The sequence below is a fragment of the Sutterella sp. AM11-39 genome, from assembly GCF_003472385.1.
In the GTDB taxonomy this organism is placed as follows: Bacteria; Pseudomonadota; Gammaproteobacteria; order Burkholderiales; family Burkholderiaceae_F; genus Duodenibacillus; species Duodenibacillus intestinigallinarum.
In genome coordinates this window covers 1-57,444 of the sequence record NZ_QRLV01000012.1, presented here as the reverse complement: position 1 = coordinate 57,444, position 57,444 = coordinate 1, and the positions used below count along the sequence as shown (strand labels likewise).

The following is a 57,444-nucleotide window of genomic DNA, read 5'->3' as shown; positions in this document are numbered from 1 at the left end:
TGCTGAAGGAATAACTTGCGTGCCGTAGTTCCCTTTAGCTTTTTAACGGCGTCCGAAACAGCTTTCGAAGGAGGTATGCTGACGAACAGATGGATGTGATCAGGCTGAATTTCCAGACTCAGAATCACCCAGCCGTTTTCGTTGCACACTTCTGTTAAGAGAAGACGCAAAGAATCGGCAACAGCTCCCGTCAATACTGATCTTCGGTACTTGGGACACCATACCACATGATATGCAGTCTGGTAAACACAATTCCGATTAAAAACTACTTCCAGCATGGACACATATTATCATTTTTAGAGCCGCGATTCCTCCCGCGGCTAAAACCGCGGGTTTCCTCGCGGATTTATATGATTCAAGTTCACCGACGCGGCCAAAGAAATCTGTGTCGCCCATCTTCTGCTCCTGCGCCAACTATTTTATTTTCCTGATTTAACTATTAAAGATTATGTTCAGCCAGATCACAATCTGCCAGATCATAATCTTCACACTTTTCCTATCGCTCCCCGACACGCTCAGATCTGCCGCAATTCAATCGGCCTTGAGTAAATCATTCCTCTTCGTCGTCGGACAGAGTGCCAAACCCTCTGGCCTCATTGCCTAATCCATCTGCGCTGCAAGCCACTGCGCCTCGATGAACGGCCTACGCCCCGCTGCGCGGATCCCCTCCATTAAGCGAGGCTTTGGGCTTGACACGATCACCCCCTGAGTCGAAGTTGACCTCGACTCGTTACATCGTCACGGTAAGGAGGATGCAAGGATAAAATCGAAGAAGATTCTCCGACGAGAGCGTTTGGTGTCAACCAAATCAGGTCTTTGTAAAAAAGCTGTCGACAGTTTTAGGCAAAAACCAAAGAACTGTCTACTTATTCAGTCACACCGCAGAAAACTGTCAACCAATTTCAGGCAAGGACAGAGACCTGCATATATGCATCAAAATTCTGGGAATTTGATGCATGCACGCATGCTATTTCTCGGAATTTGATGCATTTTGCTCCAAATACCCTGCACTGAGACAAGCAAAAACTCTGGAGAAGAAAGGATGCAACGAATTGCCATGGACAAGCAGTTCGCATAAAAGCATTACGAAGCAAAGCGCCTGATGCTTCTGGCTTTGGAAAAGCAAAAAGCGGGCTTTCCGAGCAATGTCACGCAGTGAGGCGGTGAGTGGTCCTGGTCATTGAGCGGCAGACCGTCTCTTCCCGACACGCTCAGATCTGCCGCAATTCAGTTAGCCTTGAGCAAATCATCCCATTTCGTCGTCGGACAGGGCGATAAATACTCTCGCCGCATCGCCCACTCCGCAGAACACTTGGCACTTGCGAGCGTCACCACCTTGCCGCCAAACTTCTCGTTCAGTGCCTCAATCGAAGCCTGAATCCGTTCTCGGCGTTTCAGAACCTCGATCTCATCCGTGTCGAAAAGCGTCGTCGGCACCAAAGAGTGTTCAGCCGGCACCAGGTCGGCAAGCATGACACCCGCTTTCTTGTACCCGTATCCTTCCTTGAAAAAGGCTCGCACCAGATCGTGCGCAGCCCGGGTAAGCGTGATCACATCCGCGCACGCGTGTGGCAACGGTCTGTATTCGACGACTGCGTGATAACGGCCGTTGGCTTTAAACGGATCCGTATGAAACATCACTCCCACCGTTTTGGCGGCGCAGCCCTGCTTACGCAACACATTGACGGCTTCGGCCATGTGAACCGATACGGCCGCAAGAATGGCGTCCATGTCGCTGCATGTCACGTCAAAGCTGCGTGTCCGAACAATCTGTTGCCGCGGCTGCGGATGATCTTCCAAAGGAATGCACGAGACGCCAAGAATCTCTCTGTGAGTTCGCTCAAGTACGACCGTGAAGCGCCTGCGAATGAGTGAAGCGTCCATCCGGGCAAAATCAAGCACCGTCTTCACGCCCATGGCTTCCAATCTCTCGCGGTTTCTGGAGCCGATTCCCCAGATTTCCTTGATCGGCGTAATCGCCATGGCTTTGCGCTGACGCTCCGGCGTCAGCTCCAGCCAATTGACAACGCCGTTAAAAACCGGATAGGTCTTGGCAAAGTGGTCGCACAGTTTGGCAAGCGTCTTGGTGGGAGCAATCCCTGCGCACGTCGGAATGCCGACCCACTTGTAGACGCGCTGACGTATGGATTGCGCCAGAGCGGTCAAACGTGCCGGATCCTCGTCTTCCACCCCGGTTAAATCCCCAAACACTTCGTCGATGGAATACGACTCCATACGCGGAATCATGCCGGCAACGGTTCGTTGCATCCGCCCAGAGATTGAGTTGTAGAGCTCGTAGTTGGAGGACAAAACGGCCACCTTGTTGGCTTCAACGATGTCCTTGACCTTAAAAAGCGGCATGCCGCGCTTGAGTCCCACAGCTTTGGCTTCCTTGGTGAGCGCCACGATGCAACCGTCATTGTTGGAAAGCACAACAACAGGTTTGCCACGCAGCTCGGGACGGAAAAGCCGCTCGCAGCTGCAGTAAAACGAATTGCCGTCCAGATGGAGAAAAATAGGCGTAGACATTTGCATACGAATCTTGTTTTGAGGTAGGATACGTTATTCGTATACAAATCGCAAGTGCGAGAATCCCATGGAAAAAAGCAAAAAACAGCCTTCGTCCCAAGAACACAAACCGGTTGGAAGACCTCGTCTGACCAATGAGTTGCTTGATGTCAATCTTCAGGTTCGCGTGACCAAGAAGCTTGCCGACACCTGCAAGTCACTGGGCGGCGCAAACTTTATGAGACCCCTGCTTGAAGCGGCAACGCAGCGGGCAATGGCGCTCAAGAAACTGGCTCCCGCTCGTCCCGGTGAAGACTCCGAAGGCATCAAGTTCATCGACCTGACGGTTCAGTGCGGCTTTCCCTCCCCTGCTGCGGACTATGCCGAAAACGACCTGTCGCTCAACGACTACTTCGTGAAAAACCGCGATGCGACTTTCATTATTGAAGCACGCGGTGACTCCATGATCGATGCCGGCATCTACGAGGGTGACATTCTCATCATCGATCGCTCCGTTGAACCGCGCCGCGGCGACATTGTTCTCGCCTACCTGCAAGGGGACTTCACGCTCAAAAAGCTCGAATTTGTCGACGGTAAACCGGAACTGCATCCGCAAAACAGCTCCGGCAACTATCCGGTCATTCACCCGGGCGAATACGACGACTTCTCAATCGAAGGCGTTCTGGTCGGGTCCGGCAGAAGGTACCGCAATTGAGGAGCCCTCAAAGATTCTGAAAAGATGTATTCCTCAACGCACTTGAGGACCATGATTTGCTGAATTTGCAGGGCATAAAAAACTCCCAGACTGTCTCAACCGTTAGTGATCACGTAGTCTGGGAGTTTGGCGTTAATCTTCGATCGTCTCAAAGCCGGTCTTGGCTCGTTCATCCACAACCAGCGTGAAGATATCGTTGCGGGCGTAGTGACCGCAGACATCAAAGTCATATTGACCTTCCGCCCGAATACCCATGTCGAGTTCGGCAATCAGCATGCCTTCTTTGTTATAGAGCGGCTCACAGACATATCGTCCGAGCGGATCAATAATCGCGCTGCCGCCGCGGCACATGATATCGGGCTCGCCATCAAGTTCCCCTCTCTCCAAGATATCCTTCGGGTACATATCCTTGGTGACAAACTGATTGCATCCGAGTACAAAGCAACGGCCTTCAATGGCGATATGCTGAATCGTCGACTGCCAAGTGTCGCGGGAATCCGCCGTCGGGGCCAAATAAATAGCCACATCCTTGCCGTACATTGCTGCACGCAGCATCGGCATGTAGTTTTCCCAACAAATGACCGCTCCCATCGTGCCGAACGGCGTCTTGATCGCCGGCATCGTGCTACCGTCTCCCCGTCCCCAGATAAGGCGTTCCGAGCCAGTCGGCATCAATTTACGATGTTTGCCGAGAAGCGTTCCGTCAGGCCCGTAGAAAACAACACAGCAATAGAGCGTTCCGTATTCACGCTCCATCACACCGACAACCAAATACACATTGCTGTCCGCTGCAATTTGTCCTAAACGATCCGAGTCAGGACCGGGCACATCAATGGAATTTTCGTAGTAACGTCGGAAATCTTTTCGGCCTTCTTCGGTTCGTTTACCTACGTTTGCTCCGAAGCTCATGCCTCGCGGGTAACAAGGAATGAAAGACTCAGGAAACAAGACCAACTGCGCGCCCTTTGCGGCGGCCTTAGGAACCAGTTCAGCAATTTTGTCGATCGTTGCATCTTTATTAAAAAGCACCGGTGCTGCTTGAACCACAGCGACTTTTACGCTTTCAGTCATGATTGACTCCTTTCACATAGATGCATCAGCCAAGGAGGTTGGCCGCACTCAAAATGATTGACGGGAAATACGTAATGGCCAAAAGAACCAACATCAGAATTGCCAAATAAGGCATGCAGTTGACAATCACGTCTTTGAACGGAACATCCTTTCTGAGTCCGTTAGCAACGAACAAATTGATGCCCATAGGCGGAGTCAGCAGACCGATTGCCAAGTTGACAATCATGACTACGCCAAAGTGAACCGGATCAATGCCGAATTGCAGAAGAATCGGCAACATGATCGGACCGAGCAAAATAACCGCTGCATTTACTTCCATCAAGCACCCGGTGATGAGCAAAATAATGTTCAAGATCAGGAGCATCACAGCAGTCGAATCCGTGAGTCCGGTCATAAAAGTTGTGATTTTCACAGGTATCTGTTGGGTTGTCATGATCCAGCTCATGGATGCCGCACAGCCTATGATCATCATCACCATTGCAGCCGGCACAGCCGCATCACCGAAACTCTTGAAGGCATCCTTCCACGTGAGTTCCTTGTAGATAAAAAGTCCTACAAACAAACTGTAGACGCAGGCCACTGCCGCCGCTTCGGTCGGAGTGAAAAAACCGCCGTAGATGCCGCCCAAAATAATTACGGGCATCATGATCCCCCAGGACGCCTCTTTCAGGGCAGCCAACGGACGCAGTTTTTCAAAGTTGCGCGACTTGTACCCCTTTTTGCGGCAGATGAGATAGCAAACCAACATCATCGACAAGCCCATCAGAATGCCTGGGACAATGCCTCCGGCAAAAAGTTTGCCGATGGATGCATTCATCGTGATTCCATATGTGACAAGCGGAATCGAAGGTGGTATCACGAAGCCGGTGGTTCCGGCAGCAGCAGCTAGAGCCACGGCAAATTTCGGGTCATAACCATCCCTGATCATGGCCGGAATCATGATGCTGCCGATGGCTACCACAGTGGCAGGCGCTGAGCCAGAAATCGCCGAAAAGAACATACTTGCCAGAATCGTGACAATGCCCAACCCGCCATAGATGTTGCCGACGCAGTTCTTTGCCAGAAGGATCAGGCGACGCGAGATTCCACCGCGCTCCATCAAAACGCCGGCAATCATGAAAAGCGGGATCGCCAACAAGGCAAAGGAGTCCATGCCGGTAAACATCTTCTGGGTGACCACGAACAACGGGATGCGACCGTTGAACCAAATAGCCAGAGCCGCCGCTGCACCGATACTAAAAGCGATCGGCACATTCAAGACAATGAGAACAGCCAAAGCGATTAATAAAACCTCACCCATTTTGGCCCTCCGTCTCTTCTGTCAATAACAGCTGTATCAGAAAGTGTGCACACATCAGTGAACAACCGACCGGCACTGCCAAAAAGGCATAACAAAGAGGAAATTGCAAAGCAGGCGTCACTTGCCCCGTTTTGAATAAACGCAGAAAATAAATGAAACCGTAATAAGCCATAACCCCCATAAAAGCCGTGCATATCAGGCTTGCAAGTCGAGCACATACAGCCTGAAGACTCTGGGGAAGCAATTTCACAAAAACTTCAACGCCGACATGAGCCCCTTTGACAATGCCCAGGCTCGCACCGAAAAAAATTGCAGCAATGCTGATATAGCGCGACAGCTCGTCCGTCCAGCCTGCACCATGCTGAATAACATAGCGCTCGAAAATGCCGTAACTGATCACTGTCGTCATGGCAATCATCAAAACTGAAGCGAAAAACTCTTCGATGCGTATCAGCGTTGAACGGACAGTGAATAGAAATTTGTTCATATCACCCCTCCTCTCCGAAGCCGGAGTTGGTATTGACTCCGGCTGTGGGGTTGCTGAGACAGAAAAACAAACTACTTGATTGTTTTTTTGGCTTCGTCGACAGCTGCCATAAATTCATCGACCAATGCGTCGCCGAGTTCCTTACGAATAAGAGCCTCCGTGCTCTTTGTCGCTTCCTGGAACTGACGTTTTTCATCTTCAGTCAGTTCGATGACCTGTACGCCCTTGGACTTCATAAACTCAATGCCTTCATCGCTTTGCTTGGCGTTGCGGGCTCGTTCTTCAGATCTCCAAAGCTTGGCGCCTTCCTGAAGAATGGCCTGATGTTCGGGCTTCAGAGACTGGTAGAAATCTTCGTTGATGACAAAAAGGTACGGGGCGTACAGGTGGCCTGTCATGATCAGATACTTCTGCACTTCATAAAAGCGCATTGACTGAATCAGCGAAATCGGGTTTTCCTGACCATCGCACACACCCTGAGCAAGACCTGTATAGAGCTCAGCAAAAGCCATTGCAGTCGGAATGGCTCCCATGCCTCGGATCATTTCCATGTGTGCGGGATTTTCCATCACACGCAACTTCAGACCCGCAGCATCCTTGGGCGTATGAATTTCTTTCTTGGTTGTCGTGAAATGCCGCAAACCATTTTCACCGTAGACAAAACAGCGAATCCCGGTTCTCTTCAACAGCAAATCACGCAGTTTGTCGCCAAACGGGCCATCCAAAACTTTGTGTGCTTGCTCAGCCTTTGTGAATGTGAAGGGAATGTCAAAAATCAGAGTTTCCTTCAAAAAATTAGAGAACGGAGCATTTGTGATGGTGCCTGTTTCCAAAGTTCCCATCTGGATACTTTCGAGCATTTCACGCTCGCCGCCTAACTGAGAAGCCGGGAAAGTTTTGACGATTAGTTCTCCATTGGATTTTTCTTCCACAAACTTTTTGAAAATTTGTGCGGAATCTTCCAGTCGATCGCCAGTTGCAGGACAAACATGACCGAGCTTGATTTCAATCGGAGCTGCCATCGAACTCGCAGAGATCGTAAAAGTCATCGCAACGGCAGCAGCAACGCAGGCAAGGAGCTTCTTCATAACGTCCTCCCAGAGGTGATATTTCGAAGAACGAAAGAGTCTTGCTAGACTTTCCAGAAGATTTGATCCGATGCCAGCAAGGCTCATTCGGTCTTTTCTTCTTTTATTATCAGGAAATTAAAGCTGACACAGACCAAGAAATGAACACATCTGATATTTGCCAACCTGATATCAGGGATATCGATTTGAATCTTCTGAATGTCTTTCTGACTGTCTACGACGAAAGAAGTGCCACAAAGGCCGCCGAGCGCCTGAGATTAACCCAGGCTTCAGTGTCTAACAAAATCGCAGAATTGAGACGGATTTATAGGGATCCCCTGTTCAAGAGAACAGGCCGAGGGCTGCTCCCCACGAGTTTTGCTGACCGCATCTATCCGTTTGTGAGAGACTCTCTTTCCTGCGTGCAGTCTTCATTGCGCCTTCAGGACAATGACTACATCGGACGCACAATCATTATTGGGCTATCCGATGATTTTGAATTGGCTTTCAGCTCGCACATTTCAAAATTCGCGAAGAACATTACTGGATGCGGGCGCATCCATTTCAAACAGACGAACTCCCATTTGGTTTCGGAAGCTCTTCTAACCCGGTCTTTTGATCTCGCTCTGACTGCCGGCGGCTATACCGAAGAGGGTATCTCCTCTCTTGCTCTGGGATCCTGCAACTACGCCTGTCTGATTGATCCGGACGTTCTCGACATTGACGCCATTTCGTTGCCCTTTTATCTTGCTCACGAACACGTCATGCTCTCAGCCAGCGGACTTTTCGGCATTGTTGATGATGTTCTGGCAAGCATCGGTTTAACACGTAAAGTACGTACTTCAACCACTCACTTCGCTGCAATTCCCTACCTCGTCAAAGGAACTGATTGCATCTCGACCATTCCGAAACATGCGGCAAAAGCGATTGCCAAAATGACATCGTTGCGTTGTCTGGATGCGCCCATTGAGTTTCCGTCACAAAACTTCGGGATTGCTTGGAGAAACTTCGCCGGACGAGATCGTGTCATCAAAGAATTGATTGATACCTTGAAAAAAGAGCTACCGGCCATATACGCCGAGCTTTGCAACTGAAGTCGGATTTTCACAAATCTGTCTATTCATTGCCGAAGACAAAATCAAAATTAGCCACTTCATTGAAGATTTTTATAACAAAATTCTTCAATGGACTGACGATTTATTGAGCAGCTATAGCTCCGCTTCACACACAAAGGGACAGACAAAAGCCTGTCCCTCCCTTTGTGATTCTTTCAGCGATGCCGCCTGATACGGGCGGAAATCAGACAATTACATCCACGGCTTCTGCGCAGCAGCCTGCTTGCCTGCAATTCGACCGTTGATAAGCGCGTCGGCCGTACCGCAGGAACCCAAACGCACAGCCCCGTGCACACCGCCCGTGGCTTCGCCGGCAGCGTACAGACCCGGGATCAAATGACCCTGAACATGGTAGACCTGCGCCTTTTCGTTGGTGTAGAGGCCGCCCATGCAGTGGTGAATCTTGGGCGACATGCGTGCAACATACCAGGGACCGTTTTCGAGCTTCTTTGCCTTGGCGTTGACGGGACGCCCAATCGGATCCTTCCTGGTGTCAACCGCTTTGTTCGCTTCAGCAATGGTCTGCTTGAGCGCTTCAACGGGAATGTTGAACTTCTTGGCCAAGTCTTCGAGCGTCTTAAATTCGAACACCACGCCGCGTTCGAGCTGTCGCTTGAGCATGCCCGGACGAATTTCCTCGAAGGAGGCTGCGGTACCGGCGTCACCGATAGCCAAGCAGTCGTGTCCTTGGTTGAGGCGTTCGAGAATGGCAAGCGAACGCACCTTGCGGTTGGCCAGTTCGTTCACAAAGCGCTTGCCGGTCGTCGCATCGACCCAAACACCGAACATAGAGACATGGCCCGACCAGGCAAAACCGATGCCAAAACCCTTTTCGTCGGGAGAGGTCTGCGGCAAGATCTGAATCTGATCGGCCTGAATGACATGAGCGCCGATGGCCATGGCCGCACGCCAACCTTCGGATGTGGCACCGGGTTGATTGGTCGTATCAAACTTGTTCGTGAGCTTCGGGTCGTAAATTTGACGGAACTGAGCGTCCGCGGAGAAGCCGCCGTAGCAAAGCACAACAGCACGCTTGGCGGCCAGATACTTCACCTTGCCGGAATCCTTATTGGGGAAGCGGTAGCCTTCACGGATCTTGACGCCCACCACGCGGCCTTCGTCATTGACGATGATCTCTTCCATGAGCGTGCGCAGACGGGGTTTGACGCCGAGCTTTTCAAGAGCGGCAAGTTCCTTGTTGACGATTTCGGAGCCGGAACCGTTGATGGTAAAGAGGCTGCGGGGAACGGTATGTCCGCCTTCCTGCTTGATGTTCTTGTCCTGATACTGCACGCCGAGTTCGTCAACCGTCCAGCGATACGTTTCAACAGCCGCTTCGCACAAGGCCTTGACCTTATCGGGATGGTTCATGGCGTCGCCCGCCTTGATCATGTCCTTGGCCATGAGTTCAGGCGAATCCTTAATGCCGAGCTTCTTTTGCAAAGGAGAACCGGGAACGGCCAGAATGCCGCCGTTGATTGCCGAGTTACCGCCCGCCACGCGCATCTTTTCCAAGAGCGCAACCGTGGCTCCCGCCTTCTTGGCCTCATAAGCAGCCGCCAAACCAGCAAAGCCCGAACCGATGATCACGACATCGACAGCTTCGTCCCATTTGGCAGGAACCTTGGTGGAAGCCACCACCCAGCTCGGCAACGCAGATACTGCCGCCGTTGCCGTCAAAACCTGTACAAAACCTCTGCGGCTTAGTTTGTTCATCAGCATGGTTTCTCTCCTTCTTATCAGAGCTGATTAACGCAACAGATTTTTTGATTGTAGGAAACGGCTTTCGAGGCAGCCCGTCGGAATCGGTCAAAGGTTTTGCAAATTCTGCAAAACGCCGTCAAAGCGAATCAGGATTTACACCAAGGATGCGAAAACCCTCTTCTCTTCGGCTGTCAATTTCCTGTGTGGCACGCTTGGCATACCAAGCTGCAAATCGACCGACTGCCGTTTGCTGGTCGTCTTCCTTGCGTGTGGCGATGCTGTAGTCCCAGTAGTCACGGTGCCAGCCGTTGAGAACGGGCACCAGCGTTTTCTGTCGAAGTTCATCAAGGATCATGCCGAGCGGCACGTCAAGCGCGATGCCGTAGCCGTTGACAACGGCATCCTTGATGTTGAGCATGTCGTGGTGAAAGATCACGTGCTTCCACTGAACCGGACATCTATGATCACGAAGCAACAAATGAGTAGCCTGAGGAAAGTTTTCTCCGGCCTTGAGTACCAGCGTATGCCGAACAAGGTCCTCGGGCGAAGCAGGAGTTCCGAAACGCCGCAGATACTCGGGAGAAGCCACCGGCATGGTGAAGGCGTGCATGGCCGGATAAATTTTGAGCGAGGGATTGTTCGGTCGATAAGGAAGAAAAACGACATCCACTTCGTGATTCAAAAGCGCCTCCACTCCTTGTTCAATTGAAGCTTCGATCACAATATGCGGAGCGATCTTGTGATATTCGGCAAGTTGCTTGTTGAGGTAGAAGCGTCCGATTCCCACGGGCGTTGAGAGGCGCACCACGTGATGCAAGCCTTTTTCGGCGTTGAGAAAGTCCTCGAACTCACACCACAGAGGCAAAACTGTCTTGAGCTTTGCAAGAACCTTTTGGCCGAAAGCGGTCGGTCGAAGCGGATGCCGGCTACGATCAATGAGCGTCTCTCCCAGATCGTCTTCAAGTTGCGCAAGTAGCCGACTGAGTTTACTCACCGACAGATCCAGCTCGATTGCCGCGCGCGACAAGCTGCCGGTCTTCGTGATGGCTTGGAAAACCTTCCAGGCGACGATGTTTGTTGATGTGGCGCGCATGCGGACAAAACCGAGAGATGTGGTCTGACTAACGTTCAACACCGATTATCCATCCAAACATTGTTTGCGAAAACAGGTGCAATTCCTCACTCAAAATTGATTCAAAAGCATTTCAGTTTGCCGATCCGGCCGGGACTCTGGTCTCGGGGTGCGATAGTTCCAATGACCATCGGACGCTCTTTTGATTTTTCCGGTTGATCCTCACAGCGAAAAGCCGGACACCTCACTTCAAACTGTTGTGACTCGGCAAACTGATCAGTTGTCGTCCTCATCATCTCGCCATGATGCCGGCAAAACAACCGCATCGCCTTCTATTTTTGGACGAAAAAGGTTCGGATAGCCTAAATCAATTGTCGGTGAGCGTCTTACATCAAACGGGAAGCCTCCGACTTCATTGAATTTTCGAATAAGAACCTTCAATGCGCTAGACGAAGAAAGGCCGAGAGCTTCTGCAGTTTCAACAAATTTTTTCTTTTCGTCCGCCGTCAGTTTGGTGTTCAATGTAACAGTTGCTTTCACATAATATTACGACAATGTCGTATTTTATTTTCCTCTGTCATGGCAAAACTTCACGATATTGATAACACTAGGTCGTCTTAAGAAATGATGTCTACTCGATACAAAAGAGCCTCGGCAATTCAACGAATGTCGGGGCTCTCGTGTTTTTACTCTTTATAACTTGTCAACCCAAACTCTCGGCCCTTTAGATAATCAAGGCAGCCAGAGAGTTTGGGTTTCGGGAAGCGTCCGGTTTTTCTGAGATCCAAATCAGACGTAGGTTTTACTTCTGCGCCTTTGCATAAGCAGCGGCGTTTTCACCCGCAATCTTGCCGTACACAAGACCAATGATGGCGGCAAATCCAACTTCGTTGGCATACGCTTCGTGCACGGTCTACTTCATCATGACACGGCTCTTGAGATTAACAGCTTTTGAAACGCTGGATTAGCGGTCGAGTACTGCGATGCAAAACCGCCTGCAACTAGTGATTGAATTCTGAGAGGCATCGTTGCAAGGACACAGTCCAGTTGTTACAAGACTGTGTCCTCCGGGAGCTTCAACAAGAGCGGCTTTTCAACCGCATGTACTCTGAATCTTCTTTAGAAGACATATTTCCCGCCGAAATTAAATACCCAGGTCTGATCCAGATCATTGCCGAAGCGATACTCTGCATCTCCGTAGGCGTAAAAGCTCTTACCCACCGGGGCCTGGAAACCTAAGCCGACATCAAACCACGTTCCATGGTTATTAATTGAGATCGTATCGCCCCTGATAGCAGTAGTGTTGTCAGTGACGTGAATCTCTTGTTCTCCTGCCCATTCGTGCATGACATCGGTCTTGAAGTAGACATTGGCATTCTTCTGCTCACCGAACCAACGTCCGGCTCTGAAACCGGCACGCGTGATGAAGGAATGGATGCTGTCCTGCTCAATTTCGGTTTGTCCGTTTGAGTAATCATTATCGGAAACAAACACGTACTGAGCTTGCATCTGGGGTTCAAAGAACCACCGAGAGTTGTCGGTGGAAAGCTGATGACCGACTTCCACGGAAATGCCTGCCATCCAGTTCATGTAATCGGCAGAAACGCCTGCTCCGGAGTCAAGTTTTACGGCATACTCGTTGGAAAGACGTCCGACCTTGCCGACGACGTCGACATATCCTCCGTTATCGCCCAGATACGTCGCATAAGCAGACACGGCGTAACGCTTGGTTTCGCCAGAACCGTCAATCGATTCGTAGTCCGTATTGCCGTCCATCAAATCAACGGCCGCGCCGAAAATCATCTTGCCGCTGTCGGACGGTCGGGTATAGTCAAAGCCGATTTGATACGTCGTATTCTGACTCTTGAAGTCACCGACACCGGCAGCTGTACCCCATCGATCCTGGCGCACACGAGCCCAGAGACTCTTGTTGTTTTCATCGTAGCGACGGTCTCCGTATCGCTGATTGAATCGATCGATTTCGATGGCGTTGTAGTACAGGGCACGGGCTGTAGCGATAATCGCTTGGCCTGCATCTGAAATGGAAGAGTCTCCGCCCGGAGGTGTCGGTTCATCGGGGTTTTCAGAACCCGGATCGAATGCGTCCGGATCGCCGAAGTACCAATTCGTCGAGTCCTGGTCGCCAAACAGGCTTCCAATGGCTGATTCGCCGGGTTTATATGACCCGGTTCCATTGTCCTGACCGTCGAAATACTTGTTATCCGTATCGTCGGCAGAGTAATCCTCGGTTTGTATCGTCAGCGTTCGGTTAAAGAATCCTTGATCGTTGACCTTTAACACAAAATTATCGAGATTACTGGTTGTGTTTGTTGTGGCAAAACGCAAACCGTTAAGTTCATTGATATTGACGTCCAATGTAACATCAATGGTGTATTTGGCATCGTCTGCCATGTTCTGGATGTAAAGCATATCGCTGTGGACTTCGCCGGTTGCTTCGTCAACAACCGGTTTCCCAAGCTTCATGCGGAATGTCCCATCACCGGTGAGATTTTTAATAACGACAGACGAGTTCGTGTTTTGACTCAGATCGACAAGGTTGTTTTGTCCTTCAAAAGTCAGATCGGTGATAAAACTTTGGCCTCTGGCCAGCCACTGTGCACCGTCTTTGAGGGTCAGATCGACGTGGCCGGATTCAGAAACATCAATCGTATTCCCGCCAGCATCTTTGAATGCGGAATTGCGGAATACTTCACCTTTCTTAACGGAATCGAGTTCCCAGTAGTCGTCAATCTGACCTTCAATCAGCGAATTGGATCCTTCCAGTGCCATCGTGATCTGTCCACCGTTACCGGCATACACATCGCCCTTGATGACAACATTTCGTTCGCGCTTGGAACCGAAATATTTTCCTCTCGTAATATCGATTATGCCTGCACTGGCAGAATCATTTTGACCACCGCGACCGGCCACAATCGTGCCGTAGATCTGCACGTTTGCCGCATTTGTAAAATCGGCCAAGCCGTTGGCATTCACGCGGAGTGCAACCTGATCTATCGTCTCTTCATCACTCGGCTGCGAAGCGTAATGGCCCTTGTAATTTTGGTCGGTATAGCCTTGTGTGGACAAGTACAGCGCACGCTGATTGTCTACACCACTGGATGATGCGTATTGGGTAAACTCAAACACGGATTGTTCAGTATCTCCAACATTGCCGATAACTAATGCGTCCTTATATCCATTGATTGTGCCTTGTGCGGCAATATCCGAAACAATGAAAAGCTTCTGATAAATTTCGGCCGAAGATCCGTTGCCAAGAGACAGCGTGCCGTTGATGTGCGATTCTTTAACCGGAGATGCAAATTCTATGGACGAATCCGATAAATCAACTCTGCCTTTCAAATGAACACTCGTCGGCACGAATTCATGGTATTTCGAGTTTACAGATGAAGTGTCCTGTTCTTCCCCGAGAATAATCTCGGATCTATTGGCTTTCAAAGCATAGTTTGCTTCAACATCAATGTCGCCGATACTCACGGAAGCATTATTGATGTCCAACCCGATTGTATCGTTGTCACTGGTTAGGTTAGATACATTAACATCCCATAGATGGGTGATTTCGTTTTGCCGATTTGTTTGATCTACAGCAATAGCAGTGATGTGTCCGTTGGCAGAACTGAGATTATCGACCGTCAGGTTGACGTACGAAGTGCCTCCGGCGGATCGATTCTCTGCGGAGTCGAAATTATCTTTAAGGGTGATACCTACAATGTCTGAATTTGAAGCGGCAATATCCGTGACAGTACCGGAGATGATGAGATTGTCACCTTCAGCTTTAGGTGCGTTTCCTTCAAAATGAATGCCTTCAACGAGAGAGACATCAACAGCGTCGGATACCTTAATGTCACCGACTGTCATGAACAGAGCGGGATAATCCTGATTCCCTTTGCTGTTGGAGAAGGTGTTGTTGGCCAGAAACACACCGGATACACGTTCCCGATCGGCAAGAACTGTAATCCCATCAACACTTAGTGCCGTACCTTTCCATGGGTATGCTTCGCCACTCGGTTGCGTAAACCCGCTGGCGTCTTCTACGATGGAGGCATTGGTTTTTCTAAGCGCAAATCCCTCAAAATTTCCTGTTTCACCGATACCGTTAACCGTTGTATCTTCGATAAAAATCGTATCGAATACTTCAAAATGATTTCGATAAGTTGTGTTGTTTTTAATATTGTCATCCCTGCCAATGGAAATGCCTGCATCTCTGAAGGTGTTTCCTTTCAGGCGGATACGGTCGATTTCAACACTAACTCCGGTATGTGCAGTTATTGCTGAGTCTGCTATTGTGTTTTGAACATCAAATATGGAAGAATTATCGTTGTTGGTGACATTTAAAATGGCACTCTGATTGAATTCCGAAATTAAGTTGTTGTTGCTGGTATATTTTTCGGAACCTTGAACAAAAATCAATGAGTCATCTGCTTCAAGGTTTGATAAATGGATATTTTGAGCTTTAAGTTGAGCACCGACAGGATTGGATGAATTATTTCCCGCACCTTGTATGGAAACAATGTTTGACGTTGAAGAGGAATCTCTCACAGTCAGGTCGCCCTGGGAGAGTTCGAGCCTGCCTTTTGAGGGAGTGTCACCCAATTCTCCCAAGGTGATCAAACCAGATGCGGACGCGTCGGTCAGCATATAGCCTTGAACAACCAGGCTTGCAGATTCAGTTGTCGGATTTTTGATTGCGATCGGCTGTGCGTTTCCAATAATGGAAATAACCGGCGAAGTTGTTGCAACGGGGGAATCACCGCTTGTCCAATTTTCCGGAGCAACATACAAAATATCATCGTGAATTTTGATGCCCTGGCCACTTTGATATTTGTTGATTTGAATGCCTTGAACGGTGTTCTGGCCTTGCGCAAGTTCAGTTTCAGGATTGCTGATGATCGTTTCAGCGTGAGCGGTAGCGGCCAGAAGTGCTGCGACGAGAGGGAGCAGTGCGGATTTTGAGTGAAATGTTCGATGAAAGTGAAGAACATTTTCATTGACGGCAGAAACGGGGAACTTATAAGTGTCAGTTATAAATGGGGGGGGCAACATAGGTTTTCCTCGATATTTTGGATTAGGGTAACGGAATGTTAGCTCGGTTGAGTCAACTTTTAAAATAGTCCGTGAGACCCAGAGTTTTTCTTTAGCAATACAACAGATTTCCTGCTTGGCAAGCAGCCATGTAGTCCTTCATCGTCTTGATGAAGGCTTTCTGATCGACCTTGAGCTTAGAGGCCAACTCTTCGACCGTGTTGGCTTTGACAAAATAGCCGGCCGCTGCATAGTTACGCATTAATTTGAGGTTATCCATCGCCGTCTGATCAACAATGGCATAAGCCTCGTGCCCGGTCTGCTTCATCATGGCACGGCTCTTGAAGTTAATGGAAGTGTGACCTTCATCAACAAAGCGCTTGCCTTCGTGATTGATCAAGATGTTGTAAGGCGTGATAGCCGTGAGCGACACGCCGTCTCGCGCAGTCAGCGGATGGCACAGATAATTTGCCTTGATTTCCTGCATGGCAACCGTTTGAGCACCAACCTTTTGAGCCATCAATATGCCGTCGCCGGTCAGCGAAACAGCGCCCGTTGTCGGGCGACCAACCCATTCAGGAGCCCACTTCTTAACCAACTCATGACTTGCTGAAAAGCCACCCGTTGCCATGACGACAGCCTTGGCATTGACTTTGTAGCTACCGGCTCCGGTCTTGACCGTTGCGCCGACAACCTTGCCGTCCTTCATAAGCAGATCCACAACCTGGCTATTGAGTCGGTAGTTGATGTTGTCGTCTGCAATCTTCTTGGACAGGGCTCGAACAATGTGCGGCCCCGGTGCTGATCCGTCTTTCGTGATATGGAACCATTTGTCCTTTTGGAATCGACCGAAAGGAACTCCTGGATCCATCAGCCAGTCAACAAGCTCACCGCCGCGCATTGCATAGGTTCTGACATTCTTTTCATTAATCGGAACTTTTTTCGTAGCGGCTTGCTCGGCAAGAAAGTCGGCGTAGTCCTTGGCAGTCGCATTTTCAATGCCATGTTGCTTGGTGAGAAAAAGTTACCAAATAACAACACAAATTCGATCTAAATGTCAAATTTCTTGACAAATAGAATCGGGGGGGGGTAGCGTAAGTCAGTCCTTAGGAGGATTTAATATGAAACGAACTGTCAAACTTTCTATATTATCCATTGCTGTTATTTCAGCAATCTCTGCAAATGCATCAAATTCATATCGTGCTGACAAAGATGCAGTGATTGACGGGAACTATACTATAGATGAACCTCACCTCTTACTGAACTTCACAGATAAAACACAGGGACTAGTTGGCATATACGCGCCTGGCTACACAACATCCTTTACTGGGGGAAAAATTAATCTGAACATTGATTCTCGTCAAAGAGAATACAAATCCATTTCCATTTATTCGGCTAACGCCACCACAAGGCTCAATCTTGGAACCTCCGCCAGTGAAGTAATTATCAATTCATATAGCGATAACTTTTCCAGTGCCATTATGGCGCAGTCATCATCAAATGTCGCATTAAACGGATCGAATATTAAAATTCACGCTGAATCAACAAATGATGAAGCTCGCGCACTAGAAATAAGCGGCGGAGCTATTGTGAACATTGGTTCAGATTTAACTCAAAATGTTAATATTTCGGCACAAGGGAATGATACGTCTATGGGATTATTTGCCCTTCAAGGTGGACAAATAAATATTAAATCCAAAGATGTAACTATCACTACAAATGGGTATTACGCCTTGCTGGCACAAAATAATACTGAAACTAGTGAGGCGCCAGATGGTTCATCAAAAATTACCATTAACGCGGACAATACATCCATTTCCGCAACGGGTGCAGATGGTGCAGGAATTATGGCCTTTTCGAATGGCCAAGTTGAAATTAATGGGAATTTAACAGTAAACGCCCCAACAGCAATTGACACTCGAGGAAATGCCACAATAAACATTAACCAAAATGGAGGAGGCACTGTTGTTTTAAATGGGGATATTGTCTTTGAAACTCCAGGCCCTAGCAACAACAGCGGAAATGTTATTAATTCCTATGTTAACATAAACCTTGAAGGCTCCAATTCGTCTTGGACCGGAGCTTTGGTAAAGCTTTATCCAACTGACAATAAAGACAATCCAAGCTATACCACTGTAGAGGGTTTTAAACTAAACCTATCTGATGGAGCACAATGGAATGCCACTGAATACAAGGGCTCTACCCCTGATGGAGGCACACTTGAAGCTCAGGCAGTGAACAATTTAACGTTAGATGGCGGCGTTATCAATTCTAGTTCCTCCTCACAAACCATAGCCGTAGAAAATCTGACCGTCACTGAGAACGGAGGCAAGTTTAAATCAGCCACAGTACAAGGCCAGGACGGGCAATTCTCCACGGCAAAACTGGACGTCAAAACTGTATCTTCAAGTCAAGATGGCACGATGACGGTCACATATACTGGTATTACATCGGATCAGATCAACGGTGAGAATTCCAGCAGTCTGAACGCTATTACAAATGATGACGTTTCCAAACGAGAGGTGGTACAAGAAGGCAATATCAAAGGAACGTGGACTCGGGATGAAAACGGCGAAAACTTTTCCAAAAACGTCAAGCTCACCGACTACGGTGCTCTCAACTCCATGACATTCGTGCAGTGGAGAAACGAGATCAACCACCTCACAAAACGTTTGGGTGACATCCGCGCTTCGGAGTCCAGCATCGGCGCTTGGGCTCGCATCTACGGCGGTGAGTCGCAGTGGAAGAGCAATTCCGAAATCGAAATGGATCACACCACGATCCAAGTGGGTGCTGACTACCGCATCAACAACCACTGGATTGTGGGCGGTGCGTTCTCTTACACAGATTCGGATGCAGACCTCGTCAAAGGACAGGCCAAGGGCGACTCCTACAGTCTTGCCGCCTATGCGACGTACATGGCCGATGGAGGCTCATACCTTGATTTGATCGCCCGTTACGGCTATCTCGACAATGAGCTGACGTCAGGCAATATGAACGTTGACACCCAGTCCAATGCGTTCAGCCTCTCGGTTGAAACCGGACACATGTTCCGCATCATGGAGCAGGCCTACATTGAGCCGCAGATTGAAGTCACCTACGGCTTCATTTCCGGCGACGATGCGACGGCGTCCAACGGTGTCAGACTGAATCAGGACGATTTCCAATCACTCATTACCCGCGTGGGTGTGCGTACCGGCTTTGAATTCCCCGAAAAAGCGGGCACGATTTACGCCATGCTCTCCTACTCCTACGATTTCTTGGGCGACGCTGACGGCACGGCTTCTCAGGGCGGATTGCGCGAAGCACTCAACGAAGACCTCGGAGGCGGCTGGGTGAGCTACGGTATCGGTGCCCAGTTTAAGCTCGGCGACAACGCGTTTGCCTATGGTGAACTCGAACGCACCTCGGGCGGAGAGATCGACAATCCGTATCTCTTCAACGTTGGGTTCCGCTGGAATTTCTAACCCAGTCGTAACGTCTGATTAAGCAACCGGAAGTCTTCTTCTTGAAGATTTCCGGTTTTCTGCAGCATAAGTGACACCGTCCGGTCGACCGACGGCGAACTGAGCTTTGGTGTCGGAGGACATCGGCTGAACCTTCGTTATCTTCCGGGAATCGTTTGAAATGCCTAACGGAAGAAAATAGAGCGAAAGCTACCGCAATAAAGAACGGTACTTGGTCATTCGTCCTATTCCGATCTTTTCAATCTGCCCGACCTTCAACAAAGCATTGACCGCTGTGTTAGCTGAAGTTCTCGATACGTTCAGCAAATTCATAATTTCAGTCATTGAAAGCGTATCGCGCGTTTCGAACAGTGCCCGACAACGTTCAGTCGTTGTTCCTCGTGGCTCGTCCTGGATCTTAGGCAAGACGATACGAAACACCCGTCTGGTTGCCTCCAGCTTCGGTTCCGCACCGGAATTGGCGTATTCACGCCAAATCATCGGGAAGCCAGAACCGTAATTCTCCATCCATCCCAAGCGCCTAAGAACATCGGCCAAGCGCTCATTGCAACACTTGCTCACGCCTTCCAAAACGATATCGTCAACGCTCAGTCGTCCCGGAATGCTCCCGTAGGACAGAAATTCGAATCGATTCGGAAAGATCGAGACTTTGGTCGGTTCCGACTGCGAATAATCACAGTGAACAGCACAATTGACCAGTGCCTCTCTCAAAGCCTTTGGAGGCCAGGCGAAATGGCGTTTGTTTGCAAGTTCCCCCGTTTTGTGGATCAACTCCGGATTGATTGCGGCAAACATGGCGAATGCCTGGTCAATTTGTCTCAACAGAGATCCTGAGAATTCGCGAACAGAAAGCGATGCTGAGTCTTGAGAAAAAGTTCCGACCACAAGTTTTGTCCGGTTCTGATCCGAGAGCAGTTCACCCAATTGCGTGAAGCGGTCGGCGTCATCAACCAAGCCCAACCGCAGAAAATGCGCAGAAGAAAAACTGACGTTGTATTTCTTAAAAATGTCCGCAGTTTCTCCGAACCTGAGATCTGTTTGCCTTCTCAATCGTGATTCCCATGGCTGGGGTGAACTGTCGCGAATCATGTCGCGAATTTCTTCTTCCGTAGCAGTATCAGACATAGATCCGTCACGCACATAGGCGCCACCCGTATACCGCTTACCTTTCAACGCATAAGGCCTATCCTCGCCGGGTTCGACAGACACTCGCAGGACGTACGTGCAATTGCCTGCCGAAATAACCTTCGTTGAAACCATATCAATAAGGACGGGCTCAACTTCTGAACGGCAAAATTCTTGAACCGTACGGGAAATTACATTGACAGCCTTCTTGCTGAGTCCTTTCGTGATTCCATCATCGGTTATTCCGAAATACAGATCTCCGCCAATCGTGTTTGCAAACGCGAGCAGCGTCTTTTGAGCCGTTTGGCTCCAACCTTCTTGAAATTCGACACGTACACTCCGGCATTCAGGCAGCTTTTCTATCACTTTTCCTCCCGAATTGAGCTTTTTGCTATCAATCTATCAATTTTATTGACAGATTGATGGAAAGCCGTGACAGACACAATGCCATTTCTCGGTACGCCATAGCGGCCAAGTCCTGTTCCCTCAAAACCATAGATTTCAATCAAAAAAATACGGGAATGAAGCCTGCGGAAGATGCTTTCAGACCAATAGATACAAAAGCACATGACTCAAACCACATCCGCCGTTGATTGCAACTCCAACAACTCAACGGTTCTTCTCTCAACGTATCGTGCGGTTAGATACCACAAGGTAGGATGCATGCATTTTTCCGCGATTGCTTCCTCATCAGAATTGCCCCGCTTCACATCACAAAACTCCACAAGGCCAGCAACACAACCTGACCGGTGAGAATTCGCAGGAACATCGCCAACGGATACACCGTGGAATAGGCAATCGCCGAAGAGTCCTTTTCGGAAATTGTGTTGGCATACGCCAACGTCGGAGGATCCGTCGTCGCTCCTGCCAGCAGTCCGACGATGAGGTGGTAGTTCATCTTGAACTTGATGCGAGCGACGACCCCCGTGATGATGAGCGGAACGACCGTAATAACCAAACCCAACGCCACATAAAGCAAGCCGTTGCCGTCAATGAAGGCATTGACAAACCGATCGCCAGCGCTCAAGCCCACACTTGCCAAAAAGAGCGCAATGCCCATTTCGCGAAGCATCAGGTTGGCCGAATGAGTCGTGTAGGTAATGAGCTTAAAGTGCGGCCCCCAGTAACCCAGGAGGATGGCCACGATCAATGGACCGCCCGCAAGACCGAGTCGAAGCGGAACGGGCATGCCGGGAATCGCGATGGGAAGAAAGCCCAACAAGATCCCCAGAACAATGCCCAGAAAAATCGAAATGATGTTGGGGTGATCGAGCTTTTGCACCTGGTTGCCCAAACGATCGGCCAGGCGTTCGATCGAGCGCTGCGGTCCAACACAATAAACCTGATCGCCCATCTGCAAATGCAAGTTCTGGTACGGGAAAAGCGTCATACCGGCACGAAAGACTCGTGTGATATTGACGCCGTCATAGCGGCTCAGATGCAGTTCTCCCAGGCGCATCCCGTTGACCTGATCCTTGGTAATCAGAATGTTGCGGGCGATCAGCGGCGAATGCGCCGTCGCAAGATCAATGTCGGTTTCCTCCTGCCCGAAAAAAGCAACGATGGCAGCCTTAGACTCGGCTCCAGACACTATTCTCAGCTTGTCACCCACAAATACCTGCGTGTCAGGACTCGGACTCGTGATCACGCCGTCGTGCAAAACGCGCGAGCAGATGAAAGCTCGTCCGATGAAGTCACGGATGTTGCGCATCGTCTGACCGTTGATGCCGGCATTCGTAACAGCAACATGAAAGAAGATCGGAGCATCGCTGTTTGCACTCGCCTCTTCGCCCCAATGCCGATCTTCCTCTTTGAGATTGATGCGAAACATCTTTCTCAAAATAACAGCCGACGTGATGATGCCAACCACACCCAACGGATAAGCGCAGGCATAGGCGATAGCAATGTTCTCGCCTTTGTAGCCCAACATATCGAGCGCTTCCTGCGTTGCACCGAGTCCTGGCGTGTTGGTGACGGCGCCGTAATGCACGCCCAAAATCTGAGGCAGCGTCACGGTACCTTGCAAAACCAGAAAGAGCGCGATCGTCACGAGAATGCTTAAGCCCACCGCCAACAAGGTGAGCAAATTGAGCTGCAAGCCGCCGCTTTTGAAGGACGAAAAGAAGGATGGTCCGACCTGCAGACCGATGAAGAACACAAAGAGGATGAGCCCGAAATCTCGGAGGAAGTTGAGAACCGTGCCGTTGACGGTGATGCCGGCGTAGCTCACGGCCAGGGCAACAAAAAGAACGAATGTGACGCCAAGTGAGATGCCAAACACCTTGATGCGGCCTAACGCCATGCCCACCGCGATGACAACCGAGTAAACCAACAGGATGTGGCCGATTGAATCCGTATCCGTGAGAAGCGGCATTAACCAGTCCATAACTGACCTCCAGCGCGCTTTGCTACGCTCTTGAGAACTATACTCTGCGGCAACAAACGCTACGGATCGAAACAGATTTGAGGAGTAAAAACAGCATGCCTAAGGCAATCATCGTCGGCGCAACATCCGGAATCGGCAAGGAAGTGGCACTGCAGCTGCTCGCCAAAGGCTGGAAACTCGGCATTGCGGGAAGACGCACCGAGCGACTTGATGAAATCAAAGCACAAGCGCCGCAGCAAATTCATACACGCCGCATTGACGTACGCTCTGACGATGCCGCCAGCGACCTGCTCGCTTTGATTGCCGATCTTGGTGGAATGGATCTGTACATCCATTGCTCAGGCATCGGATGCCAAAACACCGAACTCAATCCTGACGCTGAATTGAATATCGTCGCAACCAATGTCGACGGTTTCGTGAAGCTCGTGGACTGCGCCTTCTCCTACTTCCTCGGTAAAGGCGACGGACATCTGTGCATTATCAGCTCCATCGCCGGTACCAAAGGCCTCGGAGCCGCCTGCGCCTACTCGGCTTCAAAGGCGTTTCAGAACACGTATCTCGACGCTCTGGAACAATTGTCTGTGATGCGAAAGTGCCCCATGACCTTCACCGATGTGCGCCCCGGTTTTGTCGATACGGATCTGCTTGCAGACGGCAAGAGCTACCCGTTCAAAATGAACGTCACGGATGTCGCCTCCTCCATTGTCAAGGGCATCGAAACGAAAAAGCGCGTCCTAGTCATTGACTGGAAGTACGAGCTACTCGTCTTTGTCTGGCGTCTGGTGCCGCAGTGTCTGTGGAAATTTTTTCCGATCAAGAGCTAAGAGCATCTTCGATCAGCAACCGCATTACCTGAGCAAAGACCGAAGAATCTCACCGCTCGTATTGCCGCCTCCATTCTTCAAGCTTTTTGATTTCGGCCTCGTACGCACTGCGCTCGAAATGGAATTCGAGTCCGCCGTAGGTGTACTTACGATGCTCATGCTCGAAGCCATGCCAAACGACCTCATCGTCAGTCTCGCGCACTTTAGCCCGCACGCCCCAACAACCTTCATCGCCACAAACGGAACAACAGCAAAGCGAGGCGCCGTACAAATCCGCTGATTCTTTTTTGAGTTCCTCGGCCAGCCACAATCCGATGTGACCGTAGACATGGGCAGGATCCGAAGGCGTGGTCTCACCGTCTTCATTGTCTTCCAGTTCTACAAGAAGAGCATTGAGCTCTTTGTCGTTCACATAAATTCTCACCGCATGACAACCAGTGCGATGTAAATCAACGGCCCATTGTTCTTTTGCTTCATACGGATCGAACAGCTCGAATCGGATCGTGTCAAAGTTTTTATCCATAGCGATCAAACCTCTACAAGGTTTTTGTCGGTTAATTCCCAATTCACGCACACAAGCTTAAGAACCGAAGCGTCATTTTGCGACGCATGCAGACAGCGCGCTCAAATGCGTTCACTTCTCGTTGATCCTGCTGACCCAAAAAGCGCTAACCATCCAACCATTTGCATGGTGTCAAGAAACAGATCCCTAACGAACCTCCGAGAATTCCGCGTCAGTAACTATTTGTGACGGCGTGTATCCAACGGAATCCCAATGGCTGCTCTGCCCTTTTGCTGGCTGCAAGCCCAAATGAAGGTTGTTTGCGAGTCGCCACGTGTCGGAATTCGTATCGTCTGCATGCTTGCGTCGGAAATTGACGCACGAGCGGTAATAATGACCAAACCCGGATGGAGTCGTCGAAAAAGGAGGCAAACATGACGATCAAATTCAAGGAACTTTTCGGCCTGACCGCCATCAGTGATGAAGCAATAGAACGAGCGGCGGAGAGCCCCGCTGAAATCATCCCCATGTATTGGGGAACAAGTCGCGACACCAAATTTGCAAACGGCATCACGCTGATTCGGGAAACCTTCCCGCACGGATGGGACAGTGACGGAAAAGCCACAGAAAATGAAAGAACAGCGATTTCGTTGAGTTTTGACGTTTCGACGGAAATGCCGCTCATTCCTTGGTCTTGTATCAAGCCTGAATACTATTACGCACCCGGAATGATCATGATGAGGCCGCTGACACCTGAACGAGAGTTCGGCCGTCCGCTGCCGGTCAATCCGGTACATCCTTGGCTATCCAGAAGCATTCACCTGCGACAGCAAGAATTCAACTACAAGTTGTTCCTCGCTGCAAAAACGATCCGACTCGACCAAGCAACGTCGTTCGATGACCAGACGGCCTTTGTCCACGCCGCACACGGCTTCCTTCCGCTCAACGAGCTTATCGGCGAAAACGCCCCGGAGGAAGCAAAGCGCAAAGTGCGCTTCGAAGGGGAAATTGTTGAAAGCCGCGTCATAGGTCCGATCCGTTTCTCAGATCACGGCGAGGAGATTGCCTCCGAACCTCTTCGACTGTTTATTTGCCGAACGGAATTCGGAAACGTCAGCGTGTTGGCTCGCGAATCCTTGCTGTCGGATTCGAGCCGCGCACTCGTTAACTCCCCCGGCATCATTCTGGACGCCGAAGGCACTCTCTTTGCCGATGCCCGCGCAGGCCGTTACGAATCAGGCGCGATTTGGGACACTGAGCACGCTTGTACGCACCTTTACAATCTAGCCGCAATCAAGGGCATCAAGATCCTTTCCGAGAGACTGAGTCGATCATCGGAACTCTTCATTGACGGTCAGCCGGAGGCATTGGGAATTGAGTCGGTGATCAATGCGCTTCGCCCACTCGTGTACGACTTCATCATGAGCTACGCTCGAATCCGCGACCTGAAAAACGATCGCGTTCTACCCGCGCTTTTTTGCCGCGACGTAACGCGAAAAGAGTTTCGCCACTTGATCATTCCTGAATGGAACGCTGAAAGTGCGACTTTTGACCGCTTTCGTATCGAGACCGCCGCTGAAGAATTCGAAATATTGTTCGAAACGCATGATTTTGTCCGGTTCATAAATCCGGATGAACCCGAGCTGCGACCGCTTGAAAAGAAGCCGAAAGCGCAGGAGCCAGTCACTTCGAAATATGAGTTCACCGGCGACGCTGACTGCTTCCCCGATAACCACGACGAGAATGCCTGCGGCTTACTGGCCTCGATTGTTAAAAACGATGGCGGCTACAAGAAATACATTGAGGAGTCGCTCACTCCGGGCACCGTTCGGAAGAACTCAGACCGTACGATCGATGGTGTCAAATTTCTCACGCTCGAAAGCCCCGTTGTACCGGACGAACCGACACTCACTGGGAATTTGGCTTTGGCGCCCGGCGAAAAATCATGGACACTCATCAACTTTATGCCGAGACTTCCAGGGCTCGCCGCCGAAGCAGAAGTCAAAGCAACCTGTGGCTGGGAGATGCCTGTCGGAGGTGAAGTCGCATTGGCTCTGGGGCACACTACCATCACTGCGGTTGTTCCGGATTTCGATCTGGTCAAGCATCTGATGCAGCCGGGTACCAAACACTATTTCCGTTTGAGCGCTGCGGTGGAGGATCTGGCGGTTCGCGAGCCCACTCCCATCATCGTCAATGAAGGGCCGCTCTATGAGATGGAACTGGAGAGTTTCCTTAAAGAAAACCCCGGAAAGACCGCAAGTGACTTCGAGCCCGTTGAGATTTCGACGGTAGGAATGCAGATGTTGTTCCCGAGAGACTATTCAACGATCTTCGAACTCGCCAGCCCGGTTCTCTCAGTGAAGCAAACCAAGCTGTGCGGCCGCGACATCGTGCGGCTTGAAGTCATTCTGCATCGTTGGGAGAACGAAGAGATCCGCACGTATCTCTACGGTACACCGTCTCAAATCCCCAAAGGCGTGAAAGAAGGCAGCGAAGTTCACGGACTGATTCGTCTATACGCCGAGCCGATTGCCGAGACCTTCAATTGAACGATTCCTGAATTCCCGCCTGCGTGAATTCACTTGAGATTTCAACACCTAAGACGCGATCTTTTTGAGAAGCTGGTTACCTCCGAACAAATGGCAACCGCTTCTCAATAGAACGCTAATCACAATTGAGACAACCGATCTTCAGCAAGCTGTAACAATCAACTCGTTGCGAAAACGCTCGATTCCTCCACTCCTAGAATCGAGCGTTTACCTGATTTTTTAGACGTACGCACGATCGGCCTTATATCGTCAGTCTGAAGCCAAGCGCTACAGAGCCAGTTCTATAAATTTCGGTAACCAGTCAACCAGAGCCAGGAGAACGTTAAGTTTCATGATTCACGGATTTCCTTCGACTTCCGTGTAGATTTACACGAAAATCGAAGGAAAGACGTGCAGAAAGACACCTTGACAGAAATTCGACGGAGTAACGAGACTGTCTGACAACTATAAGTGATCTTTGTGACCATCTTTACAAGTCTTAACTATCAATCTCGTCAGTCTCTTTGCAGTTGTAGACAATCTCGAAAGCACCGCACTTCGACAACACATCTGCAATTTCATTATCAGATCTGATCGGCTTCAAATGCACCCCCTTGTCCTTGAAACAATTGTGAAGCCACAGCCAGTCACCATGGCCTTTATCTTGAAAGTACTCAAAATCCAAGGTGTACTTTGTACGAGAGAACCAACACAGACCGCTTTCCTGAGCTGTAAAAAGTTCCAGGTCGCCTTCGAAGAAAAACACCTGATCACCCAATTCCCAAAATAACTGCGGAGATTCAGATCCCTTACACAAAGGCGACAGCGCCTTCTTGCTGATGTCCACGAAGTCCATCCAGAGTCCCGGAAAGGCTTGATCAGCGTTTCGACGAAACGTTCGGAAAGATTGATACCAGCGCTTTTTATCCCGATTTTTACGATGAGGACAAAGTCCGTCTTTACAGTGTCTTCGGAGGCATTCCTGCCTACACCAGAAAAATAGATCCGCTTCTTACAGTCAAGGAAAACATACTGAACCTAGTTGGAGCAACAGTCTTGCCTGGGCAAAGGACTGGCGAAATGAAGTGTCTTCTTAGTTCAGGTCATATTTCTTCGCTCTAGAAATTCCAACCAAGCATAAAGACTTATGAAAAACGCCCGACTTCCATCTTCCGAGAATCGAGCGTTCTGTCGCTGGACAGCTTTTGTCAAGTCAGCCAATGCCCGGCTATAAGCCCCGCCACCGTCAGCATTGAGAACATCAGCTGCGTCTTAGCCGTCGAGGCATCCAACGTCGCTATGCTCTCCGTATTGACGCCATCAAATCGTCCGACCTGCTCTTGCACTGGGTCATCACACCCACGGCAACAGGCAGAGTCAACAGCACTGTCAACGGCAAAATCCCGAGCCAAACAGTTGCCAACAAAATTGCAAACGGCACAAGCATCTCAAACTGATACAGCCTCACCGACCATTTTTTCCCAAGACTGAAGCAAGCGTACGAATGCCGGCCTCCGTATCCGTCTTAGCATCTCGCAGATTATTGGCGTGCAAAATGCCGACTGTGAGAATCCCGGTGGGCAGTACCGCCCAGATAGCATCAAGCGACCACGTCCCCGTCACAATCCACGCCGTAGCAAAAAGCGGCGTGAGCGTATAGGCGATAAAGATGACCGCGTCACCGCCGACGCGATACTTAAAAGGCGGATACACCAGCGCCGCCGCAATGCCCGCAAAAGTCACCGCCAGAAACGGCAACCCCGTTCGCCAAACGAGAAAGAGCGCACACAGCGTTCCAGCGGCAAAAAGGAAAATTGCAAGCCAGAGAAACTCCCGGGCCACGAACTTACCGTCGACAAGCTGGCGAACTCCCAACGTGTTTTGGTTGTCGACGCCGTACTGAAAGTCAAAATAGTCGCTCCAGACGTTACCTGCCGCATGGAAAATGACGATGTTCACAAGCGCCCAGACGGCATTGACCGGATCAACGGCTACACCGTCAGCGAAATAGTAGGCAAGGACCAAAGCCACCGGCATTGTCGAAGCCGGATACGACCACGGGCGAGTCGCCAGGAACCAATCTGCCAAGGTGCGCTTATTTGTCATGTAATACAACTTTCCTCTACACGGTTAACGAAAACCCGCAGTATACCCATTAGTAGTGTCCCGAATATGCTCTGACACCAACAGACGCCCAAGTGGGCTCGAAAGCAAACGAAAAACTGACGGCACCGTCAATCAGGTCAGAAAAACAAGCGGCCCAGGCGGAATCCCTCTCCTACTTCTTTGCCATTTATCGAGTCTACACGCCCTGAGATCATGGCCACGCCGATCGGCGATTGAAAAAACTCCAGTGCCTGATCGAGATCCATTTCGAGGCTGACTTTGCTGCTCGAAACCGGATACGTCTTGATCGTCGTATCTTTTTGCAAGTCACAGTAGTTGCGCTTCAAGTCAAAATGGCCGTGAGTGATGCCAAGCATGATCTGCATCTCTTCATCGCTGCCGTTGGAACGCTCCAGCAGAAGATCCAGGCGACGTCTTTCGAGCCTGAACTCCGCCTTTACAATGGCCCCCTCCTCGGTGTAATGAACGTTCACGCAAAACACCGAGCCGGCCTGAGTATTGACGATGATCCACTGCGGCGCCGGGCACCCGGACTCGTTCAGTGTGATACACCAAGTCTTGCCGTAATCGAGCTCAGGATCGGGAATCACGCGCCGCACATAGGTAGTGATCAGAAGAAGCGCTTCATGGGAAAACCGAGACTCACGAAAATTCATGTAGCGCTCCCAGTCGCTTGCAGTGGCTTTGTTTTTGGCTTCCTCGAGCGTTTCAAGCCAGCCGCCTTGGCCGAACTGAAAAACGGCGTACTCGTCCATGCGATCGAGCTTCTGAACGGCGGCAGAAACCGAGAGATATTCCTTGCGACGATTGAGTTCTTCGGCAAGCTTGACCTTGGATTTGTTCGCAAGACGCAGTCCCCTCTTCTGCGCCGAAGCAATCACGGACGTTTCCAGATTCTTTCGTTCTTGCATATCCATCATGTCTGTGGGAAGGATCGCAAGGCTCGGGCCGTGCCCGACGCTCGTCGCCGGCGACGATCATGGCGCCCGTCACAAGCACAAACACCACGGTTAGTCCCGCAACGGCCGTCTGCACCTGTTTTTTCTTTTCCTTTTGCTGTGCGGCAACGCCGCTTGCCTGCGAGCGCTCCTTTCTGCTTTGCGCAAAGCCCTGAAAGCGGTTGAACATCGACTTCATGCGCAGTTTCAAAGAAAGCTTGGAATGCTCCTTGGCCATCGAAACGCCTGCGGTCTGCTCGCTCTGAGACTCCGTCGTGCGGCCCTGCGAGTAGATGGCTTCCGCCGTGTCGTTGTCTTCCTGGTAGTAACGGGGCTGATCGAAATCGCGGCCTGCGGCGCTCGACTCGGGTACGGGTTCCTGAGCCGAGTTCGGAGTTTCTTCAAAGGCCGAGGTGCGATTGGGCTTGCGCTCGGTTGCCAGAATCTCCGTGAGCTCCCGTTTGGCCTCTTGCGCTTGCATGTTTTCCTGCCAGAAGACGGCCTTGCCGTTGTCCGAATACGTAAGACCCAGTTCCTTTGCCATCCTGTTGCGCTCGGCTTCAAAATCAAAGGGCTTGTTTGTCATCGACGCTCCTCGGTACGGGAGTGCGAGGGCACGGCGCCCGAAAGTTCGGTCAAGGCGCTTTCAAAGACATCGCGGCCGCGCAGTGCCGCTTCTCGCGAACGGATGATCGTGACTTCGGTCTGCAGTCGGTCTCCGGTGCGCACTTCCTGAGCAACGGCCAAGACGCCGCGGATAACGCCCGCCAGGCGTGCGGCGTCAGGCACCGACGCCTTGGGGGAGACGCGTGTAAAAAGAAGCGTCTCGGTCAATTTGTCGGCGGTGAGAAAGGCCCGGGTTTCTCTCACCTTGAACCCTTCCCAGTAGACGGAGCCTTCGGGTGCGGGAAGACTCGCAAAGCGACGGTCGTCCTCGGCGCCCGTCAGAGAACCCACGGCACGAACGTCGTGAGCGATATCTGCCGTGACGCTTTTTTGCACCAGGAGCTTCAAGTCGCTCACAAAGTCGCCCGTGTCGAGTTTCATCAGAGGTGCGGCAAGTGCAATTCGCGTCTGCCGATCGTCGGCGGCGCCCGCCACGTCCGTCTGCGGCACCAGATCGACCGTCTGAGACGGCACGGCGCTCACAAAGAACTGCACGGAGAAGTTTTCGGTTTCGGTGTTGAAGAAGGCCGACGTCACGTTCTCTGCAGCCGAATTGAGCCAAGCCGACTTAACCTTCACAAAGACGATCCCGCGCTGTTTGTCGGCGGAGACTTCCAGCGCCTGGGTGTCGTAGACGACGTCGGTGATTTTCTGTCCCTGTACGCGAACGAGGTTGACGTGATCGCGCGAGAGCGGATGCGTGGCGGGATCGGCAGCCGTGGCAGGGTTTGCAAGAGCAAATCCAAGCGCACAGACACCGGCGAGCGTCTTTGGCAAAAAGGCGTTCTTCATTTGGTTTGTTTGTGAGCTGTTAGTAGTGTTTCAAACGCACGACGCCTCTGGCTCTTAAAATTGTCTCAGAGCGGCGTTTTGGGTTTGTCGTGCTTGGGTGATTGATGCGCGTCAGTTCGGCGTATCAGGAGTTTCAGCTGAAACGACGGTGGCGTCGGTTTGCGTGAAGGCGGCGAGTTCCGCGGCCGGATCCGAGCTTTGACTCGGGCGGATGGTGAGCAGAGAAATCTGCAATCGGCCGGCCGTTACAACATATCGCATGCAGACCGTTACGTCGCTCGTTTCGGTCACGGTGCTTGCGATCATCATTCGGCGTTCGCCGGTAAGGCATACGCTCTTGGCGCTTTCATCCACGGCCGAGGCGTGTCGGTAAAAGACGCTTGAAGCGTAGTTGCGAACGAGTTCAGAAGCGCCGCGGCGCACGGCGCTTGCCATGGCGCCGTAGGCTTGAGGCGCGACGTTTTTCAGGAAGATTTCGGCATTGGAAGAAGCCGTCGCCGGCGTCATCGTCAGGAGAACGGAAGCCGACTCCGAGGCAAAGGACTCCATCAGATTGGGACTCACCGAATCGTCGGTGGCGATGTAGGTTTGCGTGGCCGCCGGCGACAAGACGATCGTGCGGCTGTTGTCGGTTTTGGTAAGAAGCGTGAGCGCCAAGGCGGCATTGGTGACGAGACTCACGCCCAATGCCGCCACAATGGCGCGTCGGATCTGCAGATGGGCGGCGGCTTCGGCCGAGACTGTCTGAATGATTCGCTGCATGGGTACGGTCTTTTTCGGTTTGACTGACGGCGAGCGACTCGAATCGCCCTGTGTCTTCTCTGTCTGTTCGGTTTGGGTTTGACGTTGTTCGGATTTACCCGATGAAATGGCGTCTGGCGCTTTGCGGGACTCGGATGAAGAAGTCCGCCGGCAGATGCCAGTACGCAAGCGCCACCGCGCGGGAGGTGGAACCCCCGCCTCGGGCTTTTTTCCAACCCCAGGCAAAGAGAAATGCTCCGACGATTCCTGCGGTGAGCCCCGAAACCAGAAGGCCGGCAACCAACCCGCCCATGGCGGCCAATACATAGTCGCTCTCCCAGAAAAGCAATCGGGAACGCGCATCAAGCGTTCTCGGTACGGGAATCGGCTGCATGTGTCTTTCCTTTTGTTCGGTTATGTCGGGGGTTTAGTGCGAAAGGAGCCTGTTGCCGAGAAAGCGATGCAGGCCTCTTTCGCACAGGTCTTTGCTTAAACTCCGACGCCGTTAAAGAGCGTGTCGATGATCGCGGGCAACATCAGCAAGGCCACTGCCGCGCCCATTGCCGTCACCGCCGCAACCACGGAGCCGCGAACCAGACCCGTCAAAAGGCCCACAAGCAGAAAGACCACTGCGATCGCTCTGCCGAGGTAGCCGCGCGCCCAACCCGACACGAGCTCGTAGAGCGATTTGAATTCCGCTCCACCCGTGGCGGCGGCATGCGCCGGATCCGACATCAAAAGCAAAGCCCAAACGGCGAGCACCGTCACGAAGCCCCACTTGAATGCCTTCAGGCGCGCTTCGTCCGACATGGTGAAAAACATTGTTTTCTCCTTTGGGGATTGCACAAAAAAACGATCGGTGGCGGTTTGTCCGTCCCGACCGTTGTCCTCCGTACCGAGCGCAAAGACGTCCCCGCACCCGGCACGGCGGCGAATTCTTCGCAAAGCAGCCTGCGCCGTCAAGGATTTTTCGGGACGCTTTGGAGCGTTTCCGACAAAGTTTGCCGCAAAAATTTTCGTTGCTCCGTGGCGTGTTTCCGACTCGAATTTTCAATGCCGTCAATGGTTTAACGGGTCACACAAGAGCGTTAGCAGGTCCGAACTTTTCATCAAAAATTCGCAACGTGCCTCCGAGTCGTGTAGTCTTCGCGGTCTTGCTTTTTCGGAGCCGAAACAATATGTCGATCGCCGACATTCGAATGTCCAATCGAGAACGCATGTGATTTGACGGTCATTCGCAAATTCCCGTCTATTTGATTTCTGCCGTAGTTTTTCAAGTTTGAAAATCGGATAACGGCACTTTGCTCCCGAATCCCGATTTTCAAGGCCGCCGTCTCGGCTGCCGGGCTCTCCGGAGCATGCTTTTGATAACTCTTTGTTTCTATTTAGAAATATCTCTTTAGGCTTGACCTTTTCATTTTTATTCGTGCTCATTGTGAGCACTGTCCCCCTGCTTTCTCCAATCGACGGTTGATGCCGGCGAATTCCGTCCGGCTCAGGTCCGCATTTTCTTCCAATCCGTCTTGCAGAAAAAAATATTTTTTCAGGCTATTTACATTTCAGTAAATTTTCCCTAGATTGCCTCCCTTCGCTTGCTCGCGAGCAGCCCGATGTTCCGATATTGGACACCCACCTTAACTCCGAGCGCCTTATAGAACGGCCGTTGCGCTTATTCGAAGCGAATAATCGAGCGGTTGAGAATCGCAAAGTGCGCTCTTACTTATTTGGCCAGAAAGCAGTTTGAAATGACCAAACAAATTGAAGCTAAGGAGAAGACCTTTGTCTCAGCATGCAAAAACCACATCGCTCCGCGGCCAACACCGGTCCGCACACGCTGGAGCGTTCAGCAGGACCTTGACCTGCGCTTTGCCGCCTCGATCTTCGAGGACGTAGAAGGAGGCGTTCGCAGCGCGATGATCGATCGCCTGCAAATGGCCGTTCTGCGCTCTCATCAGCCTCTGGAAATTTCCGTGTTGTCCAACGCAGTACGCGTTCTCGGCAACTGTCGCCACGACCGCTTTCACACGGTCGCCCGCGCCTGCGACTTGCAATACTTTCTCTCGCTTTTTTGCTCCACCATGACAGCGCCGGAGATCAAAGGCATAAGGAGCCGCTGCAAGTTTCACTTCTGCGCCACTTTTGAGGCTTTGGAGGACTTTGAAAAGAGCGCCACCACAGATCGCAAGGACTGCCGCCTGGTGTTTGTCGACCTCACGCCGATGCGTTTTGAGAGATATTCCCTTTTGCCCGACGACGGGAAAACACCGGAGAGCCGACGCAGCGGAAAACTCATTCGCTTCACGATGCTGCGCGCAAGCACCAAGATGCATCACGCGATCTTTCGGGCGAAAGTGACGCCGAGCACTGCCGTCGTCACCGAAGCCCTGGCTTTCGAGGCGGCCAAGGCCGTCACGAGAGATGTTTTCCCGCAAGGACTCTTTGTGAGTGAACCGCAATCAGAGCCGCGCGAGCACCGCACGATTGTTGCTACCACCAAAGCCATTGATGCGGTGGAAGCCGTCGCGCAGTTCATCGTCAATGCGCTTGCTGAATACCGCACGGGAAGCAAGATTGCGCTGGCGCTCTCGGACGCCACAGGCTTGGTTGATCCGACGGCCTTGAAGAAGGCCATTGATCGGCATCCGCTGAAAGTACAGATTGCGATCGGGTATTTGCCGACGAGAATTTCAGTCGGAGAAGTTCGTCAAGAATAAAAACAATTGACAATCTTATATACGTAAAACGGACTCAGTGTTGATGCCGCAGCGTTTGTCTTCTTGGCTTCGACCATCCTCCTTTTGACCTGGTAATCGAAAAAAAACGGTCCTGTTCGGAAAAATCCGTAGGACCGTTTTTCCCCACTCTGGGCAGGATGGTTGTTAAGCGACTCGGTGTAACAGACGAAGTTATTGGATCAATCTATGCTCACATGCATCGCCTTGAGTCGACGCTTCGACCGTCTGTCGACAGTGACTAGAAGCGATAGTTCATGCGACCAGACAGTAACCACGTGTCGTCAATCTCACTACCCTCGGTTTTTTCAACGTCGAATTGGAAATCCAGACAGTTCCTCCATGTTGCGAAACCGCCAATACCGAACGTTGCCCAAGTTCCGAAATCACCCCAGTCACGATGCAGCACGTCCGTCTTGGACTTGAACGTTACATCCTGACCATCGGTTAACTGATGCAAGACATCACCGCGGATATAGATTTCACCGGCGCACGTCTCTCCGGACCAGGCACGACCGGCGCGCAGACCGATGCGGCCGATGACGCTCGTTGCGCTGTCGACATCAGTGCTCATAGTGCGCTGGACGCTGTAGTCGTAGCTATCGAGCCATGCTACCTGGGCTTGCACCTGCGGTTCAACGAAAACGCCGGTGTTGACATCCTTGAGCGTGTACCCATATTCGGCCGACAACGCCAGATAGTCCTGATCGTAATCCCCGGAAGTCGAGTACTTCGGATTAACCGTTGAGAACTCGGAACTCACGCGACCGAAGCGTCCGACAAAATCGAGGTAATGGCTACCAAAGGTCAGCGTGTCGTAGAGAGCCAGTTCGTAGCGCTCCATATCGCCGTTGCCGTCATCCACGTCCAGCAGTTCCGTGTTGCCTTTGCTGTATGAGAACCACAGCCCCAAACGGTTGCCTTCGGAAATCTTCCTGTCGAAACCCAACGTAAAGCCGTCACGGTCCCACCGATATTGGCCAGTAGCCCCGGCTCGACCGTGTGTCGCTCGTATCCACAACCCGCTATTCGGATCCTCTTGATTGCGCGAAGTTTCGGAGAGACGACGATCGCGACGATCCATTTCGACAGCGGCGCCATAGCTTGCCCAGCCTGCGCCGGTCATGCCGCGAACCGCAGCTGAGTCAGAGAAAGTAATATTCTTAATCACCCATTTCGTACCGTTTCTGAAGTCCGACCATTGCTCATATTTTCCCTGCAACTCCTCCTCACGTGAGAGTTCATAAGTGCTATCAATGTCTTCCGAACCAATTTCAAGTTCATAGTCAAAAAGCGTTTCACCGAACAGGTTTTGCTTATCCGCGAACGTCACTTCTACATCTTTGGCGACAAGAGCAAAAATCAACTCATTTTCCGGACTAATCGAACGAAGAGCATCGAGGTTGTATGGTTCGATGTAGTGCATACCCGGATCAGTGGATCCTTCAACGTAGATCACGTCGCTTTCAGACCGTTTATCAGAGTTCAGATCCAACCGGAAGATACCGCCACTGCCTTTCAAATCTCCGATTCGAACATAGTCATGTTTAACGTATTTAAGATCCTTAAAAATATCGAGTAACCCTAGGTCCTCCCAGTTTTTCTGAATATTCTCGTCAAACATGTTAATGATTCCACCATCTTCTAACCTGATGGCAGAAATTCGTTTTGGGATACTAGTTAAAGTCGCATCCTGGCCACTAACAACTCGTTGATAAGAATCAGCGATGCCAAAATATGTCCATTGAGCACCATCTCTAAACGTGAGTTCAAAGGTATCTGTAATTTTTGGAAAATCAAATTCAATAGGAAACTTTATACTAGTTCCTGCCCAATCTTTATATTCAAATGTCAGAGAACCTAACAGAGGAACATCTTCTATGGTTACAGCAGCATTTGCCCAACTTTGTTCATCACCGAACCAATATGCTCCCTCACCTGAAAATATTCCAGAAATTGAAGAATTTCGTCCACCTAAATTTCCATCCAAAAAATCCATCGAACCAACTACCTGGTTCATTTCTGATTGAAAAACAACCGTACCACCAGCCTTTGCGGATATAGCATCCGGTTTATTTTCAATAGACCAAACTCTTGTCGTTGTGCCTTTTGACCCCAATTCAACATGGCCCGAATTTTGTGCATAAACGGCGTTAGCACCGAATTTCGCATGCTCTTTGTGTCGCGACACAATATCGACATTGCCTAACAGATAAATTTTGCCTCCAGATGTATGAACGGCGTAGCTACCTACATCACCTTCATCAGAGTGAGGCGCATATTGGTGGATTTTTGTGTTACCTTCAACAGTAAATGAAGCACCATCTTTTACATCAAGGATGTAACTTTGGTTCCACTTAGCGTCCTCAATTACATCCCACGATATATATTGGTAACGTTCGTGAACGTCGCCTTCGACTAGATGTGTGAAATTTTTGTCAAGATCAACTGTCAGGGGGGGGGGCAGCAAGCGCAGCCGAACTGAATACGGTGTTACACAATATGGCAACTTGAAGGAGTTTGTATCGCATAATATTAATTTAATCCAAATAAATTATCACAAATAAGAAAACTTATTTAGCTACGATTAATATAACAATTTTAGTTTTATAAAGGCACCAACAAATCAAAAATCTATCAACATCCTAGAATTGGTATTAGCCTATTCAAAAAAAAAACAGAATTACGAACAATAGACCGCAAAGCCAGCTCATGATTAAAGTCAGAATTTGGAGGCTATATTTTCTGAATAATCAAATGTAAAATATATCCATGGTTTCTTTTATGACATTTTAAGCAGCGATCTCATACGAACTCTGCTTCACAAACTTACGAGACTTTAGCACAGGTCTATGCTGTCTGCTAAATATCAATCGACACTGTTGCTGATATGCCAGCCCCGTCCGGATACACAACAGTCACCGTTGCTCGTACAGGCATCTCTTCCTATACCAATATTGGACACGTCATCCGTGTGAATGCCGCCCCGTTCGCCTGGTTGCACATGGTATCCGATGAAAAAAATAGTATTCGCACGTCAAAATACATCATGGTATCGCGAACACGCAGCTCAGTCGATTTCCATGAGAAAAATTTGCCCCTGCTCACCACGCCAGCCTATTTCGTTAAGAACCTCGTCTCTGATCTCGGGGATAAACTGCCACTCATAGCCTGAGAAAGGCATACTGCCCACTAGACCAATCTGCGGTGTGTGCTGTTCAAGTAGCTGGGTCAGTCCCGCTGTATGAAGTCCCATGACAAGACTCCGTGCAAAAAAAGCAACTTACGTTGACGGAATTTTGTACAAAAAAAGGTCAACGCATTGATCTTTTTTTGTATGAGCTCGCGATGCTCACCCTGGTTTCTATTTCAGTTCTACCAGTGCAGCACATCAGCACATGACCGGCGGCGTCTGTCCTCGTAGTGTTTTGATGCTGCTCTGGAGTCGTTGAACCAAGATGATCTTGAGTTTATCTCTCGGCCTTGCCATATGACCTACCAACAACCTACCAACCTACCAATAAGCAGCGGCAGGTGGTAGGTTCTTGATGTCTGGGTAGCTCATCATTTATTGCTTTGTGTTTGGCAACCGGCATTGACTACAACGAGCAACACAAGAAACACTTCCGATAATGTCAAATTGCTCTTTTCAATAGTTTTGCCTACGTAAACAACAGGATATAAAATAATAGTTTTATGCTGCTGACGCAGCAAAAGCAAAAACAGTCAGAGATTTGCAGACTGAAAACATCCGGGAGAACGCTCTTCCGGGAGAAAACGAGTTAAACACTCTCATGTTCTGTAACTTACTATCAAAGCAACAGCTCAGAACGAAATTATTACAAATGAGAACTACCGTCCCCCCCCCATTCAGATTTCTAATTTCCGTAAGTCGGTGATCGCATTCGCCGTTGCCGCCGCCTGTTCCTCGCAAGCTACAGCCATTGATCTGACGGTTAAAGATGAAACCTACGATCTGTTCACCCCTGGCTTTTATGCTAGTACCTTAGATTCCAAAGAAACCTACGATTCAATATCTTTTCACAATATCGAATTCGGGCTAGGTAATAACGAGCTTCCTTCAAGTATGAGTAGCGGTGTTTTGAAAATTGGGCATTTTGATGGATCAATTTCAAGCATTACTCTTTCGGATATTAAGCAAACTTCCGACATAGCCGTTGTTGGCATTGACGGCATCCATATCGCCGGGGAAAACGGTTCACTGCAATCAAACGTCCAGATCGGATCTATTAACGTGAACGGTCTTTCGACTCAAGGCGCTCTCAGCGAGGCGGATGGCGTCAATATCGGAAGCTACAGCTCGGTAACTTACAACAAAATCACAATTTCGAACGTAACTAGTAAGTACTGGGGTGCACAAGGTCTTCTTATGCGTGGAAGCACCTTAAATGCTCTTGATTCAACCAGTGATGGGACGATCAAAATTCAGAATATTACTGGATTTGCAGCTTATGGAGCCAATTTTGAAAACGGACCCAATAGCTCGCAGGTTTCGGGGAAGAACCTCATTATCGATACTGTTACAGCAAAAGGAGAATCGCCGTATTGGCCCTTTAAAGGCTCAGCTCATGGCCTCAACGTCGGCATAGACACGATTTTCGACAATATCAGCATAGCCAACATAACTTCAGAGGGTTCAAGTTACGGCGTTGACGTTGATAGCTCATCAGATTTAACCGTTAGCGAAGAGCTCATTATCAAAAATGTGCAAGGCAGCACTTCAGAAGGTCTCAGAATCTGGTATGACGGCGATCTTGAACAAATAGTCAAAACGACTTCCGCAAAAATCCTCAACATCGGCGGAACTTCCGCTGATGCTTCTGCGTCAAACTTAAGTTTCGGCGTAGAAGTGAATGGCAATATTTGGGAAGGCACCTCCGCTCAAATTACCGGCATTTATGCAACTGACAGCGGAGAAGCTGCCGGCCTTCAGTTTTATACAAACGGACAAAATCGCGGCAGAATTGTTCAAAAATCCATCGAAATAGCCTCTGTCAGCGGCGGCGATTCATATGGCATTCGAAATGCAATATCAGAATCATATACGCCTGACATTGAAACCGATCCGGAAAATCTCGCATCAAATCCGGTACTCACCTTCAATTCAGAAACAATTGACATTAATGGCATAACCGGCGCCAAATCTGCCTTTGGCATTTACAATGCCAATATAAATAAAAATAAGGATAAAACTTACAGTTGGCGAGATGATTACGACGACCCCGAATCACCATTAAAAACTGTTTCTTACTTTAATACCGATTCCCTACAAATGGACGCAAAGGAAACCTATATCCACAACGTCCAAGGGAAGGAGTTGGCATTCGGGCTTTACAGCGCCAGAAGCAGCTTCAATTCCGACTATTTGGAAATTAGCAATGTCAGCGCCGACAGTTTTTCGGCAGGCATTAGTGCCGAAGACAAATCGGACGTCAGCGTCAAAAGCGCTTTCATCGACACAAGCAATTCGTCATCAAAGGGCTACAACGGCAGCTACAGCGAATACCGCATAGAAGATGAAGACGATGCAAGCTCTGTCAACGTCACATCCGTCGCCTTGCGCGCCGTTAGCGGCTCGTCCATTTCTCTCGGCACCGACGGCAATCAAACGGTCGGCATCTACGGCACGATTGTTGCCGGCCGCGGCACTGTTGACACTCAGGGCTCTTCCGTCGGGGAAAGCAAGATTACGCTCGGCAGCACGGACGGCTCGACCATCGTTAAGGTCTACGGCGATGTCTACGCCGGCAACGGCGGCACAGTCAATCTGACGCTTGGAAAAGGCTCAATCCTCGAAGGGCAGGTAGACGACTACCACGAACTCGATTCGACCCAAGCGGGTACGGTTTTCCGCAACTCTGCGTTCGTGAATCTTGAAGATAAAAATGCCGGTACGGGCAAAGACGAAGAAATCTCCGTTGGCGATCGAATCCCAGTCACGGCTGCAGGCACCGCAACCATCAAACTCGATGGCGGCACCTGGATTGCACGCGGCCAAAGCTTCGTGAGAAACGTGGCGTTCGGATCTCAAGGCGGTCGAATCGACCTGACTCGGAACGAGAACTCCTCGGTTTCGATTGAAAACCTCTCGGGCCAGGGGCAGTTCGACATGACGCTCGGCGCGTACACAGAAGGTACCGATGAAATTAAATCGGATATGCTCTACGTCCAAAACGTCGGCGCGGGCAGTTCCTTCACGATCGCTGCCCATCTTGCCGACGGCGTGAACGTCGAGGATCTAACCGGCTTACGTTTTGCGACAGTGGGTTCCGTTGAGGGCGGTCACTCGAGCAACTTGTTTAAGGTTGTTCAGATCACCGATCAGGGCTTCAAGAATTGGAATCTCGATGTCGTTACGGAAGACTATCAGTCCGGAGATGAAGACAACGCTCGCTTCAATGGCAACAGCGACGGTAAAGGGGACTACAAACCCGGGGAAGACGCTATCGATGCCATTTTTGGAGATGACAAGTCTCGAGACAACGTGGCTGTTAACGATCTCGAACAGCGTGCTGATGATGAAGGCTCACAGAACTACATCATTGGTGGAGTCCAGAAAGGATCGACAATTTCTGACGCCGGACAGGCCGTGATTGCTACTGCTCGCGGCCTCTATTACAACGCTGTGGAAATTGACCGCTTCAATCAGCGTTATGGCGATCGTCGCTATGACGAAAACAACAATTCGTTATGGATGCGTGTCCGCCATGACCGTTGGGGGACAGCCGCAGGCGTGGGTGACTTCAAGAGTCAGAACACTACGTATCAGGTCGGGTTCGACTACACCGATTTCGTCGACAGCGGCAAGATGATTTATGGTGCGGCGATTGACTTCATGGATGGCAACACGGACTACGAATCTATTTCAGGGTCAGGTCAAACCAAGCGATACGCCGCGTCGGCTTACGTCACCTACCTGGGTGACAACGGTTCGTATCTCGACATGATCGGCAAGGTGGGGCGTCTCTCGAACGAATACGCCGTTAAACTGGACTCGGGAGCAGGCGTTTCAGCTGACTACATGAACTGGATGACTGCTCTTTCTGTTGAAGCGGGCCATCAGTTTACGAGTGAGGGCTCTTCATGGTTCGCCGAACCGCAAATCCAGGCTCAGTATGTTTTCGTGTCAAACAACGACTATTCGAACGGACAGACGCAGATTGATCAGGATGCCATTCATTCGTTTATCACACGAGCGGGGTTCCGCATCGGTCGTTGGCTTGACGAAAACAAGGGTGCAAACGTATATGCCAAGGCTGATGTTTTGCATGAGTGGGCCGGTGAACAGGATATCCATGTCAAGGACAAAACGACTGCCGTTGGTGGAGAAACGTTTGAGATCAACAATCACGGAACGTGGTTTGACGTCGGACTTGGCTTCCAAGCGCCTATTGGCGAGAGCTTCTATGCCTATGGTGACGCTGAATACCGTTTCGGTAACGATCTTGATCAGACTTGGACCTTCAATTTCGGCGGCAAGTTCGTCTTCTAACGAAGCCTCGTTCGCATAACCGACTTTTGGGCTTGAATCTCTGTTCTCAGGGGTTCAAGCTTTTTTGTCGTTCTCTATCCACTTTGCCCGCAACGGTGCTGTTGTCTTGCCCATTCTGCATGCCTGGCGCAAACTGTCCGAATTTCCCGATCTCCACAAATGTCACGAAGTCATCCAAGGCCGCCTTCCAGCTGTCAGAATAGTCTAAAAAGACCTCAATCGCGTAAAAATCCGTCAGACCATTGAAGATTTTTAATACAAAATTCTTCAATACATTGAAGAATTTTTTCCATTTCGGGTAGGGCGGCCTAATCCGCCGCCCCTTCCTTAAGGTCCCGTCTAGAAAGGCTCAGTTGGAACCTTGGTTCAAACTCAACCTTGAACTCAAACTGACTCTATTTCGAAAACTAAATTTAACCCTGACCCTCCATGGCAAAGATTGATGTGGCAACTCGCTGATATCTCGCATCGATGTTCTTCCCAACATTCCGCCACCCGATTTGGCCGTTTTTTGCCACCCAATTTGGCCGATTTTTACCACCTGATTTGGCCGCACCCAACCACTGCGCTCATTTTGTGTCACACTACGTTTAAGGGTGCCTTTTTTGATCTTCCCGTCATAGGGAGGGGTTTTTATGCCCTCTTCAAACCGTTTTCGTCACCATCGTTCAGCTCTCGCTCTGGCTGTCTGCGCCGTTTTGTGGCCCCTGTCAGTCTGCGCCTCTCCCACCGGCAACATCAACCTAGACGCCATCAACGCAGCAGGCGCCTACGCTCAGGGCTTTACGGGAGCGGGCGTGCGCATCGGCATTCTCGATTCGGGCTTTGACACCACCCACATCGCCTTTGAAGGCAAAGACATCATCAAGCTCTACAGCGACCAGTATCTCGAGAAATTCGGCACCGGCGTCAACGCCACCCAACAAAGTCACGGCAGTCACGTAGCGGGCATCGCTTCAGGCAACTCCTCCGTTAACTACGGCGTAGCCAAAGACGCCTCGTTGCTTTTGCTCTACTCGACCATTCAAGGTCCGACCATGATCTATGAGGTCGCAGACCTCTACAAAAAAGCCATTGAAACCTACGACGACGTCAAGATCTACAGCAACTCCTGGGGCTGGGTGCGCGGCTTGTTCAGCTACGGTGACATTCCGGACGAAACGTGTGCCTTCAATGAGGTTTTCAACTCCGCCGTCAAACACGACAAACTCATGGTCTTTGCCGCAGGCAACCAAGGAGGACTTGCGCCGGCCGACCCGATTCTGCCGATCATGCGGGCCCCTTCGAAAGCCGGCCACTTCATCAACGTCATCAATATCGAATCAGACCACCTCTTTGAAGAAGGATTCGTTCACGGCAACAGCAGCGCCATCGAAGCCTCCAACCGCGCTCTCTTTGCTTCTCTGTGGTCCGTCGCCGCGCCCGGAACCAACATCGTGAGCGTTGAAGCGGGAAGCGGCAACGGCTCCATTGAGATGACCGGCACATCCATGGCCGCGCCGCATGTGGCCGGCACCCTTGCGCTCGTGCAGCAGGCATTTCCCTGGATGACCGCCTCGCAGCTGGCCGACTGCGTTCTTACCACCGCCCGCAAGCCTCAGGAAGGAGTCTACGAAGTACTTGCCCTGCATCCAGAACAAACAGGCGCGGACCCAAACCATAACAACCCGGACTATCACCTGCAGTACGGCGGCAGACTGGATTTTCGTGTCGCCTCGCCCACGTGGTCACCGGACGAAAATAAATACGTCTCCAACGTCTATAAAGAATCCGCCGCCATCGTCTTTTGGGGCAGCGCCGGCACCAAACTTGGTGACCTTAAGGCTCTCAAGGCAGAAGCCGCCGAACGGGCAGCTGCCCAGTGGCGCGAGGAAATCCTCGACGGCTACGAATGGGAACTTGACCCTGACGCCTATCTTGAGGCGGTTGATAAGGCATACAAGGAATGGAAGGAATACTTCATCAAAAACTGCACCATCGTTGAATACGGAATCGGCGCGGGGCTTCTGGATGCGGCTTCTGCCGTGGGCGGCATTGCCGAACTCAACATCAACCGCATGGCGCGTTGGGATGAGACGAATTCAAAGTGGACGCTGCCGGTTCAGACAGGGCTCAACGGAAACGAACAGATTGCCTACACGCTCAATCTTGCCGGCAACGGCGTGAGCCGCTTTGGCAATGACATCAACGAAGTGCCCTGGAATCCGACGCTGCACATCACCACCCAAGAAGAATTAAAGGCATACAACGAGGCAATCCAAAGCGGCCAACCTTATAAAGGTTCGAGCAATCAGACCTCTGCTCCGGATCAGGCCGATCTTCCCGTTTCGCTCGTCGTTTCCGGCACGCTCGGCAAAAACAACAGCATCGTTTCAGCGGGCACTCTCGTCATGAGCGGTCACGCCTCCTACAGCGGCTCCACCGACGTGATCAACGGCGCCACACTCGTCATTGACGGCATCATTGACAACGACGTCCAGTCCGATGCCACGGCCACCGTTGCAGGACGCGGTGAGGTCGGGTCACTGACATCCCGCGGCACGCTCTCGCCCGGAGACGATCTCAACCCTGGTAATCGAATCGGCACGTTTCACGTCAAAGGTCAACTGAAACTGGAAGCGGGCTCATCGCTTGTGCTTGATGTCGGCGAACATACGATCGACCAAATAATCGTGCGCAATCTTTCTCAGGATCAAACATCGTCCCTGACACTTTTGGCGAAATCCGGCCAAGAGAGCAATGCTGATGCCCCATTGAACATCACGATTCGCACGGGGCAATACGTCGATCAAACGATTACCCTGCACCCAAGTCTCTTTTTCCCGGGTTTGGAAACTGATGACGAAATCTTTAAGCAGGTCAAAGATGCGGAGCTCTCCTGGGGCGGCGGCATTACGTTTGAGTTCGTCACAAATCAAGACGGCAGCTTTGAGATGCACCGTGTCGAAAACAGCATGCAGCGCGTCGGCAAAACCGTTTCACTCTCACAAGACGCCATGCGTCGAGCTCAAAAACTGGACGCTGTGATCCAAGCCGACGGCATTCTTTCGGGAACCGCCTCCGAGTTTGTCAGCGCCGTGGATATCCTTTCCGAAAACCTGAAGAAGGGCTTCACAGAAAGCGACAGACAGCTGGTGGCTGAAACCCTGGAAAACACGTTTGCTTCAACCAAGGCGGATTCTCACCTGGCCTTCGATGCCGCCGCGATGTCTCGATCCATTCGCCTGCGTGAGGTGACAGCGCTCTCGCCGCTTACCGATCTGTATGCCACGGATGTCATTCCCGAGGCTACGCTCGTCGTCGAACGGGCAAATATGGACGGCGCGAAATCATTCCAGAGTACCCGTACCATTCTTTCAGCCGGTGCTCGCCGCAGTTTCGGCGACTGGGCGCTGGGTTGGAAAGTCGGCGGCTATTACGACGACATCGAAATCTCCGGCCCGGACAAGGGAAACGCGCAAGGTGTTTTTGCAAGCGTTTCGGCAATGCGGGAATTCGGTGCCGGCATGCGACTCTTCGGTCAGGCACTTCTGGGCTACGGGGTTGAGGATCGCACAAGATACGTCAGCGACTTCTACGGTTCAAAGCGACTCGATACAACCACCCATGCCGTCAGTCTCGGCGCGTCCATCGGCATCGGCCGCAAATTTGCCCCCGATCGGATCGCGCTCTCGTTCATGCCGTACGCTCAGCTCAGCTGGGACGGAATCCACCGAGACGATGTCCGCGAGTCGGATTCTCTCGTTGCACAAGAGTATGAAGATGAACTTTTAAGCGTAGCGGCACTTGAAGCCGGCCTGGCTGTCAAGACGCGCAGCAGTGCCGCCTCCCCGACAGGCAATCTCTTTCTGGAAGGTCGCATTGCGTACCGCAATCGCTTTCACGTCAATGGCAACGAGACATACACATGGACCGGCATAGGCGACGAAACCAACGTCGAATTCTTCGACAACCGTCACGCGGCGGCAGCGCAATGCAGGATTGGCTGGGTATCGTCAACCGGTCACGAGTTCGCGCTGATGCTCGACGGTGAAGCCGGGGACTCCGGAGACGAGCGCTGGGGCGCTTCTCTGCGCTGGACGAAGCACTTCTGATCGGACAGAAATCATCGGCTCACCATACGACAAGCGCCGCTTCGGAAATCCTTTAAGCGGCGCTTGATGTTTCTTTTTAAAGATCCGTATCTGAACTATTCCGACTCACCGAGCAATTTGCCGACCGTCTTGTCGATTCTCTCGGCAGTCTTGCCCCACTTCGTGAGCGTCATGCTTCCGGCCTTGTACTTGGCGGTCGACACGATGGCGCCGTTTTTATAGAGCGTCAGTTCCGCAAGACCGAGGTAGGTCGTTGCGTCCCACGAGCGCTGCATCACGTAGCTCAAACGGTATTCCGACGTGCAGGACGCAGCATCCCGGACCACTGTCGTCTTGATGCCGCGGCGCTGGAATGCCGACTGCAGCGACGGAATGGCCTCACCGATCGTGACCTTGGGATTTTGGATGATGCAGACTTCCGTCGGCATCACTTCAAGCGGCTCGACCATCTTTCCGGTCGTCGTATTGGCGCACCCGACCATCAGCGCGCTTACGGCCGAGGCCGCTGCCAAACCAACTGTTTTGTAAAGCATTTCTGCCTCCCGTTCGTGTTGATTCTGTACGGCCACAATAGCAGATTCCGCTCGATGCCAACGAGCTCAAGGCCTTGAATCAACATGATTGGTTACCGGATAACGGAAAAAAGATAGGACATTTCGCCTGCGAACTTTCGATATTCTGAAACTAGATTATTCGGCAAACGACGAATATGTTATTCGTCAATCTACGACTCGAATTTCAGCGAGTACTTCCACTCGACAAATGTCGTAAAAATCATCTTGCTTGCCCGAGCTGTACGTGTGAAAACCGGTTTTGTCATCAAGGCGCCGAACTACGAAATTGAGGATCCGATCTTCCGACATTGGATCCGGCTCCGCGTTGATCTGAGAATTTGATCGGTTTCCATTCTGTGTCAGAGATTTGTCTACGAGTGCCTGAACTCTTCCTCGCAAAAACACGACTCAAGATACCGGAGGACTATGGTAACAATCATCCGGTATCGCTTGGCATGTTGACCTAAAGTTTCGTATCCGAACCATTACGGTTCGCCGAAGAGTTTGCCGATTGCCCGGTCGAAGCTCTCTGAGAGTTCCACCTCGCTCAGTGAGCTTCACGCTTCCGACGCCGGCAAAAACGTTCCGACCTCTGCTTGTCCGCTCATAGTCGTTCTTGCCGGCGGTCCGAACGTCAGACACTCTCAGCCATTGCCATTCGAACGAATTTCGGCAATGACTCGGAAACGTCGAGCAAGCATCATTATCCTTGAGGTTCTAATCCGACAAGCGGATACGCAAGGCGAGCCCATACTTTGCGCGCATAGACCGACAGCATTCTGCCGGCGACAGTCGTGCCGGATTTCGCTTCTTGCAATTCCGCGCCATTCTGGCAAAATGCCGACCTTCAAACGGATTTCTCAGTGTTTACCGTGGTCTTCGGACCGATCAAACCTGAACTACAAACCAACCCGACGCGGGCGTTTGCCTGCGTGAATGCAAGTTTCGAGTGTCTCCCTCAACGGAGCTCTCAGCTTGTCTTTGGTGGGTTTTCGCTCGCTCCCTTTGATGGATTTTCAAAAAGGCGAAAACCACTATGCCAATGACATTCACAACTTGCATTTCGGCTCAAGACTTCGGACTTGCGTCCGAGACAATGATCCCGGGGTTTCAGGCTTCGCAGCTTTCCTGTGCTGCGCCCGCCCAAGTCGTTCGGGTCGATCCCTGCCACGTGTTCGATGAATCCTTTCTGCAGGATCTCGTGCTGTGGTGGACCTGGCCCGACACCCGTATCCCGCTCTACATCGCGGGGCCCACGGGCTGCGGCAAAACGACCTCCGTTCTTCAGTTTCTCGCACGCGTCCACGTACCGGTCATTTCCCTGACCTGTTCCCGACGCTTCGTGAAGGACGACCTTGTCGGCCGCTGGGGCGCGCACGAAGGAGGCTTCGCATGGATCGACGGACCGGCCACCATTGCGTGGAAAACCGGAGCCGTACTGCTCATCAACGAGTTTTCGCTCGCTCCCCCGGAAGTCTGGGTGGGCGCCAACGACATCTTCGAAGGGCAGCCAATCACGATCGAGAAGACAGGTTTGAGCATTCCCAGACACGTCAACACCCGGGTCATTGTCACCGACAACTGCCGTTGCGGTACGCTGCCCGAGTCGGCATACAGTTCTCGCAACCAGCAGGACGCCAGCACGTGCGACCGCTTCTGGCATATGGCAGCCGATTGGCCCAAACCCGAAGTGGAAGCCCACATCGTCCTATACCGTTGTGAGCGCATCGCTCAGGGCGCTCTGTCAAGCGAAACGCTTGCCGAGCTTGCCCGATGCGCCGCACGACTTGCACAAGCCTCGCGCACGAACCCCGCATTGGAAGCGGATTTCGTGAGCGAGGACGTGCCTGCGGCACTGAGTACACGCGTTGTGATTCGCCTGTGCGAAATACTGACGCAGCTGCTTGCGGGCTCCTGCATCCCCGAGCAGTCTCTGTCGCGAGCCGTCCGGCTTGCCATCGGCAGTGCACTCAACGACCGCGCGTGTCTGACGCTCTTGGAAATGGCGGCGTTTCACTTCGCCCCGTTGCTTGAGACGCTTCACTCTTCGACGGCAGCGAACCGAAGACGTCGTAACGTACGACCGAAAATCGGTTAACGCCGCTCGCTCTTGCCGCGCGCCCTTTGAATCCCGAAGGACGCCCCCTTCTCATCCGTTCCGACCCCGTTTTCCGTCCTTCCTGCTCAAGACGCAGAGGCTCTCCGCAATGCTTGTCCGCAGGCGTTGTCGAGTCAGCCCCTGAGGTTCTTTGTGTGTGCGATCGACGGCAACGGGGTCTTTTCTTATGGAAAAACACCCGATATGTCCGACGATCCCCGCCCCGAACCCGTTGCGATGACCGACGACGAAATCGCGAAACTGGCCCCTCTGAAAGGAGTGGAAAGTTTCTCGGTACGGTTTGCCGTCAACGTCGACCTTGAGCCGAACTGTAAAGGCCCCGTGCCTTTCTTGGGCCCGCACTTTTGCGAGCTCACCCGAAAGCAGTTTCGAGACCTCTACGGGAAAAGCCTTCTTTGCAGGACGGACCGAATTGAAAATATCGATGCCGGCTGCGGCCCGTTGCCCGAGCTTCCCAAAAAAGCTCCGAAAAAGGCAACGCCGCTGCGGCGCACGTTTCGTCGCCGTTCGTTGAAGCGCATGCGTTTCAACGAAAAAGAAAGCCGTCAGATCCGTCTGCTCGATTAGTCAAGCATCCATGGCTTTGAGAGCTCTCAACTGAACCTTAAACTTCTGCGGTTTGTTTTCCTTCGCGTTCTCTTTTTCCCGGCATCTTCGGCCTAGCCGACGGTTGTCCGGGAAAAAGGGAGTGCCGGGATTTTCTTTATCTTCCTTTTCCAGACTACCCTGTCGTTTCCCGCCCTTGAGTCACACCGAGTTTGACACTCTCGCCGAACGCCTTCTTGAGAGGCTCTGTTTGTGCGCCAGCCTGCGTCAACGATACGCGACGATTCTGTCCGAATCGCTCGCCGCCTTTTCGCCCGACATTAAACCTCAGGCGCAACAACGACTTCTGTCGTTTTTGCAGGCGACCTTCACCGGCAACATCCGGCACGACCTCAAACTCACCGAGGCGCTTTTTGAGGTCGCCCTGATGCTCACGGGCCTCATTGCCAAAAGCGACGCCCGATTTTCCGATGAATGCCGCAGGCTTCTGGCCGCCTTTTTCGAAGAACCCCAAATAAAGGATCCCGTCTCCGGTGACAAACCAACGGCCTTTCAAACCGCCCTTCTGCTCCTGGCGGGCTTTCTTCTGACGTTTCCGAATTCAAATTCAGTGGCATCGTCCGCGTTCAGTAAAGCGCTTTTTGCTCGGCACTTTTTCTTTACGTCAATGGCGACTGCCTCCCCGGGCGTACTGACGCGCACCATGGTCGCAATGCGTACGCAATCGAGCTCGAATCCGCCCCTGCGGCTCTTCATGACGCCCGACGCTTTTGCCGAGCTTTTCACACAACGACTACGCAGCGAGATTCCGGCACTTTTCAAAGCCGTCTCCGAACATTTCTCAAACGTCACGGACCAACCGTCGCTCTATGCGTTTCTCACTCAGGCAAGGCTCGTTGTCTCTTCCTTTCGTGCCCATTGCTGGGAAAACGACGGCAGACAACACCTCGTCACCCTCTGGGAAATTCATCCTGAGGCGGCAGCACGCCTTTTGGCTTTGATTTCACCCGAATCGAAACGAGCACTTGCAACCGCCGCCTACGACTTTCTGCAACTCGAAATCGACGTTGACAACGACTCGAGAGATCGTGGCACCCGAGGCAACGTGGCAAAACGAGCCCTCCGAACCTTGCCCGATTCGATCTGTCACCCGGTCATGAATGGGGCCGTTGCCGGCCTCGGACTGTCTTCCTGGGCATCGGGGGTATTTGCAAAGGGTTTGCGCAAAGTCGACGAAGCTCTGCGTCTAAACGTCGCTTCGCGCAAATTTTTTGGCGTGGGGCTCGATTCCCACATGGAAAAGAGCATTGAGACCATGGCAACAGAGCCGAGCGTCTCAGCGTCGGTCGGCACCGAAAACTTGCCACAGACAGAGGACCAAATCAAGGAACACATCACGCACGCCTTGATGCGTTACGCCGCCGAACACAAAGCTGCCATACGAACTGCCGCAAACCGTTCGGCACAAGATTCGAGCGCCGCCCGAACGCAGTTGCCCGCACTTCCCGCAGGCCTATTCGTGCCGTCGCGATTCTTCACAGGTCCGATCGCGCTCTGGATCTCGCCGCTGCAAGCCTTGGGACTAGCCGTGTCCTGTACGAGAGAAGTGTCTGAGGCAGCCGACAACGAATCGGAGACTGAAACCGAAAACATGATTGAGCTGCATCGCTACTGGCCAGGTAATCCCTTGCACGAAACCGGCGTTCTTTTCCCCTTTTTCGAGTCCGTTTCGGCAGCGATCTGGTGGATGGAGCACATGACGGAGTTTCACCGCACGAAGCTCTCGGAGGCCACTCGAAAGGATGTGTTGAAACAGTTTCTCTTTACCGATGCCATGGCGCGACTTTTAAGGCTCTTTATCCGAGAAAGCCGAGAAGCAGACCAAGAGATCGGCAATCGCATGCTCGCGCAAAGCGCAGCTCTCACTCAAAACCAAACGGGGGAACGCACAAAACGCGAGTTGCAGAAATTTGTCAAGCCAAAGCTACTTCGCAAACTCTGCTCGGCCTCAATTGCCGAAGTCGCGCACGGCTATTTGACGCATGAACTTCGCCGCAAAGGCGAAGCCGACGTCTCCACCGGTCTTGAAATCGTGCTCGATATCCAGAAGCGACAGCTTGCCGCCGCCCGCAGCAAGCGCATGAAGCGCGTTGTCGCCCGACCCGATTCCTGATCTTCTTGTTTCATTTATGACACTTTTGACAATCTTTTCCCGCCGTCGACGTTCCGTCTTTACGGCCGGTACCGATTCTGTGCGCGCCGACACCTCGCGCCCCGCAACCGAATTCAAGCCTGCTCTTGCCTGGAGCGTGACCGCGTCCGTCGCCGGTGTCTTTGCTGCCGCCGGATTGGCTCCGGCTTTTGCCGCCTCCCTTGTCGGACTCGTCTCTGCCTTCATGGCAGGCATCCGTCTGAAATCCGGCATGGCCGTTCTCAAGGACCGAGCACCGCTTGCGGGCAGTGCTTTGGAACTCATTTCGTGCCGCGTCTTTGCCCGGCGTCTTCTTCGCGCACGCCGCAACATGGCCAGCAAGGGCGACACCGAAACCTTTGCGCCCGTGTGGTTCGGCCGCGGTTTTGACTGGGGCCCCGAGCACGCACAAAAGCTCTATGAGCTCTCCAAAATTGACGTCGAGCGGCTGATTCCGCACCGCAATATCTGTCGGCGTCTGACCGGCACTGCCCCTAAGGATCCCCGTACGGTTGGGCTCGCTGCCATTGACGGCTTGGAGAGCAGAAAGAAGGACATCTGGGTCTCGGAAAAGACATTGGAAGGCGGCACGCTCATTGTTGGAACGACCCAGGCGGGCAAAGGCGTGCTTCTTACGAGTCTCGTCACTCAGGCGATTCTGCGCGGCGAAGCGGTGATCGTGATCGACCCCAAGATGAGCTCCCGACTCAAAAACGCCGTAACGGCTGCGGCAAAGCTTGCCAACCGCAGCGATCCCCTTTTCTTTCATCCGAACGACCCCGATGGAATCCGCATCAATCCGCTCACGCACTTTGAGAGACCGAGTGAAATCGCCAGCCGCCTTACCGCCGTGATGGCCGACTCCGGCCCCTTTACGTCCTTTGCATGGTCTGCGGTGAACGTCGTCGTCAATCTCCTCGTTCACGTCGGCCGCACGCCCTCGATTGCCGGCATCGAATCGGTGCTCACGGGCGACTTCGAAGATCTGCTTTTGGAAGCGGTGGAACTCGACTGCGAGCCGGATCTGTTTGATACGCTCGTCTCCGAAGTCAAGCTCAAGGGTAAAAAGGGCCGCGAAGGCGTGCTTCTGCTCTTGGATAAAGCTCGAGACAGAGAGGCGCTCTCGGAGGCCACGCTCAAAGGTGCCGCTACCTACGCTCACGACCCGGTGCATTTTTCCAAAATCACGGCGAGCCTCATGCCCGTTCTGGCAATGCTCACATCGGGAGCTCTGCGACAAACGCTTTCGCCCGCAGACAACGACGCAGAAGCAATGAGCTTGTCGGAGATCATCGCCCAGCGAAAGATTCTCTACGTGTGCCTCAATTCGCTTCCCGATCCGACGGTCGCGGGCGCCATCGGCTCCCTTCTTCTTGCCGACCTCGCCTCCTGTGCGGGCGAACGTTACAACGACACCTCGATTGCCCGCACCACGGTGAGTCTCTTTGTCGATGAATGCTCCAACGTCATCAACCGCTCCCTCATCGAGATACTCAACAAGGGCGCAGAATCCGGCCTGCGCACTACCTGTGCCATGCAGACGGTGGCCGACCTTGCCGCCCGCTTGGGTTCCACCGACGAAGCGCGAATGGCGCTCGGCAACTTCAACAGCCTCGTGAGTCTGCGCACCAAGGATCGCCTCACGCAGGAGTTCGTGGCCGAAACGTTCGGTCGCACCTACATCGCCAACACCGCCGCCACGCTCACAAGCGCTTCGGATACGGCGCACCCCGGACACTTCACCGCAGGCGCCTCTCGTCAGATCACGGCTTCGCGCGAAGAAATCATCCCCTGCGACGTGCTCGGCAAACTCCCCAACTGCGAGTTTTTCGCGTCTCTTGCAGGCGGCCGTCTGGTGAAGGGCCGCACGCCGATTCTGATTGCCGACGAAGACTTGGTCTCCGGCTAAAACCTGTCGTCCTTTGAAAGGAATTTCCATGACCACAAAGCCTTTGCGATCCCTCGCCTCCGGCGGCCTGTTTCTGATCATAGCCCTGTGGCTTGCCGTCTTTTGCTTTGCCTCGGGCTCAACCGTTCATGCCGTTTTTGAGCACGAAAGTACAACGTGCGAAGCATCCTGCCGGGCGCATATTGCCCCTAAACTCAGGTTGATTGACGGCAGTTTCGATGAACTGCGAAACTCAATCTACCGGGAGATTGTCTCCCTGCCGGCGGCCTATGAATCTCTCTCAGAACTTGACGCCGCTGTTCGCAACGGGCTCTGGCAGACGGCATTAAATCGCCTTGCGGCTATCCAAGGACTCCTGCGTCTCGCTTGCTTGCGACTGGAAGTTTTCAAATACACGTTCGGACTCATCTTGCTTTTAGCCGTCGCCACCGTCATTGACGCTTTAAGTCTGCGAGCCATTGCGCACCATACGTTTGAGACCTCGCGACCGGCAGTGAGCTTTACCTCGGCAATTGGCTTTTTAGGGGCTTTGATTATGGGCTCAGCCTTGGTACTAATGCCTTTTGCGGGGGCGGCTGTGGTCGGACTCTCGGTGATTGCTGTCGGCTGTGTGGGTTTGCACGCTTGGGTGAGGTATTTCCATCGTTTATGACGATGCCGTCTTGTAAAGCCGCAGTTTGTTGTCGTATTCACGAACAGGAGGCGACTTTTCTCCATTGCGCGAATGGTGCAAATTCGCATGCAGTAGCTTCTCGTACTAGCAGAATCAACAGGCAGGTTACGTAAGGTTATAGCATTTGATATAATTATGTTGATTTCAATAAGTTGGCGTAACTGTTCTGAGTAACCATATGTCCGCACCTATTTTCCAACGTCCTGATCTAGCGCTTGCATTGAGCAACCGTTTGCTGCACCCTGATGCGTTGCAACTCACGTCACGGGACGGTCTTTTTCTCACCGGCGTTCGCCGTATTGGCAAAACCACATTTATCCGCAGAGACCTGATACCACAGCTCGAAAAGGAAAACGCGTTGGTCATCTACATTGACCTTTGGGAAAACCGCGGAAGCATCTCTCCGGCGGAAGCGGTTCTTTCCAAAATAAGACAATTTTTAGCGGAATCTCCACGACTGTCATCTTTCAAGGTGACATTTCCCGGAGTGTCCTTAAGCTTTGAACCAAAACAAGTCGGCATTCCCTCAGGCGTGTCACTTGCAAACGTCTTTTCGGAGATTGTTGCCAAGTACGATGTAAATATTGTGCTCATCATCGACGAAATTCAGGAAGCATTAAAAAACGAAGCTGGACTCAATTTGCTCACAGCTTTGAAAGCCGCCCGTGACGCCGTCAACCTGCGCCCGAACAACCCAAAAGACACGTATCTGCTAATCGTCGGTACCGGTTCGCATCGTTCAATTTTGACTGCAATGGCCGCTAGATCGTCCCAACCTTTCTATGGAACCGATCGTCAAGATTTTCCTCTGTTAGGTGACGAATATCTGCAGTGGCAAGTAGACCAAATGAAGGACAAGTCAAAAGTTCCTTCAAGAGAAGCGTTACGTGAGGGTTTTTCAATTCTGGGATGCCGCCCGAAAGCCTTCCGTCAGCTTCTGACACATATTCAGAGCTATCCGGGAGTCGAAATCAATCAGACATTTGTTTCTTTGTGCACAAATCAGGCCCGAATAGACGCCAATGAATTTTTGGATCCTATTCGCAACTGCGATCTGATCACCAGACTTCTTTTTACAGAGATTGCCAAAGCTGGATTGGGCGGATGTACCAACCTTTTTTCTTCGGCATTTCGGGCACAGCTCACTAAGTCTGCCGGTCTCGATCGCACCATCAGCGCCTCTTCAATCCAAGGCAAATTGGGTACCATGCAGAAAAACGACTGGATTTATCCGGTAAGTTATGGTTGCTATGCCGCTTCAGACCCGCAAGCTGCCAGCATATGGCTATCCGAAGAAGAGTCTGACTAACGGACCAGCATCGCGGCTCGCTTCCTTCAATTCTCAAGGCGAGCTGCGAGCTCTGCCGCCTTTTGCATCCGAACGGGTAAATTCCGCGCTCATTCCTAAAGACTAGGTTGCTAGTTACCGAGGGCTTTCTAAGTGGAGGACTCGCGTCTTGATCTGGTTAGATAGCACAGAGAATCTGATTCCTGTACGGAGATTTTTGCGACTCACTCTGGCAAACAGACGTACGGCGCTTCGGGACGACTCAAAGGCACAGGATTGATTCGAAAGCCGGCGACAGCACCCAAACTCCGTTGTTGCGCATCAACAGTCCCGTATTGCGCCCGTGGTCGTCAGTGTTGTTGATCAGATAGTTCAGAAGCAGTCGACCGACGATTTCTTTAGCAGTCGTTTTGTCCGGACTGTCTGCCTGAAGATACAGACGTTCGTTCAGTTCCGTGTAGCACGGCGGTGGGTAACCGTCTTCCGTGCTCTGCAGAAACGTGGCCATTGACCAATACGGAATGCGGCGACCTGCTGACGTACGATCAAAGCGGTCGATAACCGCCACGTTGACGTCATCGATCGTCACAACTTTGCCGGTGGCGGCATTGAGTCCTGCAGCACGCGCAAGTTCGAGTCCAAGAATCTCGCCTTTGACGACGCTTCTTTCGTCATTGACGCTCGCAAACTTTCCGATGGCAAAACGTCCGTTTTCTTTGAGAACAGTACATTTGGGGCGTGCACCGCCCAGACTTGTTCCGATGCCGTTAAGCAAATCCAGATCGTCGTCCGTCGCCTCGCCTGTTTCGAAACGCTTAGCGGCTCGCGCGACCTGTCTGTCCCAAATCCTTCAGGGGAAGCGTCAGGTCTTTGCCTGCTTCGGTATCAGCGAGCTGCACACCTTCCGGCACAAAGCGCAAAGCACCCACACGGCTACCGTCATCGGCTGCTAAAAGAAAATCGACGGCCGAGAGACTGCGCTCGTGACCCGCTTTCGAAAAGACGGCCTTCAACAAGCGGCAGCCCCAACTCTCAGGCTCCGTATCGGCAAAGGCAAACGGAAACGGACTCTTTCGAGAGAGACTACTGAAGTATTGCCACTGAACTGTCAAAGCAAGCTCGGGCGACACGGCAAAAGCAGTCGCGTCAGAGCACCACGAGTCAGCGTAGCAAAACTGAGAGGCGTCCGGTCGAGTGTCGTCAAAGACAAGCGTGCCAACACACTTGTTGTCGGCACCTATCAAGACCGAAATCCGCTGTTGCATTTCAGAATCCTTCGAACTCTTCGGGCTTGCGGCGTACGCGTTTGGGCACCCGGGCCTCCATCATGGCTGCGCCACCCGGTCTTCCAGCGGAGACAACACGCTATCAAACGACTCAAGCCGATCAAGAATCATAAGAACTCGACACACTGTGGCAAACGCCACCGTTCCGTCGCCTTTTTCTATACGCTGATAGGTCGCAATTGACGTACACGCCTTCTCAGCCATGTCCATCTGCGTGAGACCTCGTTTGCGCCGAGCAAGAGAAATGTATTCGCCAATGCGGGTACAAAAGGCGTCAACGGACTTGAATTGACGTCCTCCCCTGATTGAAAATCAGAGGATTCCTTCGGAGTTGCTTACGCAACTCCAAGAGGTTGGTTCT

Annotated in this window: 42 protein-coding genes; 14 read left to right on the top strand and 28 right to left on the bottom strand. The window is 51.7% G+C overall.

The genetic code is table 11. The features are described 5' to 3' along the window. Positions 1-278: IS200/IS605 family transposase (gene tnpA, locus DW133_RS08885; RefSeq protein WP_118276307.1), on the bottom strand; the 278-nt coding region annotated here is incomplete at its 3' end. A gap of 949 nt (positions 279-1,227) precedes the next feature. Then, positions 1,228-2,529 carry a Y-family DNA polymerase gene (locus DW133_RS08880; RefSeq protein ID WP_158571176.1) on the bottom strand — a complete coding sequence of 434 codons (1,302 nt, stop codon included), beginning with the start codon at positions 2,527-2,529 and terminating at the stop codon, positions 1,228-1,230. A 67-nt stretch (positions 2,530-2,596) separates the two neighbouring features. On the opposite strand from DW133_RS08880, the gene DW133_RS08875 reads away from it, so the two are divergent. Then, entirely contained in the window at positions 2,597-3,223 is a 627-nt protein-coding gene (locus DW133_RS08875; protein ID WP_118276304.1) for a LexA family transcriptional regulator, read from the top strand. A 132-nt stretch (positions 3,224-3,355) separates the two neighbouring features. Here DW133_RS08875 and DW133_RS08870 read toward each other — a convergent pair whose 3' ends face one another. The 4 genes from DW133_RS08870 to DW133_RS08855 all read right to left on the bottom strand — a co-directional run bounded on the left by DW133_RS08870 (position 3,356) and on the right by DW133_RS08855 (position 7,169). Beyond that, positions 3,356-4,294, bottom strand: coding sequence for a carbon-nitrogen hydrolase family protein (locus DW133_RS08870; protein WP_118276303.1), 939 nt, complete (start codon positions 4,292-4,294; stop codon positions 3,356-3,358). Positions 4,295-4,319: 25 nt separating this feature from the next. Beyond that, a complete protein-coding gene (locus DW133_RS08865; RefSeq protein WP_118276302.1) occupies positions 4,320-5,594 on the bottom strand; it encodes a TRAP transporter large permease in 1,275 nt (424 codons plus the stop codon). Next, complete coding sequence (locus tag DW133_RS08860) at positions 5,587-6,081, bottom strand: TRAP transporter small permease (RefSeq protein WP_118276301.1); 495 nt, start codon at positions 6,079-6,081, stop codon at positions 5,587-5,589. Before DW133_RS08860 ends, DW133_RS08865 begins: the two co-directional genes overlap by 8 nt. 71 nt (positions 6,082-6,152) lie before the next feature. Next, positions 6,153-7,169: a DctP family TRAP transporter solute-binding subunit gene (locus DW133_RS08855; protein ID WP_158571175.1), complete on the bottom strand. Its 1,017-nt coding sequence runs from the start codon at positions 7,167-7,169 to the stop codon at positions 6,153-6,155. Positions 7,170-7,210: 41 nt separating this feature from the next. On the opposite strand from DW133_RS08855, the gene DW133_RS08850 reads away from it, so the two are divergent. Then, positions 7,211-8,242 carry a LysR family transcriptional regulator gene (locus tag DW133_RS08850; RefSeq protein ID WP_158571174.1) on the top strand — a complete coding sequence of 344 codons (1,032 nt, stop codon included), beginning with the start codon at positions 7,211-7,213 and terminating at the stop codon, positions 8,240-8,242. 213 nt (positions 8,243-8,455) lie between these two features. Here the strand turns inward: DW133_RS08850 and DW133_RS08845 are convergent, their stop codons facing one another. From DW133_RS08845 to DW133_RS08825, 5 genes are all read right to left on the bottom strand, one after another. Beyond that, a complete protein-coding gene (locus DW133_RS08845; RefSeq protein WP_369907953.1) occupies positions 8,456-9,985 on the bottom strand; it encodes a flavocytochrome c in 1,530 nt (509 codons plus the stop codon). Positions 9,986-10,103: 118 nt separating this feature from the next. Further along, positions 10,104-11,060, bottom strand: coding sequence for a LysR family transcriptional regulator (locus tag DW133_RS08840; protein ID WP_118276298.1), 957 nt, complete (start codon positions 11,058-11,060; stop codon positions 10,104-10,106). A gap of 255 nt (positions 11,061-11,315) precedes the next feature. Further along, the gene (locus tag DW133_RS08835) at positions 11,316-11,561 is read right to left on the bottom strand and encodes a translation repressor RelB (RefSeq protein ID WP_233542163.1); all 246 of its coding nucleotides are present in this window, start codon (positions 11,559-11,561) and stop codon (positions 11,316-11,318) included. Positions 11,562-12,158: 597 nt separating this feature from the next. Then, positions 12,159-16,100: an autotransporter outer membrane beta-barrel domain-containing protein gene (locus tag DW133_RS08830; RefSeq protein ID WP_118276296.1), complete on the bottom strand. Its 3,942-nt coding sequence runs from the start codon at positions 16,098-16,100 to the stop codon at positions 12,159-12,161. Positions 16,101-16,191: 91 nt separating this feature from the next. Next, on the bottom strand, positions 16,192-17,010 hold the full coding sequence (locus DW133_RS08825) for an FAD-binding protein (RefSeq protein ID WP_255415081.1): 819 nt from the start codon (positions 17,008-17,010) through the stop codon (positions 16,192-16,194). A gap of 190 nt (positions 17,011-17,200) precedes the next feature. On the opposite strand from DW133_RS08825, the gene DW133_RS08820 reads away from it, so the two are divergent. Continuing rightward, on the top strand, positions 17,201-19,546 hold the full coding sequence (locus DW133_RS08820) for an autotransporter outer membrane beta-barrel domain-containing protein (RefSeq protein ID WP_118276294.1): 2,346 nt from the start codon (positions 17,201-17,203) through the stop codon (positions 19,544-19,546). Positions 19,547-19,735: 189 nt separating this feature from the next. On the opposite strand, the gene DW133_RS08815 is transcribed toward DW133_RS08820, so the two are convergent. Together DW133_RS08815 and DW133_RS08810 are read right to left on the bottom strand one after the other, a co-directional pair. Beyond that, a complete protein-coding gene (locus DW133_RS08815) occupies positions 19,736-21,037 on the bottom strand; it encodes an RNA-binding domain-containing protein (RefSeq protein ID WP_118276293.1) in 1,302 nt (433 codons plus the stop codon). 340 nt (positions 21,038-21,377) lie between these two features. Beyond that, positions 21,378-23,057 (bottom strand): putative transporter, encoded by a 1,680-nt coding sequence (locus DW133_RS08810; protein WP_118276292.1) that lies wholly within the window; start codon positions 23,055-23,057, stop codon positions 21,378-21,380. A gap of 95 nt (positions 23,058-23,152) precedes the next feature. Here DW133_RS08810 and DW133_RS08805 point away from each other — a divergent pair, with 95 nt between their 5' ends. Further along, positions 23,153-23,881 carry an SDR family oxidoreductase gene (locus DW133_RS08805; protein ID WP_118276291.1) on the top strand — a complete coding sequence of 243 codons (729 nt, stop codon included), beginning with the start codon at positions 23,153-23,155 and terminating at the stop codon, positions 23,879-23,881. A gap of 49 nt (positions 23,882-23,930) precedes the next feature. Here DW133_RS08805 and DW133_RS08800 read toward each other — a convergent pair whose 3' ends face one another. Next, positions 23,931-24,404 carry a hypothetical protein gene (locus tag DW133_RS08800; protein ID WP_118276290.1) on the bottom strand — a complete coding sequence of 158 codons (474 nt, stop codon included), beginning with the start codon at positions 24,402-24,404 and terminating at the stop codon, positions 23,931-23,933. A gap of 413 nt (positions 24,405-24,817) precedes the next feature. Here DW133_RS08800 and DW133_RS08795 point away from each other — a divergent pair, with 413 nt between their 5' ends. Further along, on the top strand, positions 24,818-26,935 hold the full coding sequence (locus DW133_RS08795) for a hypothetical protein (protein WP_147408918.1): 2,118 nt from the start codon (positions 24,818-24,820) through the stop codon (positions 26,933-26,935). Positions 26,936-27,413: 478 nt separating this feature from the next. Here DW133_RS08795 and DW133_RS08790 read toward each other — a convergent pair whose 3' ends face one another. The 8 genes from DW133_RS08790 to traA form a co-directional block, all read right to left on the bottom strand. Continuing rightward, positions 27,414-27,761: a hypothetical protein gene (locus tag DW133_RS08790; RefSeq protein WP_147408917.1), complete on the bottom strand. Its 348-nt coding sequence runs from the start codon at positions 27,759-27,761 to the stop codon at positions 27,414-27,416. A gap of 617 nt (positions 27,762-28,378) precedes the next feature. Next, a complete protein-coding gene (locus DW133_RS08780) occupies positions 28,379-29,020 on the bottom strand; it encodes a prenyltransferase (RefSeq protein ID WP_118276286.1) in 642 nt (213 codons plus the stop codon). Positions 29,021-29,157: 137 nt separating this feature from the next. Further along, a complete protein-coding gene (locus DW133_RS08775) occupies positions 29,158-29,796 on the bottom strand; it encodes a hypothetical protein (protein WP_118276285.1) in 639 nt (212 codons plus the stop codon). Continuing rightward, positions 29,750-30,565, bottom strand: coding sequence for a hypothetical protein (locus DW133_RS08770; protein ID WP_118276284.1), 816 nt, complete (start codon positions 30,563-30,565; stop codon positions 29,750-29,752). The genes DW133_RS08775 and DW133_RS08770 overlap by 47 nt, the downstream gene beginning before the upstream one ends. Further along, positions 30,562-31,437 carry a type-F conjugative transfer system secretin TraK gene (locus DW133_RS08765; RefSeq protein WP_118276283.1) on the bottom strand — a complete coding sequence of 292 codons (876 nt, stop codon included), beginning with the start codon at positions 31,435-31,437 and terminating at the stop codon, positions 30,562-30,564. Before DW133_RS08765 ends, DW133_RS08770 begins: the two co-directional genes overlap by 4 nt. 111 nt (positions 31,438-31,548) lie before the next feature. Further along, the gene (locus DW133_RS08760) at positions 31,549-32,199 is read right to left on the bottom strand and encodes a TraE/TraK family type IV conjugative transfer system protein (RefSeq protein WP_118276282.1); all 651 of its coding nucleotides are present in this window, start codon (positions 32,197-32,199) and stop codon (positions 31,549-31,551) included. 94 nt (positions 32,200-32,293) lie between these two features. Next, positions 32,294-32,572, bottom strand: coding sequence for a type IV conjugative transfer system protein TraL (gene traL / locus DW133_RS08755; RefSeq protein ID WP_118276281.1), 279 nt, complete (start codon positions 32,570-32,572; stop codon positions 32,294-32,296). Between the two features lie 95 nt (positions 32,573-32,667). Continuing rightward, positions 32,668-33,000, bottom strand: coding sequence for a TraA family conjugative transfer protein (traA, locus tag DW133_RS08750; protein WP_118276280.1), 333 nt, complete (start codon positions 32,998-33,000; stop codon positions 32,668-32,670). Between the two features lie 923 nt (positions 33,001-33,923). Here traA and DW133_RS08740 point away from each other — a divergent pair. Next, a complete protein-coding gene (locus DW133_RS08740) occupies positions 33,924-34,892 on the top strand; it encodes a hypothetical protein (protein WP_118276278.1) in 969 nt (322 codons plus the stop codon). Positions 34,893-35,151: 259 nt separating this feature from the next. On the opposite strand, the gene DW133_RS08735 is transcribed toward DW133_RS08740, so the two are convergent. Further along, positions 35,152-37,380, bottom strand: a complete 2,229-nt coding sequence (locus tag DW133_RS08735; RefSeq protein ID WP_118276277.1) for an autotransporter outer membrane beta-barrel domain-containing protein — start codon at positions 37,378-37,380, stop codon at positions 35,152-35,154. 600 nt (positions 37,381-37,980) lie between these two features. Then, positions 37,981-38,166 (bottom strand): hypothetical protein, encoded by a 186-nt coding sequence (locus DW133_RS08730; protein WP_118276276.1) that lies wholly within the window; start codon positions 38,164-38,166, stop codon positions 37,981-37,983. A gap of 639 nt (positions 38,167-38,805) precedes the next feature. On the opposite strand from DW133_RS08730, the gene DW133_RS08725 reads away from it, so the two are divergent. After that, a complete protein-coding gene (locus tag DW133_RS08725; protein WP_118276275.1) occupies positions 38,806-42,423 on the top strand; it encodes an autotransporter outer membrane beta-barrel domain-containing protein in 3,618 nt (1,205 codons plus the stop codon). 635 nt (positions 42,424-43,058) lie between these two features. Next, positions 43,059-46,517: a S8 family serine peptidase gene (locus tag DW133_RS08715; RefSeq protein WP_118276273.1), complete on the top strand. Its 3,459-nt coding sequence runs from the start codon at positions 43,059-43,061 to the stop codon at positions 46,515-46,517. Positions 46,518-46,612: 95 nt separating this feature from the next. Here DW133_RS08715 and DW133_RS08710 read toward each other — a convergent pair whose 3' ends face one another. Then, the gene (locus DW133_RS08710) at positions 46,613-47,050 is read right to left on the bottom strand and encodes an Sbal_3080 family lipoprotein (protein WP_118276272.1); all 438 of its coding nucleotides are present in this window, start codon (positions 47,048-47,050) and stop codon (positions 46,613-46,615) included. A gap of 1,063 nt (positions 47,051-48,113) precedes the next feature. Between DW133_RS08710 and DW133_RS08705 the strand changes: the two genes are divergently transcribed. The 6 genes from DW133_RS08705 (at position 48,114) to DW133_RS08680 (ending at position 55,818) form a co-directional block, all read left to right on the top strand. Next, a complete protein-coding gene (locus tag DW133_RS08705; protein WP_158571173.1) occupies positions 48,114-49,169 on the top strand; it encodes an AAA family ATPase in 1,056 nt (351 codons plus the stop codon). 204 nt (positions 49,170-49,373) lie between these two features. Continuing rightward, positions 49,374-49,757, top strand: a complete 384-nt coding sequence (locus DW133_RS08700) for a hypothetical protein (protein ID WP_118276270.1) — start codon at positions 49,374-49,376, stop codon at positions 49,755-49,757. Positions 49,758-49,986: 229 nt separating this feature from the next. Next, entirely contained in the window at positions 49,987-51,909 is a 1,923-nt protein-coding gene (locus DW133_RS08695) for a hypothetical protein (protein WP_147408916.1), read from the top strand. Positions 51,910-51,925: 16 nt separating this feature from the next. Then, a complete protein-coding gene (gene traD, locus DW133_RS08690) occupies positions 51,926-53,836 on the top strand; it encodes a conjugative transfer system coupling protein TraD (RefSeq protein WP_147408915.1) in 1,911 nt (636 codons plus the stop codon). 28 nt (positions 53,837-53,864) lie between these two features. Then, on the top strand, positions 53,865-54,488 hold the full coding sequence (locus DW133_RS08685) for a hypothetical protein (protein ID WP_118276267.1): 624 nt from the start codon (positions 53,865-53,867) through the stop codon (positions 54,486-54,488). Positions 54,489-54,687: 199 nt separating this feature from the next. Beyond that, positions 54,688-55,818, top strand: coding sequence for an AAA family ATPase (locus DW133_RS08680; protein WP_147408914.1), 1,131 nt, complete (start codon positions 54,688-54,690; stop codon positions 55,816-55,818). Between the two features lie 241 nt (positions 55,819-56,059). Here DW133_RS08680 and DW133_RS08675 read toward each other — a convergent pair whose 3' ends face one another. Genes DW133_RS08675 through DW133_RS10300 form a run of 3 tightly spaced genes read right to left on the bottom strand, consistent with a single transcriptional unit; the run spans position 56,060 to position 57,329 of the window. After that, positions 56,060-56,572: a type II toxin-antitoxin system HipA family toxin gene (locus tag DW133_RS08675; protein ID WP_118276265.1), complete on the bottom strand. Its 513-nt coding sequence runs from the start codon at positions 56,570-56,572 to the stop codon at positions 56,060-56,062. A gap of 40 nt (positions 56,573-56,612) precedes the next feature. Then, on the bottom strand, positions 56,613-57,062 hold the full coding sequence (locus tag DW133_RS08670) for a hypothetical protein (RefSeq protein ID WP_118276264.1): 450 nt from the start codon (positions 57,060-57,062) through the stop codon (positions 56,613-56,615). Positions 57,063-57,122: 60 nt separating this feature from the next. After that, positions 57,123-57,329, bottom strand: coding sequence for a helix-turn-helix domain-containing protein (locus DW133_RS10300; RefSeq protein ID WP_369907954.1), 207 nt, complete (start codon positions 57,327-57,329; stop codon positions 57,123-57,125). Positions 57,330-57,444: the final 115 nt, after the last annotated feature.

Bases quoted from the DNA above. Each gene is read 5' to 3' on its own strand.
- DW133_RS08845 (WP_369907953.1), bottom strand. From the start codon at position 9,985: ATGCTGATGAACAAACTAAGCCGCAGAGGTTTTGTACAGGTTTTGACG.
- traL (WP_118276281.1), bottom strand. From the start codon at position 32,572: ATGCAGCCGATTCCCGTACCGAGAACGCTTGATGCGCGTTCCCGATTG.
- DW133_RS08830 (WP_118276296.1), bottom strand. From the start codon at position 16,100: ATGTTGCCCCCCCCATTTATAACTGACACTTATAAGTTCCCCGTTTCT.
- DW133_RS08710 (WP_118276272.1), bottom strand. From the start codon at position 47,050: ATGCTTTACAAAACAGTTGGTTTGGCAGCGGCCTCGGCCGTAAGCGCG.
- DW133_RS08780 (WP_118276286.1), bottom strand. From the start codon at position 29,020: ATGACAAATAAGCGCACCTTGGCAGATTGGTTCCTGGCGACTCGCCCG.
- DW133_RS08680 (WP_147408914.1), top strand. From the start codon at position 54,688: ATGTCCGCACCTATTTTCCAACGTCCTGATCTAGCGCTTGCATTGAGC.
- DW133_RS08770 (WP_118276284.1), bottom strand. From the start codon at position 30,565: ATGACAAACAAGCCCTTTGATTTTGAAGCCGAGCGCAACAGGATGGCA.
- DW133_RS08805 (WP_118276291.1), top strand. From the start codon at position 23,153: ATGCCTAAGGCAATCATCGTCGGCGCAACATCCGGAATCGGCAAGGAA.
- DW133_RS08670 (WP_118276264.1), bottom strand. From the start codon at position 57,062: ATGCAACAGCGGATTTCGGTCTTGATAGGTGCCGACAACAAGTGTGTT.
- DW133_RS08860 (WP_118276301.1), bottom strand. From the start codon at position 6,081: ATGAACAAATTTCTATTCACTGTCCGTTCAACGCTGATACGCATCGAA.
- DW133_RS08880 (WP_158571176.1), bottom strand. From the start codon at position 2,529: ATGTCTACGCCTATTTTTCTCCATCTGGACGGCAATTCGTTTTACTGC.
- traD (WP_147408915.1), top strand. From the start codon at position 51,926: ATGACACTTTTGACAATCTTTTCCCGCCGTCGACGTTCCGTCTTTACG.
- DW133_RS08870 (WP_118276303.1), bottom strand. From the start codon at position 4,294: ATGACTGAAAGCGTAAAAGTCGCTGTGGTTCAAGCAGCACCGGTGCTT.
- traA (WP_118276280.1), bottom strand. From the start codon at position 33,000: ATGTTTTTCACCATGTCGGACGAAGCGCGCCTGAAGGCATTCAAGTGG.
- DW133_RS08810 (WP_118276292.1), bottom strand. From the start codon at position 23,057: ATGGACTGGTTAATGCCGCTTCTCACGGATACGGATTCAATCGGCCAC.
- DW133_RS08705 (WP_158571173.1), top strand. From the start codon at position 48,114: ATGACATTCACAACTTGCATTTCGGCTCAAGACTTCGGACTTGCGTCC.
- DW133_RS08795 (WP_147408918.1), top strand. From the start codon at position 24,818: ATGACGATCAAATTCAAGGAACTTTTCGGCCTGACCGCCATCAGTGAT.
- DW133_RS08760 (WP_118276282.1), bottom strand. From the start codon at position 32,199: ATGCAGCGAATCATTCAGACAGTCTCGGCCGAAGCCGCCGCCCATCTG.
- DW133_RS08765 (WP_118276283.1), bottom strand. From the start codon at position 31,437: ATGAAGAACGCCTTTTTGCCAAAGACGCTCGCCGGTGTCTGTGCGCTT.
- DW133_RS08730 (WP_118276276.1), bottom strand. From the start codon at position 38,166: ATGGGACTTCATACAGCGGGACTGACCCAGCTACTTGAACAGCACACA.
- DW133_RS08855 (WP_158571175.1), bottom strand. From the start codon at position 7,169: ATGAAGAAGCTCCTTGCCTGCGTTGCTGCTGCCGTTGCGATGACTTTT.
- DW133_RS08840 (WP_118276298.1), bottom strand. From the start codon at position 11,060: ATGCGCGCCACATCAACAAACATCGTCGCCTGGAAGGTTTTCCAAGCC.
- DW133_RS08775 (WP_118276285.1), bottom strand. From the start codon at position 29,796: ATGGACGAGTACGCCGTTTTTCAGTTCGGCCAAGGCGGCTGGCTTGAA.
- DW133_RS08685 (WP_118276267.1), top strand. From the start codon at position 53,865: ATGACCACAAAGCCTTTGCGATCCCTCGCCTCCGGCGGCCTGTTTCTG.
- DW133_RS08865 (WP_118276302.1), bottom strand. From the start codon at position 5,594: ATGGGTGAGGTTTTATTAATCGCTTTGGCTGTTCTCATTGTCTTGAAT.
- DW133_RS08800 (WP_118276290.1), bottom strand. From the start codon at position 24,404: ATGGATAAAAACTTTGACACGATCCGATTCGAGCTGTTCGATCCGTAT.
- DW133_RS08700 (WP_118276270.1), top strand. From the start codon at position 49,374: ATGTCCGACGATCCCCGCCCCGAACCCGTTGCGATGACCGACGACGAA.
- DW133_RS08875 (WP_118276304.1), top strand. From the start codon at position 2,597: ATGGAAAAAAGCAAAAAACAGCCTTCGTCCCAAGAACACAAACCGGTT.
- DW133_RS08820 (WP_118276294.1), top strand. From the start codon at position 17,201: ATGAAACGAACTGTCAAACTTTCTATATTATCCATTGCTGTTATTTCA.
- DW133_RS08740 (WP_118276278.1), top strand. From the start codon at position 33,924: ATGACCAAACAAATTGAAGCTAAGGAGAAGACCTTTGTCTCAGCATGC.
- DW133_RS08715 (WP_118276273.1), top strand. From the start codon at position 43,059: ATGCCCTCTTCAAACCGTTTTCGTCACCATCGTTCAGCTCTCGCTCTG.